Annotated in this window: 56 protein-coding genes (2 of these 56 running past the window's edge); 22 read left to right on the top strand and 34 right to left on the bottom strand. The window is 75.6% G+C overall.

Translation table 11 applies throughout. The features are described 5' to 3' along the window. Nucleotides 1-430: the beginning of an NADP-dependent oxidoreductase gene (locus ABD994_RS04100; protein ID WP_345411138.1), read on the bottom strand. Its footprint begins 626 nt before the window's first position; 430 of the gene's 1056 nt are visible here — the first part of the coding sequence; it begins with the start codon at nucleotides 428-430; its stop codon lies beyond the left edge, outside the window. Nucleotides 431-586: 156 nt separating this feature from the next. Here ABD994_RS04100 and ABD994_RS04095 point away from each other — a divergent pair, with 156 nt between their 5' ends. Beyond that, nucleotides 587-3142, top strand: a complete 2556-nt coding sequence (locus ABD994_RS04095) for an ATP-dependent Clp protease ATP-binding subunit (protein WP_345411137.1) — start codon at nucleotides 587-589, stop codon at nucleotides 3140-3142. 88 nt (nucleotides 3143-3230) lie between these two features. Here the strand turns inward: ABD994_RS04095 and ABD994_RS04090 are convergent, their stop codons facing one another. Further along, nucleotides 3231-3884, bottom strand: a complete 654-nt coding sequence (locus ABD994_RS04090; RefSeq protein WP_345411136.1) for a hypothetical protein — start codon at nucleotides 3882-3884, stop codon at nucleotides 3231-3233. A gap of 362 nt (nucleotides 3885-4246) precedes the next feature. Between ABD994_RS04090 and ABD994_RS04085 the strand changes: the two genes are divergently transcribed. Further along, entirely contained in the window at nucleotides 4247-4582 is a 336-nt protein-coding gene (locus tag ABD994_RS04085; protein WP_345411135.1) for a DUF1918 domain-containing protein, read from the top strand. Nucleotides 4583-4647: 65 nt separating this feature from the next. Here ABD994_RS04085 and ABD994_RS04080 read toward each other — a convergent pair whose 3' ends face one another. Continuing rightward, complete coding sequence (locus tag ABD994_RS04080; protein WP_345411134.1) at nucleotides 4648-5343, bottom strand: sortase family protein; 696 nt, start codon at nucleotides 5341-5343, stop codon at nucleotides 4648-4650. 68 nt (nucleotides 5344-5411) lie between these two features. Next, nucleotides 5412-5759, bottom strand: coding sequence for a hypothetical protein (locus ABD994_RS04075; protein WP_345411133.1), 348 nt, complete (start codon nucleotides 5757-5759; stop codon nucleotides 5412-5414). Nucleotides 5760-5905: 146 nt separating this feature from the next. Between ABD994_RS04075 and ABD994_RS04070 the strand changes: the two genes are divergently transcribed. Continuing rightward, nucleotides 5906-6361 (top strand): hypothetical protein, encoded by a 456-nt coding sequence (locus tag ABD994_RS04070; RefSeq protein ID WP_345411131.1) that lies wholly within the window; start codon nucleotides 5906-5908, stop codon nucleotides 6359-6361. A gap of 4 nt (nucleotides 6362-6365) precedes the next feature. Here the strand turns inward: ABD994_RS04070 and ABD994_RS04065 are convergent, their stop codons facing one another. From ABD994_RS04065 to ABD994_RS04055, 3 genes are read right to left on the bottom strand one after another with little or no spacing between them, the layout of a single operon-like run. After that, the gene (locus ABD994_RS04065; protein ID WP_345411130.1) at nucleotides 6366-7127 is read right to left on the bottom strand and encodes a DUF1707 SHOCT-like domain-containing protein; all 762 of its coding nucleotides are present in this window, start codon (nucleotides 7125-7127) and stop codon (nucleotides 6366-6368) included. Then, nucleotides 7124-8671: a sensor histidine kinase gene (locus tag ABD994_RS04060; RefSeq protein ID WP_345411129.1), complete on the bottom strand. Its 1548-nt coding sequence runs from the start codon at nucleotides 8669-8671 to the stop codon at nucleotides 7124-7126. Before ABD994_RS04060 ends, ABD994_RS04065 begins: the two co-directional genes overlap by 4 nt. Next, nucleotides 8668-9402: a response regulator transcription factor gene (locus ABD994_RS04055; protein ID WP_345411128.1), complete on the bottom strand. Its 735-nt coding sequence runs from the start codon at nucleotides 9400-9402 to the stop codon at nucleotides 8668-8670. The genes ABD994_RS04060 and ABD994_RS04055 overlap by 4 nt, the downstream gene beginning before the upstream one ends. A gap of 249 nt (nucleotides 9403-9651) precedes the next feature. Here ABD994_RS04055 and ABD994_RS04050 point away from each other — a divergent pair, with 249 nt between their 5' ends. Then, nucleotides 9652-11220 (top strand): alkaline phosphatase D family protein, encoded by a 1569-nt coding sequence (locus ABD994_RS04050; protein WP_345411127.1) that lies wholly within the window; start codon nucleotides 9652-9654, stop codon nucleotides 11218-11220. On the opposite strand, the gene ABD994_RS04045 is transcribed toward ABD994_RS04050, so the two are convergent. The 7 genes from ABD994_RS04045 to ABD994_RS04005 form a co-directional block, all read right to left on the bottom strand. Next, on the bottom strand, nucleotides 11215-12141 hold the full coding sequence (locus tag ABD994_RS04045; protein WP_345411126.1) for a hypothetical protein: 927 nt from the start codon (nucleotides 12139-12141) through the stop codon (nucleotides 11215-11217). The two genes, ABD994_RS04050 and ABD994_RS04045, sit on opposite strands and share 6 nt — an antisense overlap. Beyond that, nucleotides 12138-13157, bottom strand: a complete 1020-nt coding sequence (locus ABD994_RS04040; protein WP_345411125.1) for a hypothetical protein — start codon at nucleotides 13155-13157, stop codon at nucleotides 12138-12140. Before ABD994_RS04040 ends, ABD994_RS04045 begins: the two co-directional genes overlap by 4 nt. Continuing rightward, entirely contained in the window at nucleotides 13150-13683 is a 534-nt protein-coding gene (locus ABD994_RS31635) for a UGSC family (seleno)protein (RefSeq protein ID WP_425550013.1), read from the bottom strand. Before ABD994_RS31635 ends, ABD994_RS04040 begins: the two co-directional genes overlap by 8 nt. Continuing rightward, nucleotides 13683-14516 (bottom strand): NAD(P)/FAD-dependent oxidoreductase, encoded by an 834-nt coding sequence (locus ABD994_RS04025; protein ID WP_345411122.1) that lies wholly within the window; start codon nucleotides 14514-14516, stop codon nucleotides 13683-13685. The genes ABD994_RS31635 and ABD994_RS04025 overlap by 1 nt, the downstream gene beginning before the upstream one ends. 34 nt (nucleotides 14517-14550) lie before the next feature. Next, the gene (locus ABD994_RS04020; RefSeq protein ID WP_425550012.1) at nucleotides 14551-16257 is read right to left on the bottom strand and encodes a UGSC family (seleno)protein; all 1707 of its coding nucleotides are present in this window, start codon (nucleotides 16255-16257) and stop codon (nucleotides 14551-14553) included. A gap of 8 nt (nucleotides 16258-16265) precedes the next feature. Further along, on the bottom strand, nucleotides 16266-17561 hold the full coding sequence (locus tag ABD994_RS04010; RefSeq protein WP_345411119.1) for an MFS transporter: 1296 nt from the start codon (nucleotides 17559-17561) through the stop codon (nucleotides 16266-16268). 97 nt (nucleotides 17562-17658) lie between these two features. Then, nucleotides 17659-18333 carry a GntR family transcriptional regulator gene (locus ABD994_RS04005; protein WP_345411117.1) on the bottom strand — a complete coding sequence of 225 codons (675 nt, stop codon included), beginning with the start codon at nucleotides 18331-18333 and terminating at the stop codon, nucleotides 17659-17661. Nucleotides 18334-18445: 112 nt separating this feature from the next. Between ABD994_RS04005 and ABD994_RS04000 the strand changes: the two genes are divergently transcribed. The 6 genes from ABD994_RS04000 (at nucleotide 18446) to ABD994_RS03975 (ending at nucleotide 24651) form a co-directional block, all read left to right on the top strand. Then, nucleotides 18446-20557 (top strand): acetate--CoA ligase family protein, encoded by a 2112-nt coding sequence (locus ABD994_RS04000; protein WP_345411116.1) that lies wholly within the window; start codon nucleotides 18446-18448, stop codon nucleotides 20555-20557. After that, entirely contained in the window at nucleotides 20557-21306 is a 750-nt protein-coding gene (locus tag ABD994_RS03995) for an enoyl-CoA hydratase-related protein (RefSeq protein ID WP_345411115.1), read from the top strand. The genes ABD994_RS04000 and ABD994_RS03995 overlap by 1 nt, the downstream gene beginning before the upstream one ends. Beyond that, nucleotides 21303-22448 (top strand): acyl-CoA dehydrogenase family protein, encoded by a 1146-nt coding sequence (locus ABD994_RS03990; protein WP_345411114.1) that lies wholly within the window; start codon nucleotides 21303-21305, stop codon nucleotides 22446-22448. The genes ABD994_RS03995 and ABD994_RS03990 overlap by 4 nt, the downstream gene beginning before the upstream one ends. Further along, nucleotides 22445-23509: an acyl-CoA dehydrogenase family protein gene (locus tag ABD994_RS03985; RefSeq protein ID WP_345411113.1), complete on the top strand. Its 1065-nt coding sequence runs from the start codon at nucleotides 22445-22447 to the stop codon at nucleotides 23507-23509. The genes ABD994_RS03990 and ABD994_RS03985 overlap by 4 nt, the downstream gene beginning before the upstream one ends. Nucleotides 23510-23648: 139 nt before the next feature. After that, nucleotides 23649-23954: a hypothetical protein gene (locus ABD994_RS03980; RefSeq protein WP_345411112.1), complete on the top strand. Its 306-nt coding sequence runs from the start codon at nucleotides 23649-23651 to the stop codon at nucleotides 23952-23954. 58 nt (nucleotides 23955-24012) lie between these two features. Beyond that, nucleotides 24013-24651, top strand: a complete 639-nt coding sequence (locus ABD994_RS03975; protein ID WP_345411111.1) for an NAD(P)-dependent oxidoreductase — start codon at nucleotides 24013-24015, stop codon at nucleotides 24649-24651. Here ABD994_RS03975 and ABD994_RS03970 read toward each other — a convergent pair. After that, nucleotides 24648-25007 carry a hypothetical protein gene (locus tag ABD994_RS03970; RefSeq protein WP_345411110.1) on the bottom strand — a complete coding sequence of 120 codons (360 nt, stop codon included), beginning with the start codon at nucleotides 25005-25007 and terminating at the stop codon, nucleotides 24648-24650. The two genes, ABD994_RS03975 and ABD994_RS03970, sit on opposite strands and share 4 nt — an antisense overlap. A gap of 109 nt (nucleotides 25008-25116) precedes the next feature. Here ABD994_RS03970 and ABD994_RS03965 point away from each other — a divergent pair, with 109 nt between their 5' ends. Beyond that, entirely contained in the window at nucleotides 25117-25980 is an 864-nt protein-coding gene (locus ABD994_RS03965) for an alpha/beta fold hydrolase (protein ID WP_345411109.1), read from the top strand. A 1-nt stretch (nucleotide 25981) separates the two neighbouring features. Here ABD994_RS03965 and ABD994_RS03960 read toward each other — a convergent pair whose 3' ends face one another. From ABD994_RS03960 to ABD994_RS03930, 7 genes are all read right to left on the bottom strand, one after another. After that, nucleotides 25982-26347, bottom strand: a complete 366-nt coding sequence (locus ABD994_RS03960; RefSeq protein WP_345411108.1) for a hypothetical protein — start codon at nucleotides 26345-26347, stop codon at nucleotides 25982-25984. 10 nt (nucleotides 26348-26357) lie between these two features. After that, nucleotides 26358-27350 carry a methylmalonyl Co-A mutase-associated GTPase MeaB gene (gene meaB, locus ABD994_RS03955; protein WP_345411107.1) on the bottom strand — a complete coding sequence of 331 codons (993 nt, stop codon included), beginning with the start codon at nucleotides 27348-27350 and terminating at the stop codon, nucleotides 26358-26360. Between the two features lie 13 nt (nucleotides 27351-27363). Next, entirely contained in the window at nucleotides 27364-27750 is a 387-nt protein-coding gene (locus ABD994_RS03950; RefSeq protein WP_345411106.1) for a type II toxin-antitoxin system VapC family toxin, read from the bottom strand. After that, nucleotides 27747-28016 (bottom strand): type II toxin-antitoxin system Phd/YefM family antitoxin, encoded by a 270-nt coding sequence (locus ABD994_RS03945; protein WP_345411105.1) that lies wholly within the window; start codon nucleotides 28014-28016, stop codon nucleotides 27747-27749. Before ABD994_RS03945 ends, ABD994_RS03950 begins: the two co-directional genes overlap by 4 nt. Before the next feature lie 32 nt (nucleotides 28017-28048). Continuing rightward, on the bottom strand, nucleotides 28049-30256 hold the full coding sequence (gene scpA, locus ABD994_RS03940; protein WP_345411104.1) for a methylmalonyl-CoA mutase: 2208 nt from the start codon (nucleotides 30254-30256) through the stop codon (nucleotides 28049-28051). Then, a complete protein-coding gene (locus ABD994_RS03935; protein ID WP_345411103.1) occupies nucleotides 30253-32139 on the bottom strand; it encodes a methylmalonyl-CoA mutase family protein in 1887 nt (628 codons plus the stop codon). The genes scpA and ABD994_RS03935 overlap by 4 nt, the downstream gene beginning before the upstream one ends. A gap of 123 nt (nucleotides 32140-32262) precedes the next feature. Then, on the bottom strand, nucleotides 32263-32850 hold the full coding sequence (locus tag ABD994_RS03930) for a helix-turn-helix domain-containing protein (RefSeq protein ID WP_345411102.1): 588 nt from the start codon (nucleotides 32848-32850) through the stop codon (nucleotides 32263-32265). A 50-nt stretch (nucleotides 32851-32900) separates the two neighbouring features. Between ABD994_RS03930 and ABD994_RS03925 the strand changes: the two genes are divergently transcribed. Beyond that, entirely contained in the window at nucleotides 32901-33845 is a 945-nt protein-coding gene (locus ABD994_RS03925; protein ID WP_345411101.1) for an NAD(P)/FAD-dependent oxidoreductase, read from the top strand. Further along, nucleotides 33842-34477 carry an SAM-dependent methyltransferase gene (locus tag ABD994_RS03920; protein WP_345411100.1) on the top strand — a complete coding sequence of 212 codons (636 nt, stop codon included), beginning with the start codon at nucleotides 33842-33844 and terminating at the stop codon, nucleotides 34475-34477. Before ABD994_RS03925 ends, ABD994_RS03920 begins: the two co-directional genes overlap by 4 nt. Before the next feature lie 37 nt (nucleotides 34478-34514). On the opposite strand, the gene ABD994_RS03915 is transcribed toward ABD994_RS03920, so the two are convergent. Then, on the bottom strand, nucleotides 34515-35939 hold the full coding sequence (locus ABD994_RS03915; RefSeq protein WP_345411099.1) for an acyl-CoA synthetase: 1425 nt from the start codon (nucleotides 35937-35939) through the stop codon (nucleotides 34515-34517). A gap of 38 nt (nucleotides 35940-35977) precedes the next feature. After that, entirely contained in the window at nucleotides 35978-36682 is a 705-nt protein-coding gene (locus tag ABD994_RS03910; protein WP_345411098.1) for a TetR/AcrR family transcriptional regulator C-terminal domain-containing protein, read from the bottom strand. An 80-nt stretch (nucleotides 36683-36762) separates the two neighbouring features. Between ABD994_RS03910 and ABD994_RS03905 the strand changes: the two genes are divergently transcribed. Further along, nucleotides 36763-37587, top strand: a complete 825-nt coding sequence (locus ABD994_RS03905) for an NAD(P)H-binding protein (protein ID WP_345411097.1) — start codon at nucleotides 36763-36765, stop codon at nucleotides 37585-37587. A gap of 38 nt (nucleotides 37588-37625) precedes the next feature. Further along, nucleotides 37626-38687 carry a branched-chain amino acid aminotransferase gene (locus tag ABD994_RS03900; protein WP_345411096.1) on the top strand — a complete coding sequence of 354 codons (1062 nt, stop codon included), beginning with the start codon at nucleotides 37626-37628 and terminating at the stop codon, nucleotides 38685-38687. A gap of 220 nt (nucleotides 38688-38907) precedes the next feature. Here ABD994_RS03900 and ABD994_RS03895 read toward each other — a convergent pair whose 3' ends face one another. After that, nucleotides 38908-39951, bottom strand: coding sequence for a DMT family transporter (locus ABD994_RS03895; protein ID WP_345411095.1), 1044 nt, complete (start codon nucleotides 39949-39951; stop codon nucleotides 38908-38910). Between the two features lie 92 nt (nucleotides 39952-40043). On the opposite strand from ABD994_RS03895, the gene ABD994_RS03890 reads away from it, so the two are divergent. Then, entirely contained in the window at nucleotides 40044-40532 is a 489-nt protein-coding gene (locus ABD994_RS03890; protein ID WP_345411094.1) for an Lrp/AsnC family transcriptional regulator, read from the top strand. 3 nt (nucleotides 40533-40535) lie between these two features. On the opposite strand, the gene ABD994_RS03885 is transcribed toward ABD994_RS03890, so the two are convergent. The 4 genes from ABD994_RS03885 to pcaH are packed head-to-tail and all read right to left on the bottom strand — an operon-like array spanning nucleotide 40536 to nucleotide 44472. After that, entirely contained in the window at nucleotides 40536-41906 is a 1371-nt protein-coding gene (locus ABD994_RS03885; protein WP_345411093.1) for a glycosyltransferase, read from the bottom strand. 51 nt (nucleotides 41907-41957) lie between these two features. Further along, nucleotides 41958-43157 carry a 4-hydroxybenzoate 3-monooxygenase gene (locus ABD994_RS03880; RefSeq protein ID WP_345411092.1) on the bottom strand — a complete coding sequence of 400 codons (1200 nt, stop codon included), beginning with the start codon at nucleotides 43155-43157 and terminating at the stop codon, nucleotides 41958-41960. Next, nucleotides 43154-43768 carry a protocatechuate 3,4-dioxygenase subunit alpha gene (gene pcaG / locus ABD994_RS03875; RefSeq protein ID WP_345411090.1) on the bottom strand — a complete coding sequence of 205 codons (615 nt, stop codon included), beginning with the start codon at nucleotides 43766-43768 and terminating at the stop codon, nucleotides 43154-43156. The genes ABD994_RS03880 and pcaG overlap by 4 nt, the downstream gene beginning before the upstream one ends. Continuing rightward, nucleotides 43768-44472, bottom strand: coding sequence for a protocatechuate 3,4-dioxygenase subunit beta (gene pcaH, locus ABD994_RS03870; protein WP_345411161.1), 705 nt, complete (start codon nucleotides 44470-44472; stop codon nucleotides 43768-43770). Before pcaH ends, pcaG begins: the two co-directional genes overlap by 1 nt. 115 nt (nucleotides 44473-44587) lie before the next feature. On the opposite strand from pcaH, the gene ABD994_RS03865 reads away from it, so the two are divergent. From ABD994_RS03865 to ABD994_RS03850, 4 genes are all read left to right on the top strand, one after another. Next, complete coding sequence (locus ABD994_RS03865) at nucleotides 44588-45433, top strand: IclR family transcriptional regulator (protein ID WP_345411088.1); 846 nt, start codon at nucleotides 44588-44590, stop codon at nucleotides 45431-45433. A gap of 151 nt (nucleotides 45434-45584) precedes the next feature. Continuing rightward, nucleotides 45585-46652 (top strand): esterase/lipase family protein, encoded by a 1068-nt coding sequence (locus ABD994_RS03860; RefSeq protein WP_345411086.1) that lies wholly within the window; start codon nucleotides 45585-45587, stop codon nucleotides 46650-46652. 114 nt (nucleotides 46653-46766) lie between these two features. Continuing rightward, nucleotides 46767-47651 carry a Rieske (2Fe-2S) protein gene (locus ABD994_RS03855; protein WP_345411085.1) on the top strand — a complete coding sequence of 295 codons (885 nt, stop codon included), beginning with the start codon at nucleotides 46767-46769 and terminating at the stop codon, nucleotides 47649-47651. 194 nt (nucleotides 47652-47845) lie between these two features. Continuing rightward, nucleotides 47846-48814 carry an acyl-CoA desaturase gene (locus ABD994_RS03850; RefSeq protein WP_345411084.1) on the top strand — a complete coding sequence of 323 codons (969 nt, stop codon included), beginning with the start codon at nucleotides 47846-47848 and terminating at the stop codon, nucleotides 48812-48814. Here the strand turns inward: ABD994_RS03850 and ABD994_RS03845 are convergent, their stop codons facing one another. From ABD994_RS03845 to ABD994_RS03835, 3 genes are read right to left on the bottom strand one after another with little or no spacing between them, the layout of a single operon-like run. Further along, the gene (locus tag ABD994_RS03845; RefSeq protein WP_345411083.1) at nucleotides 48815-49693 is read right to left on the bottom strand and encodes a DUF1206 domain-containing protein; all 879 of its coding nucleotides are present in this window, start codon (nucleotides 49691-49693) and stop codon (nucleotides 48815-48817) included. Between the two features lie 41 nt (nucleotides 49694-49734). After that, on the bottom strand, nucleotides 49735-50034 hold the full coding sequence (locus tag ABD994_RS03840; protein WP_345411082.1) for a YrhK family protein: 300 nt from the start codon (nucleotides 50032-50034) through the stop codon (nucleotides 49735-49737). Nucleotides 50035-50066: 32 nt separating this feature from the next. Next, nucleotides 50067-51200: a hypothetical protein gene (locus tag ABD994_RS03835; RefSeq protein WP_345411081.1), complete on the bottom strand. Its 1134-nt coding sequence runs from the start codon at nucleotides 51198-51200 to the stop codon at nucleotides 50067-50069. Nucleotides 51201-51268: 68 nt separating this feature from the next. Between ABD994_RS03835 and ABD994_RS03830 the strand changes: the two genes are divergently transcribed. Both ABD994_RS03830 and ABD994_RS03825 read left to right on the top strand, forming a co-directional pair. Next, complete coding sequence (locus ABD994_RS03830; protein WP_345411080.1) at nucleotides 51269-52498, top strand: FUSC family protein; 1230 nt, start codon at nucleotides 51269-51271, stop codon at nucleotides 52496-52498. Nucleotides 52499-52613: 115 nt separating this feature from the next. Beyond that, nucleotides 52614-53894: a S1 family peptidase gene (locus tag ABD994_RS03825; protein WP_345411079.1), complete on the top strand. Its 1281-nt coding sequence runs from the start codon at nucleotides 52614-52616 to the stop codon at nucleotides 53892-53894. 8 nt (nucleotides 53895-53902) lie between these two features. Here the strand turns inward: ABD994_RS03825 and ABD994_RS03820 are convergent, their stop codons facing one another. Next, nucleotides 53903-55447 (bottom strand): FAD-dependent oxidoreductase, encoded by a 1545-nt coding sequence (locus ABD994_RS03820; RefSeq protein ID WP_345411078.1) that lies wholly within the window; start codon nucleotides 55445-55447, stop codon nucleotides 53903-53905. Between the two features lie 44 nt (nucleotides 55448-55491). Further along, nucleotides 55492-55596, bottom strand: the 3' end of a protein-coding gene (locus ABD994_RS03815) for a SigB/SigF/SigG family RNA polymerase sigma factor (RefSeq protein ID WP_345411077.1). Its footprint extends 687 nt past the window's final position; only the last 105 of its 792 coding nucleotides appear in the window; its start codon lies off the right edge, out of view; its stop codon occupies nucleotides 55492-55494.

The following is a 55596-nucleotide window of genomic DNA, read 5'->3' as shown; positions in this document are numbered from 1 at the left end:
CGCCGAGCACGCCGAGGTACGCCCGCGGGTCGACCCCCTCGGGCGCGGCCACCTTCTGCACGTGCTTCGCGGGCACGACGCCGTGGGTGCGCCAGGCGAGGTTGCTCGTGACCACGTCGCCGACGGCCACGTCGGCGCTGTTGCTGGCGATCACCTCGCCGACCGCGCGCCCGTCCATCGGCGCGTCCAGCGCGAACGGCGGGACGTACGACGGCACGTCGTTCATCCGGCCGCGCATGTACGGGTCGACCGAGAAGTCGTGGACGGCCACGAGGACCTCACCGTCGCCGGGCTCGGGGAGGTCGCGGTCGACGAGCGCGAAGTCGTCGGGGTCGGGCATGCCGTGCGGGCGGCGGACGAGGTGGACCTCGCGGGCGGTGACGGTGGCGGTGCTCATGCCGACCGCGTGCCCGCGCGGGCGCGTGGCCATGCCGTGACGCGGGTAGCCGACGGACATGAGCGCCGTGGGCTCATGGCCCGCGTCACGACTTGAGTCCGATCGACTCAGGAATGAATGATCCCCGTCCGTTGCTGATCCCGTCAGTGCCGGCGCACCCCGCCGGTGTGGACCCTTCTGAGGAGCTTCATGACCAGCGCCTTCGGGCCCGGTGGTCCCGGGTCCGGCCCGTTCGACGACTTCCTCGCCAGCTTCCTGGGGGGAGCGTCCCCGCGAGGCGTCCAGCGCATCGACATCACCCAGCTCATGACCGAGCCGGCCCGCCAGCTCGTGGGTGCCGCCGCCCAGCAGGCCGCGGAGCGCGGCAACAGCGACCTCGACGCGTGGCACCTGCTGCTCGTCGTGACGCAGGTGCCGCCGCTGCGCCAGCTCCTCTCGGGGGCCGGCGCCGACGTGGACGCCCTGCAGCGGACCGCCGACGAGCAGCTGCCCCGCGGTGAGGCGCGCACGGAGCCGCCGTCGCTGACGCCGACCGCCAAGCGCACCCTGCTGGACGCGCACCAGATCTCGCGCGCGCTCGGCTCGAGCTACATCGGCCCCGAGCACATCGTGCTCGCGCTGGCCGCGAACAACGACAGCCCGGTGGGCCGCGCCCTCGGCGGCCAGGGCGTCACCCCGCAGTCGCTGCAGCGTTCCGCCGCCTCCGGTGGCCAGCGTCCCAGCGGCGGGCAGGGCGGTGCCGGCGGCCAGGGCGGCGAGTCCGACACCCCGACCGTCGACCAGTTCGGCGTCGACCTGACCGCCAAGGCGCGGGCCGGCGAGCTGGACCCGGTGGTGGGCCGGGAGGACGAGGTCGACCAGACCATCGAGGTCCTCTCGCGCCGCACCAAGAACAACCCCGTCCTCATCGGCGAGGCGGGCGTCGGCAAGACCGCGGTCGTCGAGGGCATCGCCCAGCGCATCGTGTCCGGCGACGTGCCCGAGCAGCTCGAGGGCAAGCGCATCGTCCAGCTCGACCTGTCGGGCATGGTCGCGGGCACCCGCTACCGCGGTGACTTCGAGGAGCGGATGACCAAGCTGGTCACCGAGGTCCGCGAGCACTCGCAGGAGCTCATCGTCTTCATCGACGAGCTGCACACCATGGTCGGTGCCGGCGGCTCGTCCGAGGGCGGCATGGACGCCGGCAACATCCTCAAGCCGGCCCTGGCCCGCGGCGAGCTGCACATCGTCGGCGCCACGACGCTCGACGAGTACCGCCAGTCCATCGAGAAGGACGCCGCGCTCGAGCGCCGCTTCCAGCCGGTGATGGTGCCCGAGCCGTCGGTCGCGGACACGATCGCGATCCTGCACGGGCTGCGCGACCGGTACGAGGCGCACCACCAGGTGCGGTTCACCGACGAGGCGCTGACCGCGGCGGCCGAGCTCTCCGAGCGCTACGTCACCGACCGGTTCCTGCCCGACAAGGCCATCGACCTCGTCGACCAGGCCGGCGCGCGCAAGCGGCTGCAGGCCAAGGGCCCGCACACCGACTCGCGCGAGCTCGAGCGCAAGCTCGAGTCGCTGACCCGCGACAAGGACCAGGCCGTCGCCGACGAGGACTACGAGCGCGCCGGCGCGCTGCGCGACGAGATCGCGCAGACGCAGGCCGAGCTCGAGCGGGCCCGCACCGACCGCCGGTCGGACCACCCGGCGGTGCTCGAGGTGTCCGTCGAGGACATCGCCGAGATCGTCGCGCGGTCGACCGGCATCCCGGTCAGCCAGCTCACCGAGACCGAGCGGGACCGCCTGCTCAAGCTCGAGGAGGAGCTGCACGAGCGGGTCGTCGGCCAGGACGACGCCGTCGCGGCCGTCGCCGAGGCCGTCCGCCGCTCGCGGGCCGGCCTGGACGACCCGGACCGCCCGATCGGCAGCTTCCTGTTCCTCGGCCCGACCGGCGTCGGCAAGACCGAGCTGGCCAAGGCCCTGGCCGCCACGATGTTCGGCGACGAGGACCGCATGGTCCGCGTCGACATGAGCGAGTACTCCGAGCGGCACACCGTCTCGCGGCTCATCGGGTCGCCCCCCGGCTACGTCGGGTACGGCGAGGCCGGTCAGCTCACCGAGGAGATCCGCCGCCGGCCGTACTCGGTGGTGCTGCTCGACGAGATGGAGAAGGCCCATCCGGACGTCTTCAACACGCTGCTGCAGGTGCTGGACGACGGGCGGCTGACCGACTCGCAGGGCCGCACGGTCGACTTCCGCAACACGGTGCTGATCATGACCAGCAACGTGGGCTCGGAGCTGATCACGACGAACACCCAGGCCCTGGGCTTCGCGCCGTCGAGCGCGAACCCGGACCAGTCCCTGCAGGAGCGGCTGATGCCGCGGCTGCGGGAGTCGTTCCGGCCGGAGTTCCTCAACCGGATCGACGAGGTCATCGTCTTCAAGCGGCTCGACGAGGTCCAGCTGCGCCGGATCACCGACCTGATCCTCGACGAGACGCGCGAGCGCCTCGCCGCGCAGGACGTCGGCTTCGCGATCACCGAGGCCGCCGTGGACCGCCTGGCCGAGCTGGGCTACCAGCCCGAGTTCGGGGCCCGGCCGCTGCGCCGGACCATCCAGCGCCAGGTCGGCAACCGGCTCTCGTCGATGCTGCTCGGCGGCGAGCTGCACGGCGGGCAGACCGCGACGGTCGACGTGGCGGACGGCGAGCTGACGTTCTCCGTCGCCGACAGCCCCGCCGCCACCCCGGTGACCGCGGGCTGAGGCCCGTCCTCGTCCGCAGCGAAGGGCACCCTCGATCGAGGACATCGATCGGGGATGCCCTTCGTTCACGGGGCCGGCCGACGCGCCGTCACCGCGGGAGCTCGGTGAACGCCCGCCAGCCCAGGTACGGCAGGCGCACGTCGTTGAGCTTCTTCACCGAGTTCGCCTGCGGGCTCGGCGACGTGTCGTAGCCGTTGGTCGTCGCGACCCAGCCGCTGCCGAGGCTGATGGCGACGTGGCCGAGGTCCCCCGTACCGCCCCGCCAGAAGACCAGCGCGCCCCGGGGCGGCATCAGCCCGGGATGCAGCGGACCGGCGAGACCCTGTGCCGTCGCCGTGCGGAGTCCCCCACGGATCCCGTTCTTGTGGCCCACCGAGTCGATCGCCAGCCAAGCGAACGCGATGCAGTCTCCGGACCAGTCGCGACGCGGGCCCCAGTTGTCCACCGACAGCGGGAGCGTCTGGGCCCGGCGGACCGTGGCGTCGCTCGGGAAGGTCGCGGTCCGTCCGACCTGCTGCTCGGCCGCGGTCCCCCACAGCGACGCCTGCACCGTCGGCACCTGCGGGCAGAACGGGGTGCGGACCGGGTTGGAGATCCGCTCGGCCTTCACGAAGACGTCGTAGGGGCCGACCTTGACGTTGTACCAACGGCCCCCACGTCCGGCGACGTCCACCCAGCAGACCATCGTCACCGGCGAGTTCCGCGGGATCCTCGTCAGGCCGTAGGCGACGCTCGTGCACACGGGAGCGGAGCCCGGACAGAGGGAGGCCTCCGTGTCGACGGTGGTCACGGGCTGCGCGGCCGAGGCGGACCCCGCCATCACCGCGGCGCCGACGCACACCGACACCACGACCGCGGCCAGGCCCGCGAGCCCCGACCGTAGCGACAGGGCCCTCCGATGAGCGCCGCGTCGACCTGTCCGCACCATGCTGCCTCTTCTCGATCAACCCCGACGCGAGTGATCACCCAGTCGTTCCGCTCGATCCGGGTGTTACCGGGTCGCGACCGAGGCGTGATGTCACCGCGTCGGCTCCGCCCGTTCGGGGCGTGCTCGCCCGCGGCGGCGGGGTACTCGTCCAAGACCCGTCACCCGAGGAGGAACCCGTGAGCGCGTCCGTCGGCGACCGCATCCGCCTGCACGCCAACACCACCGACGTCCCCGACCGGACCGGGACGATCGTGGCCGTGCTCGGTGAGGACGGCCCGCCCTACCGCGTCCGGTTCGACGCCGGCGAGGAGACGATCGTGACGCCCGGCCCGGACGCGACGATCGAGGCTGGGTCGGTCGGCGACAAGGTCGGCCTGGCCGCCGAGGCCGCGGGCGAGAAGGCCTCGGAGATCGCCGGGGAGGTCCGCGAGCAGGCCGAGGGCGCCGCCGGCGCCGCGGCCCGCGCCGTCGCGGACGTCGCCGACTCGGTGGCGCAGCGCTTCCGGCACTGACACCCACACGCACACGACGGCGACCGCCCCCGGTGCGGGGACGGTCGCCGTCGGTGTGTCCGGGATCAGTGTCCGGAGCCCGAGCCGCCGGACGACGTGCTCGAGGAGCCGGACCCTGAGGAGCCCGAGCCCGACGAGCTGCCGTGGCCGGACCCGCTGGTGGTCGACGACGACGTGCCGCTGCCGCCGGTGGTGCCGTTCGTCGTCGCGGTGCCGTGCGGGTCGTGCCCGTCGGCGGGCTGGTCGTGGCCGTCGGCGGGCTGGTCGTGGCCGTCGGCCGGCTGGTCGTGCCCGCCGTGCTCCGGGGTGGCGGGGTGCTGCGGGTCGACGGTCGTGCCGTCGGGCAGCCGGACCGGCGCGCGGCCGGTGGAGCCGTCCGGGTTGGCGACGGTGCCGTCGGTGCGGGTGATCGAGCCGTCGTCGTTGACGCGCTCGCCGGGCTTCGCGTCGTAGCGCGAGGCGAAGTTCCCGTCCCGCTGCCAGACGTCCACGTGCCCGCCGGAGACGATCGTCGCCGTACCGTCGTAGTTCCACACGACCCGCGCGCCGGTGTTCGCCGGGGTGAGGGTGCCGTCGGGGTTGATCGTGAAGCCCGGGACGGTGACCGGGCCGCCGTAGGGCGTGGAGATCGTGCCGGCCGGGACGGTGATCGCGGTGCGCGCCGAGCCGTTCGCGTTCAGCACGGTGCCGTTCGCGAGCACGATCGAGCCGTCGGCGGCGCGGTGGGCGCCCGCCGGGAGGGCGACGGCGGGCTGGCGCACGATGCCGTCGGGGCCGACGACGCGGCCGTCGGAGAGCAGGACGGTGCCGTCGTAGTTGTAGCGGCCGGTCAGCGGGTCGATCGCGCCGGCGATCGGGGTGGAGGACCCGCCGGCCGGGCCCGCGGCGGAACCAGCCGCGCCACCGGCGGCGCCGCACCGGCCACCGGCGTCACGGGGCTGGTCAGCGCGTCGCCGATCGCACCGAGCCCCACACCGATCCCCGCCGCCACGGCGCACGCCACGACGATCGCGGCCACCCGCCGGCGCCCGCTGCGGGCCTCCTCACGCGCGTCGCCGAGGGCCGGCGGCTGCGGCGGGCGGAACGGGGTCGTGGCCGGGCGTTCGGGACCGGGCCCCCAGACCGGGCCGGGCGTCGGGAAACCGACGGGACGGCCGGGCTGCTGGGTGGTGTTCATCGCGGGCTCCTCGGGGTCCGTGCCGGCCGCTGCGGCCGTGCACGGAGGAGCCTGCGCCGCCGCCGCGTCCGCGCCGAGGGCGTGCGCCCTACGACGGGCGGGGGAAAGCCCTACCCGCGCCCCGCCCGCGACCTAGGCTGACCGCCGTGACCGAGCCCTGGGGACAGCCACCACCGGGACCACCGCCGGGACCACCGCCGGAGGGCATGCCGCCGCCTCCCCCACCGCCCCCGGTGGTGCACGAGGAGCACCACCACCACGACGAGCACCACCACGGCGGGTACGGCTACTCGGGCGGCTACAGCGGCGGCTACCGGGGCCGGGACGGGATGGGTCTGCACGACCAGGTGCGCACGCGCTTCGGGCGCGGCATCTCGGTGGGCGACCTGCTGTCGTGGCTGGACTTCCGGGTCACCGAGCTCCACCAGGCCCTGCTCGAGGGCGAGCGCCACCCGTCGCGCGTGCCGGGCTCGCCGGTGCGCATGTCCGGGCTCGACGCGCTGCTCAACACCGACGCGACGGCCTACCGCACCCTCACCGAGCTCGGCGCGCGCATGGACCGCATCGAGGAGAAGCTCGACCGGCTGCTCGCGAAGGAGTAGCCGGTCAGCCCTCGATCTCGCCGCGCCGGTCGCCGCGGCGGACCTCGGTCGGCTTGCGCGACACCGACACGCCGCCCATGAGCGCCAGCCCCGTGATGCGCACGCGCGGGCCGTCGTGACGCCGGGGCGGGCCGGAGCCGTCGTCGAACGCCCCGAGCAGCCCGAAGCCCTCCTCGATCACGGTGGTGTCCTCGTCGACCTTCACGTCGACGCCGCCCATGATCGCGACGGCCTGAACGGTGACCTCGACGCCGGCGGGGATGCCGCGCAGGTCCAGGTCGATCCCGCCCATGATCGCGATGCAGCCGAGCACGAGGCCGGCGTCGTCGAGCCGGGCGTCGCGGAACGCGAGCTCGGCGCCGCCCAGGAACGCGACGACCCGGTGGGTGTGCCCGGGCGTCCAGTCGCCCCGCTTCTGCACGCCCGACAGCACGGCCACCGACGTTGTCGCCGCCGGCCGGTCGAGCTGCCCGAGCGGGCGGGACGCCGGGGCCGCCGACGGGCCGTCCGCGGGCAGCGGCGCGAGGTCGGCCGTGAGGGGTTCGAGGTCGCGCCGGAACCGGGCGGCGTAGACGTCGCGCAGGCGCTCGTCGCCCTCGACCATCGTGAGCCGACCGTCGGTCACGGCCTGCCGCACGACCGCCGCGACGCGCTCGCGCTCGGCGTCCGACGCCCGGATCGGCGGCGGCTCGGGCCGCTGAGGCAGGCGCTCGCCCGCGGCTCCCTGGTCGTCGTCTCCCTGCTGCCCGGGCGCCGGCTCGGTCATGGCCGGGAGGATAGGCCGAGGCCCGGGTCGGCGGCAGCGCGTCCCGGGGCGGCGGGCGCGGCCGGGAGGTCGACGGTGAAGCGGGTCTCGCCGGGCCGGCTGGCGATGTGCAGCGCGCCGCCGTGCTCCCCGACGACGGCCGACACGATGGACAGCCCGAGGCCGGTGCTGCCCGTGGTGCGGGCGCGCCCCGTGTCGCCGCGGGCGAAGCGCTCGGCGACGTGGGGCAGCAGGTCGGGCGGGATGCCGGGTCCGTCGTCGACGACGTCGAGACGCACGAGCGCACGCCCGTCGCCGCCGGTGGCGGCCCGCAGGCCGGTGGTGACGAGCGTGCCCTCGGGCGTGTGCGTGCGGGCGTTGGCCAGCAGGTTCGCGACCACCTGGTGCAGCCGCTCGGGGTCCCCGACCACCTCGAGCGGGGCGTCCTCGTCGTCCTCGTCGTCCTCGACCGTCCCCGGCAGGTCCAGGGACCACCGGTGGCCCGGGGCGGCCACGTGGGCGTCGGTGACGGCGTCGACGACGACCCGGGCGAGGTCGACGCGCTCGCGCGCCAGCGGCCGCCCGGCGTCGAGCCGCGCGAGCAGCAGCAGGTCCTCCACCAGCGCGGTCATCCGCTCGGTCTGCGAGACCGTGCGCTCGAGCAGGCCGGCGACCTCGGGCGGCAGGTCGTCGGCGCGGCGCGTCGCCAGCTCGTTGTAGCCGCGGATCGCGGCCAGCGGGGTGCGCAGCTCGTGGCTGGCGTCGGCCACGAACCGCCGCAGCCGGGTCTCGCTCTCCTGCCGCGCGGCGAGCGCGGCGCCGACGTGCCCGAGCATGCGGTTGAGCGCCGCGCCGACCTGGCCGACCTCGGAGCGGGGGTCGGCGTCGGCGTCGGGGACGCGCTCGGCGAGCTCCACCTCGCCCGACGACAGCGGCAGCTCGGACACCCGTCGGGCCGTCGCCGAGACCCGGTGCAGCGGCCGCAGCGTGCGCCGGGTGGTGAAGGCCGCGGCCGCGCCGGCCAGCACGACGCCCACCCCGAAGATGACGGCCTCGCGCAGCACCAGCTCCCCGACGGTGCTCTCCAGCGCCGCGGTGGACAGGCCCACGACGGTGACGGTGCCGTCGTCGCCCGCGGCGGCGGCGAGCCGGAAGCGGCCCAGGCCGTCGAGGTCGAGGGTGTGCGGGCGCTCCCCCGGCGTCGTCGCGATGGCCGGGGCGACCTGCTCCGGCGCCAGCGGGCGGCTCGTGCCGGGCCGGCCGATGAGCATCGCACGCACGATGCGGCCGTCGTCGACGGTGACCTCGAGGGTGTTCGCGGGCCGGTCCGGCCCGCCGCCGACGAAGCCGCCGCCGGCGTCGGGCGGGGGCGGGCGGCGGTCGGGGTCGCCGTCGGGCGGGTTGCTGCGGAAGCGCGCGACCTCGGTGACCTGGTCGTCGAGCTGGCGGTAGAGGTAGCCGCGCAGCGACAGCGCCGCGCCCGCGCCGACCACGAGAAAGACCACGGTGAGCAGGAGCACCGTCGACACCACGAGACGGGTCTGCAGCGACCGGGGGCGGGTCATCCCGCCGCCGGCTTGAGCACGTACCCGGCGCCGCGCACGGTGTGGATCATCGGGGTGCGGCCCGCGTCGACCTTCTTGCGCAGGTAGGAGATGTAGAGCTCGACGATGTTCGACTGGCCGCCGAAGTCGTAGTTCCACACGCGGTCGAGGATCTGGGCCTTCGACAGCACGCGCCGCGGGTTGCGCATGAGGAACCGCAGCAGCTCGAACTCCGTGGCCGTGAGCTCCACCGGCGCGCCGCCGCGGGCGACCTCGTGGCTGTCCTCGTCCAGCGTCAGGTCGCCGACGGCCAGCGTCGCGTCGCCGCGCACCACCGTGGCCACGGCCGCGCGCCGCAGCAGCCCGCGCAGGCGGGCCACGACCTCCTCGAGGCTGAACGGCTTCGTCACGTAGTCGTCGCCGCCGGCGGTGATGCCCGCGACGCGGTCCTCGACGGCGTCCCGGGCGGTCAGGAACAGCACCGGCACGTCGGGGAGCTCGGCACGCAGGCGGCGCAGGACCTCGAACCCGTCGATGTCGGGCAGCATCACGTCCAGCACCACGACGTCGGGGCGGAACTCCCGGCCCTGGCGCACCGCGCCGAGCCCGTCGCCCGCGCTGCGCACGTCCCAGCCCTCGTAGCGCAGGGCCATCGCGAGCAGCTCGGCGAGCGTGGGCTCGTCGTCGACGACCAGAGCGCGCACCGGCGTCCCGTCCGGTCGCCGCAGGTCGGCGCGCGTGGCGGCGTTCATCGGTCGAGCTCCCCTATCGGCGTGCTCCCCCGGATGCTGCGTCTCCCGGCGTTCACGGCACCCAGCGTGGCACCCGCCCGTCGGGCGTTGCTGGGTGCTTCCTGTGTGCCCGCTGTGCGCGACCGGCGACCGTGCCCCGACGTCCGGTCACGGACCGTCCCGAACCGCGGGCCGGGGGTCACGCGTTGGTGGAGCCGGGGGCGGACGTCGGCCGACCGGCGCACCCCGTCCCGACGGACGGAGGACCGCATGACCGATGCCCGCGGGGCACCGGCCCGGGTCACGCGTCGCACCTTCCTGGGCGGCGCGGCCGCGCTGACGAGCACGGCGATCGTGCTCGGCGCGCCGTGGGTGGCGGCCGCGGACGCCGTCGAGCCCACCGTCCCGCCGCTGTTCACCCTCGGCGTGGCCTCCGGCGACCCGACGCCCGACGGCGTCGTGCTCTGGACCCGGCTGGCGCCGGACCCCGTCGCCCTCGACGGGCGCGGCGGCATGGGCAAACGGCCGGTGCTCGTCGGGTGGCAGGTCGCCGAGGACCCGGGTTTCCGGCGGGTGGTGGCCGGCGGCACCGTCGTCGCCCGGGCCGAGGACGCCCACTCGGTGCACGTCGAGGTCGCGGGCCTGCGCCCGGCGGCCGACCACTGGTACCGCTTCCGCGCGGGACCGCAGTTCAGCCCGGTCGGGCGGACGCGGACGGCCCCGGCGCCGGGCGCACGCGTCGACCGGTTCGCGCTGGCGATCGCGAGCTGCCAGAGCCTGCCCGACGGCTACTACAACGCCTACGCCGCGATGGTGCGCGACGACGACCTGGACCTCGTCGCGTGGCTCGGCGACTACATCTACGAGAGCGCGGCGACCGGCATCCCGGGGCGGGGTCACCTGCCGGCCCGCGAGACCTGGTCGCTCGCCGACTACCGCGTCCGGCACGGGCAGTACCGCACCGACCCGGACCTGCAGGCCGCGCACGCCGCCTACGCGTGGGCGATCACGCTCGACGACCACGACGTCGAGAACAACTGGGCCGGCGACGTCTCGCAGGTCGACGACGAGCCCGACCAGGACCCGGCCGTGTTCCGCGCCCGGCGTGCCGGGGCGTTCCGCGCGTTCTGGGAGCACATGCCGCTGCGGTGGGCGCAGCGCCCGCAAGGCTCCGCGATGCTCGTGCACCGGCGGCTGACGTTCGGCGACCTGCTCGACGTGCACCTGCTCGACACCCGCCAGTACCGCAGCGACCAGGACGCCCCGCACGCCGGCGACCCGTCCCGCACGATCCTGGGTGCCGCCCAGCGGGCGTGGCTGTGGGGCGGGCTCGCCGGGCCGACGGCGCGCTGGAACGTGCTCGCCCAGCAGGTGTTCTTCTCTCCGCGCGACCTCGACCCCGGCCCGGCCGTCGACATCGACGACGACTCCTGGGACGACTACGCCGCCGAGCGCGACGCCCTGCGCGACCACCTCGTCGTCGCGCGCACGGCGAACCCGGTGATCGTCACCGGCGACGTGCACGCCCACCACGCCTGCGACGTGCACGCCGACCCCCGCGACCTCGCGTCGCCGGTGGTCGCGACCGAGCTGGTGACGACGTCGATCAGCTCGGGCGGCGACGGCGGGGAGCACGCGCCGGGCGACGACGCGATGCTCGCCGCGAACCCGCACATCCGCTTCGTCGACCGGCGCCGCGGCTACGTGCGCAACACCGTCACCCCGGCCGGGTGGCAGGCGGACTTCCGGATCGTCGACGAGGTCAGCACCCGCGGCGCCCCGGCCCGCACCGCCCAGACCGTCGACATCCCCGTACGTGAGCAGTTGCGGCCCCTATAGAGGCCGCAAGTACTCACGGAGGGGTGCCGTGACCGCGTGGCTGCCGCCGATCCAGCCGGGCAGGTGGAGCATCTTGACGCCCGGGCCGCCGGCGACGACCGGGGCGATCTCGCGGGCCACCGCCAGGTCGTCGCGGCCGGTGCGGGCCCGCAGGGCGGCGTCGCCGCGCTCGTGCAGCACCCGGACCGGGTCGCCGACGGTCGTCGCCAGCCGCGCCGCGACCTCGGGCGGGAGCACGAGCACCTGGGTCAGGTCGGCGCCGCGCTCGAGCCGGCCCGCGGCGAGGACGGCACCGGCCAGGGCGTCGGCGAGGGGCGCCAGGACCGCGTCCGGGTCGGTGAGGTCCTCGCGCGGCAGCACCTCGGCCGTGCCGCCGACCGGGACGACGGTGACGGCGTCGGCCGGGCTGTCGGGCGCCCCGCGTCGGGCGGCGAGCGTGCCCCACGGACCGTCCGGGTCCTCGGCCAGGCAGCACGTGTAGCGGGCGGGCTGGGCCGTCGTCGCCATCGTGGTCTCGCCGGGCCGGACACCGCCCGCGTCCGCGAGCGCCAGGGCCAGCGCCCGGCCGACCGCGCCGTTCGCGTGCGGGCCGGGCCCGAGCAGCCCGGTGCCGTGGGACAGGCCGAGCCGGACGCCGACGGGCCCGGCCACGATCAGCGCGACCGCCGCCGTGCCCGTCGTGGTGGCCACGCCGAGCAGGTTGAGGTCGGGTGCGAGGCACGCCCGCGCCGCGGCGAGCACCACCGGCAGCGCCCCCGGCGGGGCGCCGGCCCGCACGCAGGCGGTGGCGACACCCCGCGCGGTGAGCTCCCCGAACAGCGGCGGCACCGTGCCCAGGACGGCGTCCGGGTCGGCGACGTCGCCCAGCATCGCCGCGACCCGTGCCGGGGTCGGGTCCACGGCCGGGAGGCCGTCGCTCACGGCACCACGCGCGAGACCAGCGCCGTCCCGCCGAACGACGGGATCCACGCCGAGTGCTTCCCGGCCCCGCCCGCGACGGCGACGTGCAGGTTCTCCGGCGCGTCGCTGACCGTGTAGGCGTCCCCGTCGGGCTCGACGCCCCACTCGACGAACTGCCGCCGGTTGCCGGGCGAGACGTGCTCGACCGGGATGCGGGCGTGCTCCCAGAGGTGTGCCCGGACCGAGTCCGGGGTCCAGCCGTCGCGGTGCAGCGTCGCGGCGTGCTCCGGGCCGAGCAGCAGCAGGTGCGGGCCGCGCACGTAGACGTTGTTGGACCCCGGCTGGGCCATCGTCCCGGCCACGGTCAGGAGGATCTCGGCACCGGTGGTGCTGCCGTGGTCGTTGACGTTGTGCGGCGGCTCCGCGGCCATGACGGACACGACGCCCGCGTCCGGGGCGAACCCTCGGCGCACCGCCAGCGGCTCCCACGGCGACTCGTCGGACTCCGCGAAGCAGAACGTGTACTTGGCGGGCGAGCCCTGGGTCGCACGGTCGAGCACCCCGGGCGTGGCCCCGCCGACGTGCAGCAGCACCAGCGAGAGCGCCCGCCCGATGACGGCGTTGGCGCGGGTGCCCTGGCCCAGGCAGTTGCCGCTGGCGTTGAGCCCGAGGGCGTCCCGGACCGGGCCCGACACCAGCACCATCGGCGCGCACGGATGGGTCGTGGCCAGCGAGCCGTGCAGGTTGTAGGCCTCGTCCTGCACGGCGGCGAGCGCCGCGAGCAGCACCGGGAGGTCCGCCGGGCGGCACCCGGCCATGACGGCGTTGGCCGCGATCGAGCGCAGGGTCGGCGTGACGCCGCGCGGCGGCAGCGGGCCGAGGTCGGGCACCACGGCGGGTGCCGCGGCCAGCATCGTCGCCACCCGCTCCTCGGTCGGCGGGACCGTCGGCAGCCCGTCGCCCCACCCGCGCTCCTCGCAGGCGGCGATCCAGTCCCAGGCGTCGTCCACGCCCGGGAGGTCGAGGACGTCACCCACGGATCTCTCCCATCGATCGCAGCTCGGCGACCACGCCGGCGTAGGCCGCGTCGGCCCGGCCGGCGAGCTCGTCCGCCGACAGCCCGCCCACCGGGTGGTCGACGACGACCAGCCGCGGGTCGGCCCGGCGGGCCGTCGCCTGGGCCGTCACGAGCGGCAGGAACGACGCCGTGACCACGAGGATCGAGCGCACGCCGCGGCGCTCGAGCTCGAGCGAGTCGTGGAGACTCCACGACGAGCAGGAGCCTCAATCGCCGATGGCGACGACGGCCAGCCGGTACTGCGCCGCGAGGTGGTCGAGCAGCGCCGGGTCGGCGCCGACCGCGGCGCTCGGCTTGGCCTCGAGGCCGTTGGGTCCGAGCCCGTGCTCGTCGGCCAGGCGGCGGCCGATGGCGTCGAGGATGTCGTGGGCGCCGGGCTTGGAGTTGGACAGGCCGCACAGGGCGCCGGCCGGGGCGTCTCCCGCCGCAGCGACGGCGGCGAGGGTGTCGGCCGTGGTTCCCGACGTCGGGTCGACGATCCGCATCAGGCCTCCTCGAGGTGCGCGACGACGGCGAGGCCGGCGCGCCGGCCGTCCGCCGCGGCGGTGAGCAGGGACCGCGGCCCGCCGGTGACGTCGCCGGCCGACCAGACCGGGACGCCGGCGGGCAGCCCGTCGAGCAGCGCGGACCGCGGCTCGGCGTGGGTGTAGACGAAGACGCCGGAGGCGTCGAGGACCTCGCCGTCGGTCAGGTGGACGGCACCGAGGGTGCCGTCGCCGGAGAGGGCGGCGACGCCGGCGCGGCGCACGTCGACGGCGTCGTCCAGCCGGCGGCCCAGCGACGCCGGCCACGCCGGCGCGGTGCTGACCAGCGTCACCTGCTTCGCGATCCCGGCGAGCTCGAGCGCCTCGTACGCGGTCCACTCGTCGTCGCCGACGACCACGACCTCCCGTCCGGCGTGGAGCGGCCCGTCGCAGGTGGCGCAGTGCGAGACCCCGCGGCCCTCCCAGGCGTCGGCGTCGGGGACGTCGAGCCGGCCGGGGGTGCAGCCCGTGGCGACGACGACCGCCCGCGCGGTCGCCGGCCCGTCGGCGGCCTCGACGGTCACCACCTCGGTCCCCGGCCCGGCGCCCAGGCCGGTGACCTCGCCGTAGGCGATCTCGACGCCGCGGTCGACGACGTCGGTGAGCAGCGCGCCCATGAGGTCGGGCCCGGTGGTCGCCGGCCCCGGCCAGTCGGCGAGCGTGCCCAGGTTGATCAGCTGCCCGCCGGGGGCGAGCGCGTCGTGGGCGACGACGCGCAGCCCGCGGTCCGCGCACGCCCGGGCGGCGGTGAGGCCGGCGATGCCGGCCCCGATCACCACGACGTCCCACATCATGGTCGAGCTCCGCTGCGCTCCGTCTCCCGATCGGTCACTGCGACCCCTCCTCGATCCGCCGGCTCACCGGCACGCCCTGGACGTGGTTCTGCACGAAGCCGCGCGACTGGTTCCGGCTCGGGTTGCCGGCGAGCACGATCCCGATGTCGGCCGCGCGGGGCACCATCGGCACGAGGCGGTCGGGGTCGTGCCCGGCGTAGCGCTCGTCGAGCTCGCCGGCCGCCACCATCGCGTCGAGGTCGAAGCTCGTCGACCCGACGTTCCACGCGCACGCCTGCAGCTGGCGCACGGGGACCCGCATGTGGTCGCCGAGGTGGGCGCGCAGCGCGTCCTTGTCGACGCCGAATCCCGCCAGCGCCCGGGCCACGGCGGGCCCGAGCACGAGCAGCGGGTGGAACGCGCCGAACTCGAGGCCGGTGTAGGCCCAGGGCCCGATGGCGTTGCCGAAGATCGTCGTCAGGGCCTCGAGGTGGTCGGCGGCCGACTCGCCGCCGGAGTAGATCGGCGCGCTGACGGCGACGACGCTCTGCACGGTGACGACGCTGTCGGCGTCGCCGAAGCCGCGGTCGGCGCGGAAGGACGGCCAGCCCAGGGCCCGCACGGCGGCGTCGTCCTCGGCCAGGGCGACGTGGAACGTCGACGCGATCGCGCCCTGGTCGGTCTCGCCCGGCGGGATGCGCAGGCCGGCAACGTTGCGCAGGTAGAGCCGCAGGAAGCGCCCGACCGCGGTGTTCGCCCGGCGCCCGACGCGCAGCGCGCCGGTGCCGCTGTGGAACCCGAGCCGCTCGACCACCGGCCCCGACAGCACCACGAGCGGCTCCCACCCGGGCGTCGACCCGGCGTCCTGCACCCGGAAGACGGGGTCCGCGACGCACTCGACCACCGCGAGCAGCACGGGCATGTCCTGCGGACGGCACCCGGCCATGACCCCGTTGACCGCGACGCTGCGCACGGTGGCCGCGCGCAGGTCGGGCGCGAGCTCGCCGAGCGAGGAGTCGGGGTCGCGGCGGGTGTGGGCGAGGAACGCCGCGACCCGCTCCGGGGTCGGCGGCACGATCGGCAGGCCGTCGGTCCACCCGCGGACCTCGAAGTGTTCGGTGACCGCGTCGAGGTCGCCGCGGGCGACGATCGCCGTGGGCTCGTGCTCGTCGGCCTCCGCCTCCGCCTCGACCGGGCCGGCGCCCGCCACCAGCGCGTCCACCACCGCCGGCGCGACCTGCTCGCGCATCTTCGCCCGGAACACCTCGGTCGGGTCGGTGAGGATCACGCCGGGGTAGCTGACGATCGGCACGTGCCCGACGCCCAGGGACGCCCCGACGGCACGACCCATGCCCTCGAACCCCGCGCCGCCGATGGCCACGGCCGGGACCCCGGCGCGCTCGGCGGTGGCCGCTGCCCGCATCACGGCAGGCATGCAGGAGCCTCAAGCCCCGACCGCGGCGACCACGAGGTCGACGCGGTGGGCGCGCAGCAGCTCGGGCAGGGCGTCGAGGACGCGGCGCTCCTCGGCGGCCGAGGCGTGGAAGTTGCCGAACTCCTCCCAGCCGACGAACGCCACGTCGCCGTGGCGCTCCGTCGCCACCTCGGAGATGACCTCGAACATCTCCGGCCCGCGGAAGAGCTCGTCCCACAGGTAGGCCACGCGCCGGCCCGCCAACGACGACGGGCGCTCGTGCGCGGCGACGTCGCCGACGGCCCGCGGGCCCAGCGGCCCCAGGACCTCGTAGTGCGGCTCGCTCACGGTGCTCCCTACTCGTCGGCGGTGATCACGCGACCGGCCCGGTCGCGCAGGAACAGGGCGGCGACGGTGACGATCGCGGCGCCGACGACGGCGATGCCGACCGCGATGCCGTAGCCCGCGCTGGTGGCGATGGCGCCGCCGATGATCGTCCCGATGCCCGACAGGCCACGGCCGATGTTGTAGGCCGACGCCGACCCGAGCGAGCGGATGCGGGTCGGGAACAGCTCGCCGAACCAGACACCGAAGATGCCGAAGTAGCCGAGGAACAGGCTCGAGGCGAGGTAGAGCCAGACGAAGTTGCCGAGCCCGGTGCCGCCGAGGGCGAGCAGGAGCATCACCGCGAACGTGACGGTCTGCAGCGCGGCGAAGGCGACGAACACCGGCCGGCGGCCCCAGCGGTCGGACAGCCAGCCCGCGAGGACGAAGCCGACGAACGAGATCGCCGAGGCGACGTAGAGCACGAGGCTCGCGCTGCCGGCGTCGAAGCCCAGGTCGCTCTTGAGCATCGAGGGCATCCAGGCCGTCGCCGTGTAGGGCACCCACTGGGCGCCGAACGCGACGACCAGCCCGACGAGCACGATCGGCAGCGAGTCGCGGGCCACGAGCTGGCGCCACGTCGAGCGGGTGGCCTTGGCCGCCGTGGCCTCGGTGAGCAGGCCGGCCGCCCGGCGGGCCTGCAGCTCCTCCCACTGGCGCGACTCGCGGCACGCGTAGCGGATCCACACGCAGGCCAGGGCGGGCAGGACGCCGACGAGGAACGCCCAGCGCCAGTCGACCACCAGCTGCGCGACGAGCACCGCCAGCGCGTACGCCGGCCACAGGGACGCCTGCACCAGCCCGCCGCCGAGGCCGCGGCGCTTCGGCGCCCAGGCCTCGTTGAGCCACGCGAACCCGACGGCCCACTCGCCGCCGGTGCCGACGCCGGCGAGGACGCGCAGCACGAGGAAGACCGCGAAGTTCGGCGCGAGGAAGACCAGACCGGTGGCGACCGAGTAGATGAGGATCGACCAGATCAGCGTGCGGCGGCGCCCGTAGCGGTCGCCCAGCCAGCCGAAGAGCACACCGCCGATCGCCGACCCGACCAGCTGGCCCGCGATCGCCACCCCGAACACGCCGGCCGAGACGCCGTAGAACCGCATGATCGCGCCCGCCAGCAGCGTCGGGAGCATGAAGTCGAAGTACTCCATGCCCCAGCCCAGGCAGGCCGCGCCGAGGATCCGGCGGCGCTCCCCCGGCGTGTAGTCCGGCGGCGCGACGGTCGCGGTCCCGGTGGCCGCGTCCGGGCGTCCCTGCTCGGTCGTCATGGCTCCTCCACGCGACCGTGCGTCGTCACGCGGTCACGCGGCGGAGGTTAGGTGGGTCACAGGATCGAAGTCCAGAGAAGATTGGATACGATCTCGGCTACGCGTGGGGCGGGAGACCGAGCGCCGCGTGGAGGTCGGCCACCGTCACCTCGCGGTGCGCGTCCATCAGCGCGACCACCGCGGCGTTGTCCCCGCGGCGCAGCGCAGTGATCATCTTGCGGTGCTCGCGCACCACACGCGCACGGCCGGCGGAGTCGTAGAGGTGCACCGTGCGGTAGGGCTCGCTGCGCCGCCAGAGCCGGTCGATCTCGGCGACCACGAGGTCCAGGCCCGACAGCCGGAACATCGCGAAGTGGAACGCCACGTTGGCCGCGACGATGCCGGCGACGTCGACCCGGTCGACCTGCTCGGTGATCGCCTCGTTGAGGGCGGTGAGCTCGCGCAGCTGGTCGGCCGTCAGCCGCGGGAGGGCCCGCAGCACCTCGGTCTCCAGGGCCCGGCGCATGAGGTAGACCTGCGCGAGCTCGTCGGCGTTGAGCCGGGCCACGGCGTAGCCGACGTGCGGCTCGTGGCGCATGACGCCCTCGGCCTCGAGGGTCTTGAGCGCCTCGCGGACCGGGATGCGGCTGACCCCGAGCCGGGCGGCGAGGGTCTCCTGGCGCACCTGCTGGCCGGGCACGAGCTCGCGCGAGCGGAGCATCCCGCGAATCTCCTCGACCGCGCGCTGGACGCTCGTCGCCCGGCGCGCGGGCTCGACCTCGGTCCCGGTCACGGTGCACCACCCCCTGGGCCTCGAGCCTACTGGGCGGCGACTCGTCGTCATTGGATACAGGATGATGTCCGATCGGTTGTGCGTCGCCGACCCGGCGACCTACCGTCGACCCGTGACGGACGCACCGCCGGCCCCGGCCACCGACTGGGCCCGTGTCCTCGCTCCCCGCTCGGTCGCCCTCGTCGGCGCCACGGGCCGCACGAACAACCCGATGGCCCGCCCGCTGCGCTGGCTCACCGAGCGCGGGTTCGCCGGGGCCGTGCACCCGATCAACCCGAAGTACGCCGAGCTCGCCGGCGTGCCCTGCGCCCCCTCGCTCGCCGACGTCCCCGGCGGGGTCGACCTCGTGCTCGCGCTGGTCCCCGCCGAGCGGGCCGCCGCGGCCGTCACCGAGGCCGGGGCCGCCGGGGCGGCGCTGGTGATCGTGTTCGCCTCCGGGTTCGCCGAGGTCGGGCCGGAGGGCCGGGCGCGGCAGGACGAGCTCGTCGCGGCCGCGCGCACCGCGGGCACCCGCGTGCTCGGCCCGAACTGCCAGGGGATCTACGACGCCCGCAGCCGTCTCTTCGCGACGTTCACCAGCGCCGGCGAGCGCCCGCTCGCGGGCTCCAGCGGTATCGCCTACGTCGGGCAGAGCGGCGCGGTCGGCGGCTCGGTGCTCGACGTCGCCGCCGAGCGAGGGCTCGACCTCACCGCCTGGGTGTCCACCGGCAACGAGGCCGACGTCGGCCTCACCGAGGTCGGGCGCCACCTCGTCGCCGACCCGGACGTCGACGTCCTCACCGTCTACGCCGAGTCCCTGCCCGACCCGGCCGGCTACGAGGCGCTGGCCGCGGAGGCCGCGGCGGCGGGCACCGCGCTCGTCGTGCTGCGCTCCGGGCGCTCGGTGCCGGGCCGGCGCGCGGCCGTCTCGCACACCGGCGCGATGCTCGGCGACGACACCGCGTTCACGCTCGTCTCGCGGCGGTACGGCGTCGTGCTCGTCGACGACGTCGAGGAGCTGCTCGCGGCGGCGGTGGTGCTGCGCGGCCACCGCGCCCCGGCCGGGCGGCGCCTCGGGCTCGTCACCAGCTCCGGGGGCGCGGGCATCCTCGCCGCCGACAGGGCCAGCGAGGTCGGCCTCGAGGTGCCCGAGCTGACCGCCGAGACCCAGGAGAAGCTCGCGCGGCTGGTGCCGGCCTTCGGGGCCGTGGCCAACCCCGTCGACGTCACCGCCCAGCTGTTCAACGTCGGCGGGGGCTTCGGCGAGGTCTGCGGGCTGGTGCGCGCGGACGGCGCGGTCGACGCCGTGCTGGTGCTGCTCACCATGCTCGTGGGCGACACGGCGACCGACCTGGCCCGCGACCTCGTCGCCACCGTCGCCGAGCAGGGTCCGGACGCCCCGCCCGTGGCCGTGGTGTGGATGGCCGGCGAGGACGGCACGGCCCCGGCCCGCACGGTGCTGCGCGACGCCGGCATCCCGGTCTTCTCCTCGATCGCCCTCGCGGTGCGGGTGCTCGACGCGATCGCCCCGCACCCGCGGTCCGACCCCGTAGCGCCCGAGCCCGCGCCGCCCGTGGACGGCGACGGCTGGGCCCTGCTGGACGCCCTCGGCGTGCCCCGGCCACGGGCGCTGACCAGCACCGATCCGCACGAGACCACCGTGGCCGTCGAGGAGCTGGGCGGACGGGCGGTGCTCAAGGCCGTCGTGCCCGGGCTCGAGCACAAGACCGAGGCCGGCGCCGTGCGCCTGGACGTCACCACCGACGCGGCCGCCACGGTGCACGCGGAGCTCGCGGCGCTGCCCGGGTGCACCGGCGTGCACGTGCAGGAGCGCGTCCCGGCCGGGGTGGAGCTGCTCGTGGCCGTCGACGGCGGACGCGACGGGTGGCCGCCGGTGCTCACCGTCGGCCACGGCGGCACCGCGACGGAGATCCACCACGACGTGGCCCACGCCCTCGCGCCGGTCGACGCGGCCACCGCCCGGTCGCTGCTGGCGTCGCTGCGGTGCTGGCCGCTGCTCGCGGGCCACCGCGGCGCCGCCGGGGTGGACCTCGACGTGGCGGCCGACGCGATCGTCCGGATCTCCCGCGCCGCCGCCGTCCCCGGCCTCGGGGAGCTGGAGGTGAACCCGCTCGTCTGTGCGAGCAACGCGGCATTGCTCGCGTCAGGGGCCAGGATCGCCACATCCTCGCCGGCGCGACACGCCGGGGCGGTGGCCGTCGACGTCCTGAGGACGGAGCAGTGATGGGCAGCATCGGGCTCGAGATCACCGACGGCGTCGCGCTGCTGACCGTCGACGCGCCCGAGGTCCGCAACGGCCTGACGCCGGCGATGGGCCGCGAGCTCGCCGCCGCCTGCGACGCCGTCGACGCGGACCGCTCGGTGGGCGCCGCCGTGGTCCGCGGCGCGGCCGGCACGTTCTGCTCCGGCGCCGACCGGCGCACGTGGAACCCCGGCGCGGACCAGGCCGAGGACACCGCGTTCCGCGACACCGGCGCGGTGTACGGGGCGTTCCGGCGCGTCGGCACCCTCGCGGTGCCGACGGTCGCAGCCGTCCGCGGCGCCGCCGTCGGCGCGGGGATCAACCTCATGCTGGCCACCGACCTGCGGGTGGTCGCCCGCGACGCCCGCCTCATCGCGGGCTTCCTGCGGATCGGCCTGCACCCGGGCGGCGGGTTCTTCACGATCGCCGCGCGCACCGCGGGCCGCGAGGCGGCGTCCGCGCTGGGCCTCTTCGGCGAGGAGATCGACGGGGCCCGCGCCGCCGAGCTGGGGCTGGCGTGGCGGGCCGTGGACGACGCCGAGGTCGAGGACACCGCGCTCGCGCTCGCCGCCGTCCCCGCGCGGGACCCCGACCTCGCCCGCGAGGCCGTCCGCTCGTTCCGCACCGAGACCGGCCCACCGGGTCTGCCGTGGGACGCGGCCGTGGAGTTCGAGCGCGCGACGCAGATGTGGAGCCAGCGCCGCCGCGCCGACCGTGAGGAGAACCGATGATCTTCGAACCGACGGCGCTGTCGGCCGACGAGGAGGCGCTGCGCGAGGAGGTCCGCGCCTTCCTCGCCGAGACCCTGCCGGCGGACTTCCGTCCCGGCCTCGGGCTCGGCGGGCGCCACGACCCGGAGTTCACGCGCGCGCTCGCGCAGCGCGGCTGGGTCGGCATGTCCATCCCCACGGAGTACGGCGGGGCCGGCGCGAGCACCGTCCGGCGGTTCGTCGTCATCGAGGAGCTGCTCGCCGCGGGCGCCCCGATCGCCGCGCACTGGATCGCCGAGCGCCAGAGCGCCCCGGCGTTCCTGCGCTTCGGCACCGAGGAGCAGCGCCGGTGGTTCCTGCCGCGGATCGCGGCCGGCGAGTGCTGGTTCTCCCTGGGCATGAGCGAGCCCGACGCCGGCTCGGACCTCGCGTCGGTGCGCACGACGGCCACGCGCGTCGAGGGCGGGTGGACCGTGTCGGGGACGAAGGTGTGGACCACCAACGCCCACCTCAACCACTTCGCGGCGATGCTCTGCCGCACGGCGCCGCAGGGCGAGGGCGACCGGCACGCCGGGCTCTCGCAGCTCATCGTCGACCTCACCGACGACGACGTGCACGTCTCCCCCATCCCCCTGATCGACGGCGAGGAGCACGTCAACGAGGTGGTCCTCGACGGCGTGTTCGTGCCCGACGAGCGCGTGCTCGGCGAGGTCGGTCAGGGCTGGGCCCAGGTGACCGCCGAGCTCGCCCACGAGCGCTCGGGCCCCGACCGCTACCTGTCGGTGCTCGGGCTGTACCGCGCGTTCGTCGACGCGGTCGGCAAGGACGTCGACGACGTCCGGGCCGCGGCGATCGGGCGCATCGGCGCGCAGCTCTGGACGATCCGGCAGCTCTCGCTCGCCGTCGCCCGCGCGCTGGACGAGGGCGAGGCGCCGGCGGTCGAGGCGGCGCTGGTCAAGGACGTGGGGACGACGTTCGAGCAGCAGGTCGTCGAGACGCTGCGCGACGTCGCGGGCGGCGAGATCGACCCGGAGGGCGGGACGATGGTCGAGAGGCTCCTGGCGGAGTGCGTGCTCAACGCCCCCACGTGGACGCTGCGCGGCGGCACCACCGAGGTGCTGCGCGGGATCGCGGCGAAGGCGCTGACGCGGGGTGCCCGGTGAGCGCCGCGGACTCGGTGGTCGAGGTCCGCGAGGCCGTCGCCGACCTGCTCGCCGACCACGTCACCCCCGCGGTCCTCGAGGCCGCCGAGCGCGACGGCTGGGCGCCGACGGTCTGGGAGCCGCTGCACGCGAGCGGCGTCACCACCGTCGGCGTGCCCGAGACCGCCGGCGGCGCGGGCGGGTCGGTGGCCGAGGCCTGCGCGGTGCTCGAGGAGGCCGGCGCGGCCGCGGCGCCCGTGCCCGTCGCCGAGACCGGTCTGCTCGCCGGGCGGCTGCTCGCCGCGGCCGGGCTCACACTGCCCGACGGGCCGCTGACGACCGGACGGGGCACGGTCACGGTGCACGACGGTGCCCTGACCGGGCGGCTCGAGCGCGTGGCGTGGGCGTCGGCGGCGGCCCGCCTCGTCGTCCTGGCCGACGGGCCCGACGGGGAGCCGGTGGTCGTCGTCGTCGACCCCGCGGCCTGCACGATCACCCCGGGGCGCAACCTCGCCGGGGAGCCCCGCGAGGCCGTCGAGCTCGACGCGGTCGTCCCCGACGTCACCGCGGCCGCGCGGCCGGCCGCCGGCGACGCGCTGGCCCGGCGCGGGGCGCTGGCCCGGGCGGCGCTGATCGCCGGCGCCGCCCGCCGCGTGCGGGAGGTGACCGTCGCCTACACCGGCGAGCGGGTGCAGTTCGGCCGCCCGGTGTCGCGCTTCCCCGCCGTCGCCGACCACCTCGTGCGCCTCGCCGAGCAGGCCGAGATGGCGGCGATGGCCGCCCGCGCCGCCGCCGTCGCGGCCGGCGAGCAGGACGAGCCCGCCGCCCTCGACGTCGCCGCCGCAGCCGCCGTGGCGTCGGAGGCCGCGGGGCTCGTCGCCGCGGCGGCGCACCAGGCCACCGGCGCGATGGGCGTGACCCGCGAGTTCTCGCTCGGGGTGCTGACGCGCCGGCTCTGGTCGTGGCGCGACGAGTGGGGCGCCGAGCGCGCCTGGGCCACCCGGCTCGGGCACACCCTCGCCGCCGGCGGCCCCGACGCGTTGTGGCCGACGCTGTCGCGCGGGGTCGGCGTCCGCGGCTGAGCCGTCGTCGCTGGCGGCGGTCGATCACGCACCGTGCGTGCCGGAACCGGTCAACCTACCGGGACTCGCCCATCTGCGGATCATACTCGGCAGCACCTGACGTGGACGGTCGCTCCGCGTCAGCGTTCCGGGGGGAACCATGACGACCGTTTGGCTCATCCTGCTCGGCGTACCCGCCGCGCTCTACGTCCTGTCGCTGCTGCTCCACCCGTACGTCCCGTGCGGGCGATGCGCGTCGCGGGGGATCAACCGCGACTACGGGACCTTCTTCCGATCCGCCTACCGGCCCTGCTGGAAGTGCCGCGGGCGCGGGTCCAAGCAGCGCTTCGGCGCCCGCATGCTCGGCATCGGCGAGCCGCGCTACCCGCGCAAGAACGGCATCTTCGCGCCGCCCACCAGCGACTTCCCGAAGCCCGGACGCTCCCGCCTCTTCGGCATCTTCTGATCGTCCGCGTGTGAGGGCGGACACTGCCCCGGCCGGCCGAACGCGGGTACACCCCGACGTGGACGTCACCGTGTTCGGCGGCACCGGCAAGATCGGCCGGCACGTGGTGCGCCGCCTGCTCCGGGCCGGCCACCACGTCACCGCGCTCGTGCGCTCGCCCGAGAAGCTCGACATCACCGACGACGACCTCGAGGTCATCGTCGCCGAGCTCGACGACACCGCGGCGGTCGGCCGGGCCGTCGCCGGCGCCGATGCCGTGATCAGCGCGCTCGGGCCGCCGATCGACCCGTTCCTGCGCAGCGGCCCGCTGACCGCGGCGACCCGCGGGATCGTGGCCGCGATGCACGAGTCCGGGGTCCGGCGGCTCGTCGCGCTCGCGACGGTCAGCGTCCCCGACCCGCGCGACCGCCCCAGTCTGCTCGACCGGCTCGTCCCGGTCGGGATCGGCCTGCTGATCCCCGGCGCGCTCAAGGAGGTGCAGGGGATCAGCGAGGTTGTCACGACCTCGGGTCTCGACTGGACGCTCGCCCGGATCACCGCGCCGATCGACGTCTCGACCAACGGCACCCTGCGCGCGGGGTTCCTCGGGCGCGACCACGTCGGGGCACCGATGGCGCGCACCGACGTCGCCGCATTCCTCGTCGACCAGCTCGTCGACGACACCTTCGTCGGCGCGGCCCCGGCGATCAGCAACTAGCGGCGCCGGAACCCGTCCTCGACGTCCTGCTGCCGCCGCCGGTTGCGCGCCGTGGCCAGCCCGAACAGCGCGAGCCCGTACACCCCGCCGAGGACGAGCAGGAAGAACCCGCTGCGCGCCACCACCAGCTGGGCGCCGCCGAACCCGAGCTCCGCGGTGGCCACCATCGTCAGCAGGCCCAGCGCCAGCAGGTGGTACAGGGTGACGAGCATGGCGTTCAGGGAGGTCGCGATCGTGCGGTCCCCGTAGACCTCCTCGAGGAAGTCGTGCCCGGCCCGGCGCAGGAGCTGGCCCACCACCACGATCGCGACCACGCCCACGACGAGGGTCGCTATGTAGACGCCCGTGCCGTCCATGGATGACCGCCCTCGCTCGGTGGTGTGCCGCTCCGGCTACCCGTCCGTGAGCACTTTCCTCCCTTATAGCGGCGGAAAGTGCTCACGTAGGTTGCGGAGGGAGGTCCGCGTGTCCCCGTTCCCCGGCTTCGACGTCGTCGACGTGACCGTCGGCGGCACCACGATCCACGGCCGCGTCGGCGGCTCGGGGCCCCCGCTGCTGCTCCTGCACGGCATCCCCGAGACCCACCTGATGTGGCGCCACGTGGCGCCCGCGCTCGCCGCCGACCACACCGTCGTCGCCACGGACCTGCGCGGCTACGGCGGCAGCGGCGTGGGCGCCGGGACCGACCACAGCATGCGCTCGCTCGCCGCCGAGCAGCTCGCCGTCATGCGGGCACTCGGCCACGAGCGCTTCGCCGTCGCCGGCCACGACCGCGGCGCCCGGTGCGCCTACCGCCTCGCGCTCGACCACCCGGAGCACGTCACGGCCCTGGCCGTGCTCGACGTCGTGCCCACCGCGGAGGCCTTCGCCCGCGCCGACCGGGAGTTCGCGCTGGGCTACTGGGTCTGGTCGATGCTGGCCGCGCCGGCGCCCGTGCCCGAGCGCCTCGTGCTCGGCGCGCCCGACGTCCTCGTCGACCACATGCTCGACGCCTGGTCCGACGACCCGGCCGTCTTCCCGCCCTGGCTGCGCGAGCGCTACACGGCGACCTTCCGCGACCCCGAGCGCGTGCACGGGATCTGCGAGCAGTACCGCGCGGCGGCGACCGCGGACGTCGCGCACGACGAGGCCGACCGCGGCGCCCACCGCCTGCGCTGCCCCGTGCACGTGCTGTGGAGCGCGACCGGCGCCGTCGACGCCTGGTACGACCCGCTGGAGGTCTGGCGCGGGTGGGCCGACGACGTGCGCGGCGGGCCGGTCGACGCCGGCCACTTCCTGCCCGAGGAGGCGCCGGGGACGGTCGTCGCCGTCCTGCGTGGGCTGGGGTGAGTCAGGAGTCCCCGTCGTCGTCCCTCGCGTGGCCCCCGGGCACCACCCGGCTCTCGAGCCGCGCCCACGTCGCGCTCCACTCCGCCAGCGGCACGAGCAGGCGCTGGAGCACCTGCAGCTGCTCGTCGAACGCGTGCAGCTGGCTCTGCATCGCCGCGACGGCGTCGCGCTGGGCCTGGATCGCCGTGCGCATCGCGCCGAGCTGCGCCGCGGACATCGCGCCCGGGTGCGTCGCGACCTCGGGCAGGGCCGGCAGCTCACCCAGCGGGTTGGCCGAGCCCGCCGCCCTGACCACGTTCTCCGCCATCCCGCGCAGACCGTTGACGACCGTCCACAGCGGGTTCTGGCCGCCGGCAGGCTCGCTCATGGGTGACGGTCTACCCGATCCCGGCACCGCCGCCCAGGAACGCGCCGAGGATCCGGTCGGCGGCCAGTGCCGGCGTCAGCCCGCCGGAGCGGACCTCCTGCTCGAGCTCCGAGCGCATGCCCTTGACCTGCGGGTGGTCCTGCAGACGTCCGAGCAGGCGGTCACGCACCATCTGCCAGGTCCAGTCGACCTGCTGCTGCGCGCGCTTCTCGGCCAGCCCGTCACCGGAGTCGAGGTGCTGCTGGTGGCGCACCAGCGCCGACCACACGTCGTCGAGCCCCGTGCGCTCGGCCGCGCTGCACGTCAGCACCGGCACCTTCCAGGTCTCCCGCTCTCCGCGCAGCATCGCCAGCGCCTGCTCCAGCTCGCGGGCGGCGCGCTTGGCCTCGCGCGCGTGCGGCCCGTCCGCCTTGTTGACCGCGATGACGTCGGCGATCTCGAGGATGCCCCGCTTGATGCCCTGCAGGGAGTCGCCGGTGCGGGCGAGCGTGAGGAACAGGAACGAGTCGACCATCTGCGCGACGGTCGTCTCGGACTGGCCCACGCCGACCGTCTCGACGATGACGACGTCGTAGCCCGCCGCCTCCATCACGACCATCGTCTCGCGCGTGGCCTTGGCGACCCCGCCGAGCGTGCCGGCCGTCGGCGACGGGCGGATGAACGCGTCGTCGTCGGTGGCGAGCTCGTCCATCCGCGTCTTGTCCCCGAGGATCGAGCCGCCGCTGCGCGTCGAGCTGGGGTCCACGGCGAGGACGGCGACCTTGCTGCCCTGCGCCGTCAGCGACGACCCCAGCGCGCCGATGAACGTCGACTTCCCGACGCCGGGCACGCCGGAGATCCCGATCCGCCGCGCCCCGCCGGCGTGGGGCAGCAGCTCGACCAGCAGCTCCTGGGCGGCCTCGCGGTGGTCGGGGCGCGTCGACTCGACGAGCGTGATCGCCCGCCCGATCCAGAGCCGCGAACCGGACCGGACGCCGTCGACGTACTTCTCCAGATCGGTCACCGGGTCTCCCGTCTCACGCGTCCGCCCGCAGCACCGCCACCGAGTACGCCTCGAGGCGCCGGTCCGCCGTGACCAGCGTCAGCCCCTCGTGTCGCGCCTGCGCCACCAGCATCCGGTCGAACGGGTCGCGGTGGTGGAGGGGGAGGTCAGCGACGGCGAGGGCGTGCTCCGGCCGGACAGGAAGCAGGTCGATGTCCTGCGCGCGCAGCTCCTCCGCTACCTCGGAGACGTCGAGCTGCAGCTTCCCGATTGCTCGCTTCGTGGCGAGTTCCCAGAGCGCGACCACCGAGACCAGGACCTCGTGAGAGCGATCGGAGAGATCAGCGCGCGCGGCCGGGCCGAGTCGGTGCGGCGCCTCCACCGACCACAGCACCGCGTGCGTGTCGAGGAGCAGCCTCATCCGGAGGAGCCGGGCGGCTCGATGGGTTCGGCATGGAACAGCGCCTCGATCTCGTCGTCGCCGTCGTTGATGTCGCCGGAGTAGAAGATCTTTCCCTCGAGTCCACCCAGCCGGCGCGGCTCCTGCTGGCCGCTCCGCTGCGACGGCACCAACCGCGCGACCGGCCGCCCGTTGCGAGCGATGACGATCTCCTCGCCCGCCTCGACGCGCTCGAGCAGCTTCGAGAGCTGCGTCTTCGCCTCGTAGACGTTCACCTGGTCGGCCACGGCACCAGCCTATCTGGTCAGACCTGACCAGATCAGGCCGTTCCGTGCCCCAGCCGCTCGGACAGGGTCCCCAGCAGCTGGGTGGCCGCGTCGGCGATCACCGTGCCCGGGCCGAAGATCGCCGCCGCGCCCTTGGACAGCAGCTCCTCGTGGTCGCCGGGCGGGATGACGCCGCCGGCGACGATGAGGATCTCCTCGGCGCCCGCCTCGGCCAGCTCGTCGCGCAGCGCGGGCACCAGCGACAGGTGCCCGGCGGCCAGCGACGAGACGCCGACGACGTGGACGTCGGACTCGACGGCCTGCCGCGCGACCTCGGCCGGGGTCTGGAACAGCGGGCCGACGTCGACGTCGAAGCCGAGGTCGGCGAACGCGGTGGCGATGACCTTCTGGCCGCGGTCGTGGCCGTCCTGGCCCATCTTGGCGACGAGGATGCGCGGGCGGCGGCCCTCGGCCTCCTCGAAGCGCTGCGCGGCCTGCCGCGCCGCCTCCACCCCGGAGTTGTCGCCCACCTCGTCACGGTAGACGCCGGAGATCGTCCGGACGTCGGAGCGGTGCCGGCCGTAGACCTCCTCCAGCGCGTCGGAGATCTCCCCGACGCTCGCCTTGGCCCGCGCGGCGTCGATGGCGAGCTTGAGCAGGTTGCCGTCGAGGCCGCTCTGCCGCGTGCCCTCGGAGGCGGCGCGGGCGGCGTTCGTCAGGGCCTCGAGCGACGAGCGGACGGCGTCGTCGTCACGGTTCTCCCGCAGCTCGCGCAGCCGCTCCACCTGCTGGCGCAGCACGTCGGCGTTGTCGACCTTGAGGACGTCGACGTCCTCGCCGGAGGTCAGCGGGTACTTGTTGACGCCGATCAGCGGCTGGCGCCCCGAGTCGATCCGCGCCTGGGTGCGGGCCGCGGCCTCCTCGATGCGCATCTTCGGCAGGCCCTCGTCGATGGCCTGGGCCATACCGCCGGTGGACTCGACCTCCTGGATGTGCGCCCAGGCTCGCCCGGCGAGCTCGCGGGTGAGCCGCTCGACGTAGTGCGAGCCGCCCCAGGGGTCGACGGTGCGCGTCGTGCCCGACTCCTGCTGCAGCAGCAGCTGGGTGTTGCGGGCGATGCGCGCGGAGAAGTCGGTGGGCAGCGCCAGCGCCTCGTCGAGGGCGTTGGTGTGCAGCGACTGCGTGTGCCCCTGGGTCGCGGCCATCGCCTCGACGCAGGTGCGAACGACGTTGTTGTAGACGTCCTGGGCGGTCAGCGACCACCCACTGGTCTGGCTGTGCGTCCGCAGGCTCAGGGACTTCGGGTTCTGCGCCCCGAACGCCGACACCAGCTTGGCCCACAGCAGCCGCGCGGCCCGGAGCTTGGCGATCTCCATGAAGTAGTTCATGCCGATGCCCCAGAAGAACGACAGGCGCGGCGCGAACCTGTCGACGTCCAGCCCGGCGTTGCTCCCGGCCCGCAGGTACTCCACCCCGTCGGCCAGCGTGTAGGCCAGCTCCAGGTCGGCGGACGCTCCTGCCTCCTGGATGTGGTAGCCCGAGATGGAGATCGAGTTGAACTTGGGCATCTTTTCGCTGGTGTAGCTGAAGATGTCCGAGATGATCTGCATCGAGGGCTTGGGGGGGTAGATGTAGGTGTTGCGGACCATGAACTCCTTGAGGATGTCGTTCTGGATGGTCCCGGCCAGCTGCTCCGGCGACACCCCCTGCTCCTCGGCGGCGGCGACGTAGAGCGCCATCACCGGCAGCACGGCCCCGTTCATGGTCATCGACACCGACATCCGGTCCAGCGGGATGCCGTCGAAGAGCTGGCGCATGTCGAGGATCGAGTCGATCGACACCCCGGCCATGCCGACGTCGCCCGACACCCGCGGGTTGTCGGAGTCGTAGCCGCGGTGGGTGGGCAGGTCGAACGCGACCGACAGCCCCTTCTGCCCCGCGGCGAGGTTGCGCCGGTAGAACGCGTTGGACTCCGCCGCCGTCGAGAAGCCGGCGTACTGGCGCACGGTCCACGGCTGCGTCACGTACATCGTCGGGTACGGGCCGCGCAGGTAGGGCGTGATGCCCGGGTAGGTGCGCAGGAAGTCGAGGCCCTCGGTGTCCGTCCCGGTGTAGAGGGGCTTGACCCCGATGCCCTCGGGCGTCTCCCAGACGAGGTCCTCGGCGCCCTTGCCGGTGGCCTCCTCGAGCGCGGACTCCCAGTCGCGGGACGGGCCCTCGGGCGTGCCGAGCTCGACGTCGCCGAACTGCGGGATGCTCATCGGACCTCCAGCGCTTCCAGGGTGTCGCGGAGGACGCCCGCGGCGTCGCATCCGGCGTGGAGGGTGCCGTCGACGCCCTCGATGTCCTTCTTCCCGGCCAGCAGGATGCGCGTCGCCCCGGCCTCGCGCAGGGCGGCCGCGACGTCGGCGGCGTGCTCGTCGTAGAGCTTGTCGGACGACGCGATCACCGCCACCGGCGTGCCGGCCTCGCGGAACGCGGTCGCGATCTCCTGCGGGTCGGTGCCGCCGGGGCCGTCGACGGTCCCCACGCCGCCGGCGCCGAGCAGGTTCTGGGTGAACGAGACGCGCGCGGTGTACTGCGCGAGCGCGCCGATCGTGGCGAGGAAGACGGTCGGGCGCTGCCCCGTCGACGCGGCCTCGTCGGCGCGGTCGCGCAGCTCCTCGAAGACCTGCGCGTAGCGCCGGCGGGGCAGCCCGCCCTCGTGGTCGGCGCCGGGCAGCGGCTCGCGGGCGGGCAGCTTCTCCTGCAGGTTCGGGAACTCGCTGACCCCGGTGATCGGGTCCTTCCGCCGCGCGATGCGCGTCGAGCGCTGCTCCCACGTCTCGTCGAGGCGGGCGAGCAGGCTGCCGTCGTCCAGCACGGCCTCGATCCCGCCGTCGCGCTCGGTGCGGGTGAACTCCTCCCACGCCTTCTGCGCGAGCGCGTCGGTGAGCGACTCGACGTACCAGGAGCCGCCGGCCGGGTCGATGACGTGCGCGAGGTGCGACTCCTCGAGCAGCAGCGCCTGGGTGTTGCGCGCGAGCCGGCGGGCGGCCTCGTCAGGACGGCCGAGCTCGGTGTCGAAGGGCAGGACGGTCACCGCCGCGGCGCCGCCGAGCCCCGCACCGACGGCGGCGACGGTGGTCCGCAGCATGTTCACCCAGGGGTCGCGGCGGGTGATCATCGCCGGGCTGGTGACGGCGTGCTGGACCATCGCCCGGGCGTCCTCGGAGGTCCCGGCGACCTCGCCGATGCGGTCCCAGCAGCGGCGGGCGGCGCGGAGCTTGGCGAGCGTTGCGAACTGGTCGGCGGTGGCGGCGAGGCGGAACTCGATCCGGGCGAACGCCTCGTCGGTCCCCAGGCCGGCCTCGGTGAGCAGCCGCAGGGCGTGCACCCCGGCGGCCAGGGCGGCGCCGAGCTCCTGGGCGTCGCTGCCGCCGGCGCGGTGGTACGGGAGACCGTCGGCGACGACGGTGCGCAGCGCGGGGTGGTGCGCCGCGGCGGCCTGCGCGTGCTCGACGAGGCCGTCGCGGTAGGCCTGGTCGAGGGCGGGACCGCCCTGCGTCCGGTCGAGCAGCGGGTCGTAGCCCAGCGAGCCGCCGATGGCGCCGGACCCGGCCTGCTCGGCGAGGCGCAGCAGGGTGGCGGCGGCCTCCGGGGTGTCGCGGCCGGCCTCGAGCGCGACCGGCGCGAGGTCGAGGAAGACGCCCTCGAGCAGGCCCTCGAGCGCCGCGACGGGCGGCCCGCCGGCGTCGCCGAGCACCAGCCACAGCGACGAGACGCCGTTCTCCAGCTCGGCCATGACGACGTCGTGGGCGTCGCCGACGGCTCCATCGGGCGCGAAGGCGTGGCGCTGGCGCACCAGCCAGCCCTCGGCGACCTGCCCCTCCGCCCGCGCCCCGCGCACGAACGGCGACAGGCCCGGCACGCCCGTCGCGACGTCCGGGGCGTCCTCGGCGGCGTAGAGCCCGGCGATGGTGATGCCGTCGTCGGTGACGGTCGCCAGCGCGGCCTCGGCCTCCTCCGGGGACACCTCCTTGCCGGACTTCGCCAGCACCCCGGCCACCAGCTCGCGCCACTGCTCGCGGGTCGGGGTGTCGAACTCCGCGGCGAGGGTCAGCTCGTCGGGGCTCTCGTCCAGATCCGTGGTGCCCGATGCCATGGGCCGGATCGTAGGACCGTCGGGCCCGGCCGGTTTCGCTCCGTGCGACAGGCCACCACCGTGAGCGAGCGGAATCGTTCGAGAAGCCACCCCGTGTCGCAGCGAACGGGCTGTTCGCTGCTTCTACGCGCGCGAAGTCCCCGGTCGCGTGCCGCGCATGTGGACGCGCTCCCCCTGGCGACCGAAGAGCGCGAGGACCTCGACCGGCCCGTCGCCGGTGCTGCCCAGCCAGTGGGGACGGCGGGTGTCGATCTCGGTGGCCTCGCCGGAGCGGAGCACGAGGTCGTCGTCGCCGTTGATCACCCGCAGGCGCCCGGCCAGGACGTACACCCACTCCCAGCCCTGGTGGGTGGGGAGCTCGGCGGGCGGGGTGCGGCGGGCCGGGGAGAAGACGAACTTGTACGCCGCGGGCTGGCCGGGGCTGCGCGAGAGCCGGTACATCACCGTGTCCTCGGAGCGCGACGCCGGCTCGTCGCGCGCCGGGGCGGCCTCGCGCAGGCCGACGAGCTCGTCGAGACCCGTGCCGTACACCGTGGCCAGCGGCAGCAGCAGCTCGAGCGTGGCGCGGCGGCTGCCGTGCTCGAGCCGCGAGAGCGTGCTCACCGAGATGCCGGTGGACGCGCTGAGCTCCGCCAGGCCGAGGCCGGCCTGCCGGCGCCGGGCGGCCAGCCGGGGTCCGAGATCGTCGAGCACGTCCTCCACGTTTGCCACTATGGCAAGAATCCTCGCCGTCCGCCCCGCGCCGGAGCACTGTCGGGGCCATGGAGACACCACTCGACGTCCTGGTCATCGGGGGCGGCGCGGCCGGGCTGGCCGCCGCGCTGACCCTCGCCCGTTCCCGCCGCGACGTGCTCGTGGTCGACGCCGGCGAGCCCCGCAACGCCCCGGCCGCCGCCATGCACGCCTACCTGGGCCACGACGGCCTGCCGCCCGCCGAGCTGCTGCGCCGCAGCCGCGCCGAGGTCGAGTCCTACGGCGGGCGCGTCCGCCCCGGCACGGCCGTCGCCGCCCGCCGCGAGGGCGAGCTGTTCGCCGTCGACACCGGCGACGGCGCCACGCTGCGGGCCCGCCGTCTCGTCGTGGCGACCGGGCTGGTCGACGAGCTCCCCGACGTCCCCGGCGTGCGCGAGCGCTGGGGCCGCGACGTGGTCCACTGTCCGTTCTGCCACGGCTGGGAGGTCCGCGACGAGCCGGTCGCCGTGCTCGGCACCGGACCGATGAGCGTGCACCAGGTGCTGCTGTTCTCCGCGCTCACCGACGACCTCGTCTACCTGCGCCACCACGCGCCGGAGCCGAGCGCCGAGGAGGCCGAGCAGCTCGCGGCGCTCGGCGTCGAGGTGGTCGACGGGGAGGTCGCCGGCCTGGAGGTCACCGACGACCGGCTCACCGGGGTGCGCCTGGCCGACGGCCGCGTCGTCGCGCGCAGCACCGTCGTGGTCGGCCCGCGCTTCGTCGCCCGCAGCGCCGTGCTCGACGACCTCGGCGTCACCGTCGCCGACCACCCGATGGGCCGCGTCGTCCCGTCGGCGCCCGACGGGCAGACCGACGTCCCGGGGGTGTGGGTGGCCGGCAACGTCACCGACCTGTCGGCCCAGGTGATCGCCGCGGCCGCCGGTGGCAACCTCGCCGGCGCCCGCGTCCACGCCGACCTCGTCACCGAGGACACCGCCCGGGCCGTCGCCCGCCACCGAGAGGAAGCCGCATGAGCGTCCGCGACCAGTTCACCGCCGCCTTCTGGGACGAGCGCTACGGCTCGTCGGAGCGGATCTGGAGCGGCGAGCCCAACGCCGTGCTCGTCGCGGAGGTCGCCGACCTCGCGCCGGGCACCGCGCTGGACGTCGGCAGCGGCGAGGGCGGCGACGCCGTGTGGCTCGCGGCCCGCGGCTGGCGGGTGACGGCGATCGACGTCTCGCGGGTCGCGCTGGAGCGGGTGGCGGCACGGGCCGAGGCCGAGGGCGTCGCCGACCGGGTGACGACGGCGGTGGTCGACCTCTACGCCGACACCGTGCCGGGCACCCACGACCTCGTCACCGCGCACTTCATGCAGCTCCCGGGCGCCGACCGGCCGGCGATCTTCCGCGGGCTCGCGGCCGCCGTCGCCCCGGGCGGCACGCTGCTGCTCGTCGGGCACGACCCGGAGGGGATGCCGCCCGAGGCCCACGAGCACCACCCGCCGGACATGTTCGCCACCGCTGGCGAACTCGTCACCGAGCTGGGCGACGCCCTGGACGGCTGGACGGTCGAGGTCGCCGAGCGCCGCGGCCGCGACGCCGTCCAGCCCGACGGCCGCCCCCGCTTCCTCTACGACGCCGTCCTGCGCACCCGCCGCCCCACGTGAGCAGTTGCGGCCCCGATAGGGGCCGCAACTGCTCACATCAGAGGCGGGCCTTCTGGACCTTGCCCATGGCGTTGCGGGGGAGCTCGTCGACGACGCGGACCTCGCGGGGGCGCTTGTGGGCGGACAGGCGGTCGGCGACGAAGGCGATCACCTCGTCCGGGTCGACGGGCCCGCCGGCGACCACGACGTGGGCGACGATCCGCTGGCCGAGGTCGTCGTCGGGCTCCCCGACCACCGCCGCCTCGGTGATCGCCTCGTGCTCGAGCAGCGCGGTCTCGATCTCGCCCGCGCCGACCCGGTAGCCGCCGGTCTTGATGAGGTCGACGCTGCGGCGCCCGACGATCCGGTGGTAGCCGCCGGCGTCGATCACCGCGGCGTCGCCGGTGCGGAACCAGCCGTCGTCGGTCCACGTCGCGGCGGTCGCCTCGGGCCGCCCGAGGTAGCCGTCGAAGAGCCCCGCCCCGCGGACCTGCAGCTCGCCGATGGTCTCGCCGTCGTGCGGGAGCAGCGCGCCCTCGTCTTCGTCGTCGGTGGAGGCCAGGCGCGTCTCGAACCCGGCGACCGGCACGCCGACCCAGCCCGGGCGGCGCTCGCCGTCGGCCCGGACCGAGCACGTGATCATCGTTTCGCTCATCCCGTAGCGCTCGACCGGGGCCTGGCCGGTGAGCTCGCGCAGCTGCTCGAACACCGGCACCGGCAGCGGTGCGCTGCCCGAGACGAGCAGGCGGGCCGAGCGCAGCACGGCGGCGGCGTCGGGATCGGCGGCGATGCGCGACCACACCGTGGGCACGCCGAACAGCAGGGTCGCGCCGTGGTCGCGGACGGCGGCCGCATAGGCCGCGGGCTTCGGGCGCCCGAGGTGCACCAGCGGCGAGCCGATCCGCAGCGCGCCGAACACCCCGAGCACGAGGCCGTGCACGTGGAACAGCGGCAGGCCGTGGGCGAGGGTGTCCGCCGGCGTCCAGTCCCAGGCGTCGGCCAGTCCGTCGAGCCCCGCGCCCATGGCGGCCTTCGACAGGAGCACGCCCTTCGGCGGCCCGGTGGTGCCCGATGTGTAGAGCACGAGCGCCGGGCCGTCGTGGGGGGCCTCGCGGGCCGGGTCGCCGCTGCGGCGGGTGAGGTCGACCTTGCGCACCGGCAGGGTCACCTCCGGCGGGCGCTCGCCGATCCAGAGGGTGGCGCCGGAGTCCGACAGGACGTGGGCGCGCTCGCCGGGGCCGGTGTCCGGCGGCACGGGGACGACGGGCACGCCGGCGAGCAGGCCGCCGACCATCGCGACCACGGTCTGCGCGGTCGGCTCGGCGAGCACCGCGACCGGCCCCTCGGCGGGACGCTCGCCGATCTGGTCGGCCACGACGGCCGCGGCGCCGAGCAGCTCCGGGCCCGACATCGCGGTGTCGCCGACCCGGATCGCCTCGGGATCGTCGAGGGCCCCCTCCAGCAGCGCAGCGAGCAGCGTCATGGCGCCCATCATGGGTGCGCCGGTGCCGGACCGCGCAGCTACCCCGGGGTCGGGCCCTGCGCCAGGAGCCCGTCCACGATGACCCGGAGCTTCCAGGCGTCGCGCTCGTCGCCGCCGCCGGCGGTCAGCAGGGGACGCAGGGCGACGATCGTCGGGAACTCGGCGGCGTCCAGCCCGGCGTAGACGCCGTCGATGCGCGCGACGAAGTCGGCGCCCATGGCCTCGACCGTCGCCTTCTCCGGGTCGGCGATCGCGCGCTGCGCGCGGTGCCAGGCCGCCTGCTCCAGGGCCACCGCCGAGACGTACTGGCCGAGGAAGTCCACCGCCCAGGCGCAGGCGGCGTCCGGGATGCCGCCCTCGCGCAGCAGCCGCAGGAGCTCCTCGTGGATGCGCAGCGCGTGCGGCCCGAGCGGGACGTCGGCGACGGCCGCCTGGGCGATGTCGTTGTGCCGCGCGAGTTCTGCGACGGTGCGGGCGACGAGCGTCTCGAGACGCTCCCGCCAGCCGCCGGCGACGGGCAGCTCCACCTCGGCGAGCGCGAGGTCCTGGGCGGCCTCCATGAGCTCGCGCCGGTCGGCGACGTAGACGTAGAGCGACGCCGGGCCGGTGTCCAGCGCCGCCGCCACCCGGCGCATGCTCGCCGCCTCGAAGCCCACCTCGTCGACGACGGCGAGCGCCGCCGCCACGACGGCCTCGCGGCTCAGCGCGGACTTCGCGGGGCGGGTGCGGGGGCTGGCGGCCACGACGAGCACCGTAGTTGACGAATGCTGTTCGCGGCGTACGGTGTTCGTCGCGAACGTCGTTCGTCAACGGAGGTACCCGCATGATCCTCGTGACCGGGGCCCGCGGCCGTGTCGGCCGCGCCGTCCTCGACGCCCTGCTCGCCGCGGGCGTCCCCGCGGGCGACCTGCGCGCGACCGGCCGCGACCCGGCCCTGCTCGACCTGCCCGACGGTGTCGCCGGCGTCGCGCTCGACCTCGCCGACCCCGCGTCGGTCGCCGCCGCCTGCGAGGGCGTCGACCAGGCGTTCCTCTACCCCCGCGGCGGGCCGGAGGTCGCCGACGCCGCCGTCGCGGCGGGCGTCGGGCACGCCGTGCTGCTCTCCTCGCTCTCGGTCCTCGACGACGACCCGGACGACCACATCGGCGCGATGCACCGCGCCGCCGAGCAGCACCTGGTCGACGCCGACCTGACGGTGACGCTGCTCCGTCCCGGCGCCTTCGCCACCAACACGCTGGACTGGGCCGACGGCGTCCGCGCCGGCACCGTCGAGCTGCCCTACCCGGACAGCCACGTCACCCCCATCCACGAGGACGACATCGCCGACGTCGCCGTCGACGCCCTCACCGGCGGGCCCACGCGCGGCACCGCGCCGAGCCTCACCGGGCCGGCGTCGCTGTCCTTCCGCGAGCAGGTGGCCGTCCTGGCGGCGGAGGCCGGGCGGCCGGTCGACGTGGTCGCGCTCTCGGCGCAGCAGTACCGCGACCGGATGGGCCGCGCGCCCGCCTGGGTGGCGGACACCCTGCTGCGGCTGTGGGCCGCCACCGACGGCGTGCCGCAGCCGGTGGCGGACGTCGAGCGGCTGCTCGGGAAGCCCGGCCGGACCTTCGCGCAGTGGGCGCACGACCACCGCGACTCCTTCGCCTGAGCCTTCGCCCGAGCCCTCCCGGCGCCTACGGTGCCGGGGTGAGCATCGACGTCCGGACCCCCGCCGAGCGGGACGCGATCCTGGCCGACCCGGGCTTCGGGCGGCACGTCACCGACCACATGGTCGTGGCCGACTGGTCCTCGACGGGCGGCTGGACCGTCCCGCGGGTGACGCCGTACGGGCCGCTGACGCTGCAGCCGTCGGCGGCCGTGCTGCACTACTCGCAGGAGATCTTCGAGGGGCTCAAGGCCTACCGGCACGCGGACGGCGGGATCCACCTCTTCCGCCCCGAGCGCAACGCCCGCCGCTTCGCCGCCTCGGCGCGGATGCTCGCGCTGCCCGAGCTCGCCGAGCAGGACTTCCTCGACGCCGTCGCCGCGCTCCTGCGCGCCGACCACGCCTGGGTGCCCGACGGCACCGGCGAGCGCAGCCTCTACCTGCGGCCCTTCACGGTCGCGACCGAGCCGTTCCTCGGGGTGCGCGCGGCGGCCGAGGCGACGTTCGCGGTGATCGGCGGGCCGGCCGGGGCCTACTTCCCCGGCGGCGTGACCGGCATCGGCCTGTGGGTCAGCACCGAGCACAGCCGGGCCGCGCCCGGCGGCACCGGCGCCGCGAAGTGCGGCGGCAACTACGCCGCCGGCCTGGCCGCCCAGGCGGAGGCGAAGGCCCGGGGCTGCGACCAGGTGCTCTTCCTGGACGCGACGGAGCACCGCTGGCTGGAGGAGGCGGGGACGATGAACGTCGTCGTCGTCACCGCCGACGGCACGCTCGCGACACCGCCGCTCGGGACGATCCTCGACGGCGTGACCCGCCACAGCGTCCTCACGCTGGCGCCCGAGCACGGCCTCGTGCCGGTGGAGCGCCCGATCGCGATCGACGAGGTGCTGCGCGGGTGCGCGGACGGGTCGGTGACCGAGGTGTTCGCCGTCGGCACCGCGGCCGTCGTCACGCCGGTGACGAGCCTCGTCCACGCCGGGGTGACCACCACCGTCGGCGACGGTGCGCCCGGCCCGCACGCCCTCGCGATCCGGGAGCACCTCACCGACATCCAGTACGGGCGCGCGGCCGATGTCCACGGCTGGATGCGCCGGGTGGTCTGAGACGCGCTCGCTCGGCACTGTCGGGGGTGCCGGGCAGGATGGACGGCGTCGCGCTTCCCCCGCGGCGACCGCACCGGTCCTGCCCGAGGGAGCCCGCCGTGTCCACCCACGCCGACCACCGCCGCGCCCGCGCGCGGCTCGACGCCGAGACCATCGACCGCGCGGCCGCCGTGCTGCGCCGGCGGGTGGCGCTCGGCCGCTACGCCGGCCTCGCCGGCGACTACGCCGGGTTCGAGGTGTGCGCGCTGCTCGAGGCCGTCGCGCACGCCTCGGCGGAGGACCCGCGCTCGTCGCGGATCCGTGACGCGGCGCTGCGCGCCGCGATCGCGGTGCTCGCCGACGAGCCCGGCTCCTCACGGTCCGCGCCGTGAGCACGGTGAGCGCGCCGCTCGCGGTGGCCGTCGGTGACCACGGCGAGGGCGACGCCGGCGACGAGCGCCACCTCGCCCAGCAGGGCCAGGGGGCCGGGCACCGCGCCGGCGAGCAGCGCCGCGAACACGAAGCCCCACGCCGTCTCCAGCGCCATCAGCTGGCTGACCAGCACCGGCGAGAGGCGGGCGGCCGCGGCGTGCCAGAGGCGCACGGCGAGCCACGACGACACCAGCCCGAGGAAGAGCACCACGAGCAGGGCGCGCACCGGCTGGGCGGGCACGCCCTGGGTCGCGACCAGCCAGACGCCCACGGGCAGGGCCAGCACGCCCGCGGCCAGGCCCTGGGCGCCGGCGAGCACCGGGCCGAGGTCGGGGCGGTCGCGCAGCAGGCGGTGCGAGTCGAGGCCGTACCAGCTCCACGACACCACCGCGACCAGCGCGAGCAGGGTGCCGACCACCGCCGACCAGCCACCCGGGCCCGGCGTGGGCGTGGTGTGCACGAGCACCTGCCCGACGGCCACCAGCGCCAGCGCCGGCGCGAGCGCCGCCAGGCCCGCCCGCCCCCGGCCGCGGGCGGAGACCACGGCCATCACCACCGGCACGATGCCGATCGTGGCGACGGCGATGGTCGGGCCGGCCAGGCGCACGGCGAGGGCGACGAGCCCGTAGTAGACGAGCGAGCCGGTCAGGGCGTGGGCGACGACGCGGCCCCACGGCACGTCGGCGCGCAGCACGCGCCGCACCTGGGGCAGCGAGACGGCGCCGAACGCCACGAACCGGCCCATCGCGAGCAGCAGGGCGGGCGCGAGCGGCGCCAGCTCGGGCGCCACGAAGACCGCTCCCCACCCCGCCCCGGCGAGCACCATCGCCGCCAGGGCCGTCCGCCTCGTCATGCCTCCCGTCATGACTCCACGATGCGCCCGCGAGGGTGGGTGATGCCGGGCGATCTCGGACGCTCACGCCGTAGAGGGCGCACGATGGCGTCGTGACCGCCCCACATCGTGCACGATCCGCCCAGCCCGATCTCGACCGCCTGGATCGGCGCATCCTCGATCACCTCGCCGACCACGGGCGCTCGAGCCTCGCCGACCTCGCCGAGGCGGTGTCGATCTCCCCCTCGTCCGCGCAGCGGCGGCTGCGGCGTCTCGAGGGCGAGCAGGTGGTGCGCGGCTACCGCGCCGTCCTCGACCCCGACGCCGTCGACCGCGGCCTCGTCGTGCACCTGTCGGTGACGCTCGTCGACCACACCGCCAACACGGTCGGGCGGTTCGAGCGGCACATCGTCGACCTCGACGGGCTGATCAGCTGCCACCACGTCACGGGCGACGTCGACTACCTCCTGCGCGTCGACGTCGCCGACGTCGAGGCCCTCGACGTCCTGCTGCGCCGCACGCTGGCCCGCGTGCCCGGCGTCGCGCGGTTCACGACGATGGTCGCGACCTCGGCCCTGGTGGACCGCTTCACGCGGGTGTGAGCGTCAGCCGGCCGTGAGCCGGTCGACCTCGGCGAGCAGGTCCGACACCTGCTTGACGACGCTGAATCCGTCGTGGGCGTAGCGCGCGGCCTCGGGTCCCTTGGCCTGCTTCCAGCCCTCGTCGAGGGCGGTGGTCACGGCGGCGGCCAGCGAGTCGGCGAGCGCCCGCCGGTTGTCGGTCTCGGGCACGAGCGTCCCGACGGCGTCGACGACGAAGTCGCGCGGCCCGCCGGAGTCGGCGCCGATCACGGGCGTCCCGCACGCCATGCACTCGAGGAACACCAGGCCGAACGGCTCGCGGTACGACGGGAAGACCCCGACGTCGGCGCACGCGAACAGCGTCGCCAGCTCGGGCTGCTGGCGGGGCCCGACGAGGTAGGTGCGCTCGAGGCCCAGCTCGGCGACGAGGTCGTGCATCTTCTGCTGCTGCTCGACGGGCCCCGACCCCGCGACGACGGTCAGCACCCGGCGCCCGTCGCGCTCGTAGGACGCGGCCGCGGTGAGCAGCGCGTCGAGCCGCTTCCAGTCGGCGAACTTGCCGACGAACGCGACGACGGCGTCGAACCCGCCCTCGGGCGCGACCGGCTGCGGGTCACCCCCGGGCGGCGGCAGCGTCGTGAAGCCGGCCAGGACGCTCGCCCGGTCGTCGTAGAGCTCGGGCGCGGGGTGGAAGAACTGCTGGTTGTAGCCGTTGTGCGAGAGCACGATCCGGTCGCGCGGGAACTCGGGGAAGATCGCCGAGAACGCCTCGATCTGCTCCGAGGAGATCGAGGCGACGACGTCGACGCCGTGGTCCGGGTCGGCGTAGTCGAAGATGTTCTCCTGCTGCATCCAGGGCAGGAAGCGCCACGGGAACTCCTCGGGGTCCTCGCCGCGCTGCTCGTGGACGTACATCTTGAGCTCGGTGCCGTGGGCGAAGCAGACGACCGGGACCCGCGCCCGCCCGTCGGCCACCCGAGCGCGGTTCACGTCGCGCAGCACCACCGGGTTCATGAACGCGTGGTGGGCGATGAACAGCGAGAACTCCTCGCCGGTGGCGGCCTCGACGTCGACGATGAACGCCGTGACCTCGGCGACGAGGCGGGCCCGGTAGGCGTCCACCTCGTCGGGGCCCATCGCGTGCCACCGGTAGCTCGACACCGGCGAGACCGACTCGCAGATCGGGATGTCGTGGTCGAGCGCGAACACCCGGACGTCGTCCTCGCCGGGCCGGGTCCGCTGCACCCGCGACGGGTACATCGAGTAGGCGCGCACCCCGTCGAGCTCGTCGTAGGCGCGGTGGTGCGCCTCGTGGAGGATCCCGGAGCCCGGGGCGAACTCCCCGTCGCGCTGCCAGTTGTTGGTGCCCAGCTGGAAGATCAGCCGGTCGCCCATGCGCCTACCCCCGGGTGTGGAGATCGTCTCGGGCGAGAGCCTAGGGCGCCGTCAGATCGCCCCCAGGGCCAGGCCCCGGTAGTTCTCGGCCAGCGCCCGGCGGGCGGGCTCGGAGACCTCGATGTGGTGCAGGTGGGCCAGGGCGAGCTGCTCGTCGAACGGGTCGCCGTCGGGGTCGACGTGCAGCATCGTCGTCATCGTCCAGGAGAAGTGCGACGCCCTCCAGACGCGGCGCAGCGCGGTGTCGGAGTAGGCGTCGATCAGCGTCTCGTCCTTGGTGGCGAACCACTCGGCCAGCGCCTCGGCCAGCACGCGGACGTCGGCGACGGCCAGGTTGAGGCCCTTCGCGCCGGTGGGCGGCACGATGTGCGCCGCGTCGCCCGCGAGGAAGAGCCGCCCGTGGCGCATCGGCTCGCTGACCACGCTGCGCATGGGCGTCACGGACTTGTCGGTGATCGGCCCGCGCTCGAGGGTGAAGCTGCCGTCGTCGAGCGCGAAGCGCGCGGCGAGCTCGTCCCAGATGGCCTCGTCGTCCCAGTCGGCGGCGTCGGTGCCGTTGGGCACCTGGATGTAGGCGCGGGTGACGCTCGGCGAGCGCATCGAGGCCAGCGCGAACCCGGTGCGCCCGCGCGCGTAGATCAGCTCGTGCGACGACGGCGCGACGTCGGCGAGGATCCCGAGCCACGAGTACGGGTAGACGCGCTCGAAGCGGCGCCCGAGGCGGTCGGGGATCGCGCGGCGGGCCGGCCCGTACGAGCCGTCCGCGCCCACGACGACGTCGGCGCGCACCACGTGCTCGGCGCCCTCGTGGCGGTAGCGGACGAGCGGGGTGTCGGTCTCGACGTCCTCGACCGCGGTCACCTCGGCCTCGAACAGCAGCGGCTCCCCCTGCTCCAGGCGCAGCGCGATGAGGTCCTTCGTGACCTCGGTCTGCGCCCAGATCATGACGTGGTGGCCGGTGAGCTCCTGCATGTCGACGCGGACGCTGCGCCCGGAGAACCGCAGCTCGAACCCGTCGTGCGGCAGGCCCTGTTCGTCCATCCGCGCGGCCGCGCCGACCTCGCGCAGCGCCTCGACGGTGCCGTGCTCGAGGATGCCGGCCCGCTGGCGGGTCTCGACGCGCTCCCGCGGTCGCGACTCGAGCACCACCGATTCGACGCCGCGCAGCCGCAGCAGGTGGGACAACATCAGGCCCGCGGGCCCGGCGCCGATGATCGCGACCTGGGTGCGGTCGGGGACGGGGCTCGTCACGGCGACTCCGGGGTCTCGATCGTCTCGGCCGGCGGCTGGGCGAGGCCGTGGGCGGACAGGTCGAGGAACACCGTCTCCCCGGGGCCCTGCATGCGCACGTCGAAGCGGTAGCCCGGGCCGGTCGGGCCGCCGTCGGGCACGGCCATCAGCGTGGCCCGGCGCTCCTCGTCGAGGGCCGCGAGCAGCGGGTCGGCGGCGTTGGCGTCGACGTGGTTCGGGAAGTAGACGCGCGTGAACAGGTGGTGCAGCAGACCGCGGGCGAACACCGTCACCGCCAGGTGCGGGGCGTGCGGCGAGTCCGACGGGGCGGCCGGGCGCAGGGTGCGCAGCGTGTAGTCGCCGGCCCGGTCGGTGGCGACGCGGGCGAAGCCGGTGAAGCTCCGGCCGTCGCGGTGCAGCGAGCCCGGGCGGGTGGGCAGACGGCCGTCGGGGCCGGCCTGCCAGAACTCCAGCAGCGCGTCGGGCACCGCGGCGCCCGCGCCGTCGCGGACCGTGCCGTGCAGCGTGATCGCGCCGGGCGTGCCGGCGGGGACGACGTCGCCGCCGCCGTCGAAGGGCAGCCCGAAGGCGAAGAACGGCCCGACCGTCTGGGAGGGGGTGAGGTCGAGCATCAGTCGCGGTCCTCCGGGGTGGCGTGGCTGCCGTCGAGCACGATGTCCCAGGTGTAGCCCAGCGCCCACTCGGGGCGGGTGACGTCGTGGTCGTACGCGGCGACCAGCCGCTGCTGGGCCTTCTCGTCGGTGACCGACTGGAAGATCGGGTCGTAGCCGAACAGCGGGTCGCCCGGGAAGTACATCTGCGTCACCAGCCGCTGGGTGAACGCCGTCCCGAACAGCGAGAAGTGGATGTGCGCGGGGCGCCAGGCGTTGCTGTGGTTGCGCCACGGGTAGGCACCGGGCTTGATCGTGACGAAGCGGTAGCGGCCCTCGTCGTCGGTGATCGCGCGCCCGCCACCGGTGAAGTTCGGGTCGAGCGGGGCGGGGTGCTGATCGCCCTCGTGGCGGTAGCGGCCCGCGGCGTTGGCCTGCCAGATCTCGACGAGCTGGTTCCGCACCGGGCGGCCGTCGCCGTCGAGCACCCGGCCGGTGACGATGATCCGCTCGCCGAGCGGCTCGCCGGTGTGGTGGCGCGTCAGGTCGGCGTCGAGCGGGGCCACGTCGGCCGGGCCGAACACCGGCGCGGCCAGCTCGGTGAGGCTCGGCGGCGACACGACCAGCGGGCGCTGCGGGGCCCGCAGGGCGGTGCTGCGGTAGGGCGCGTAGGCGCGGTCGGGGTGGCCGTCGGGACGCGGCGGCGCGGCGGCGGCCGCGGCGATCTCCGCGGAGACCTCACGCTGCGTCGCGGGCTCCTGGGGTGCACTCACGGTGACAGGGTGCCTCGCCGGCCGGCCGTGCCAGAATCGAGCTTCCGGCCACCGGAAGGAGCCCAGGGTGAGCCCATCGCGCGACGGCGAGCGTGGCCCGTCGGTCACCGGCCGCGTGCTCGGCATCCTGTCCGCCTTCGGGCCGGGCGCCGAGGCGCTGTCGCTCTCGGGCATCGCCCGGGCCGCCGGGCTGCCGCTGTCCACCGCCCACCGGCTGGTCGGCGAGCTCGCCGCCTGGGGTGCGCTCGAGCGCGGCGAGGACGGGCGCTACCGCGTCGGGCTGCGGCTCTGGGAGGTCGGCGCGCTCGCACCGCGCAGCCTGGGCCTGCGGGAACGCGCGATGCCCTACCTCGAGGACCTCTACGAGGCGACGCGGCAGAACGTGCAGCTCGCCGTGCGCGACGGGCACGAGGTGGTCTACGTCGAGCGGCTGGCGCACCCCGAGGCCGTCCGCGTCTTCACCCGCGTCGGCGGGCGGATGCCGCTGCACGCCACCGCCGTCGGCCAGGTCCTGCTGGCCTTCGCCCCCGCCGCGGTGCAGGAGGAGGTGCTGGCGGGCCCGCTGGCGCCGCTCACCCCGCGCACGATCACCGACCCCCACGAGCTGCGCCGCACGCTGGCTGCCGTGCGCCGCGAGGGGGTCGCCGTGTGCGACGGGATGGTCGACCTGCTCTCGCTGTCGGTGGCCGCGCCCGTGCGCGGCGAGGACGAGCGGGTGGTGGCGTCGCTGTCGGTGGTCGTGCCCAGCGCGGGCGCCGAACCCCGCACGATCGTCCCGGCCGTCCGCGCCGCCGCCCGGGGCATCTCCCGCGCGCTGGGGTCACCGGCGGCACGCCGCCGCCCGGCCGGCGTCGTCACCCCGTTGCCGTCCGCCGCCGAGGCGTCGGGGGCCTCGGGAGCCGCCGGCGCGTGACCCGCCCGGCACGAGGGAGTCCCTCGCGGCGTCCCGCGGAGCGAAGGCGTCCCTCGCTCCCCGGCGGTAACCCGTCGCACCCGGCGTCGTTGGGCCGTCCGGGTGCCGCCGATCGACCCGACGGTCGTGGACCCTCGGCGAGAGGGTCGCGATGCGGCGGCACGTGCGGTGGGGTCTCGTGGTCGCGGTGGTGCTGGCGCTGGCCGGGCTCACCGGTCTCGGGGTCCCGGCGCTCGCGGACCCCGGACCGCAGCTCCCGCTGCCGGTCCCCCAGCCGCACCGCGACTACGCGCCGCTGGACCGTCCGGGCCCGGCGCTGCAGGTCACCGACGCCGCACTCGCCGCGGCGCTGGACTGCACCGCCGACGTCGACGACGCCTCGCGCCCGCCCGTGCTGCTCATCCCCGGCACCACGCTGACGGCCGAGGAGAACTTCTCCTGGAACGATGAGCGGGCGTTCCGGTCATCCGGTCGCCCGTACTGCGCCCTGACGCTGCCGAACCACGCCATGAGCGACATCCAGGTCTCGGCCGAGTACGTCGTCGCGGCGATCCGGGCGGTGCACGAGCGCAGCGGGCAGCGCGTGGCGATCGTCGGGTTCAGCCAGGGCGGCATGATCGGGCGCTGGGCGCTGCGCTTCTGGCCGGACACCCGCACGCAGGTGGGCGAGGTCGTCGGTATCGACCCGTCCAACCACGGCACCCTCGACGCCTACCCGGTCTGCGCCGCCGCCGGCTGCGCGCCCGCGTTCTGGCAGCAGCAGACGCTCTCGGCGTTCACCACCGCGCTGAACTCCGGCACCGAGACGTTCGCGGGCATCGACTACACCCAGATGTGGACGCCGACCGACGAGGTCGTCGTCCCCAACCTCGGCCCGCGGCCGAGCTCGCAGCTGACCACGGGCGCCGGCCGCCGGGCCAACATCTCGACGTTCGACGTCTGCCCCGGCCACCTCGCGGACCACCTGTCGATGGGGTCGTTCGACGCGCTGGCCCACGCGCTGGTCGTCGACGCGCTCGACCACGACGGGCCGGCGCGGGCGTCGCGGATCGACCGGGCCGTCTGCCTGGCGCCGCTGCAGCCCGGCGTCGACCCGGCGACCTTCCCGGCCCGCCTCGCGACCTACACCGCGGGCATCGCGTCGCAGGTCGCGCTCTACCCGCACGTGCTCGCCGAGCCGCCGCTGAAGCCGTACGTGCTGGGTGGCTCCGCCAGGTGAGCAGAAATCAGTGCTCCGGCACTGATCTCTGCTCACCTGCGCGCAGCGCACCTGGTTTGGCGAGGTGCCGCGTTCGGCGACACCGGGGGGACCACCACACCCACGGAGGCCCCCGTGCGCCCGTTCGACGACATCGACCGCCTCGCCGACGCCGAGGTGCTGGACAAGGTCGCCGCCCCGCTGCGCGACGCCGTCCACAAGGTCCTCACGCGCCAGGACGTCAAGGACGCGCTGCACGGCGTCTGGATGGGCCACCCGCTGCACCCGGTGCTCGCCCAGCTCACGATCGGCAGCTTCGCCTCCGCCGGCATCCTCGACGTCTCGCCCCGCACCCGCCGCCCCGCCACCGCGCTGATCCTCGTCGGCCTGGTCTCGGCGGTGCCCACCGCCGCCGCGGGCTGGGCCGACTACGCCGACGGGCACGAGGAGCAGCAGCGCGTCGGGGTCGTCCACGCGGCCGCCAACGGCGCGATGCTCGCCGGCTACGCGGCGTCCCTCGCCGCGCGGGCCCGGGGCCGCGGCTTCCGTGGCGCGCTGTGGGGCTGGGCCGCCCTGGCCGTCGGCACCGTCGGCGCCTCGCTGGGCGGCCACATGGCCTACCACCAGGCCATGGGCGCCAACCACGCCGAGGGCTACCCCCACATCGGCCCCGGCGACTGGACCGACGTCGGCCCGGTCACCGACCTCCCCGAGGGGGAGCCGGCACGCCGGATCGTCGGCGACGTCGGCGTGCTCGTCGTCAAGCGCGGCGAGCAGGTGCACGCCCTGGCCGACCGCTGCGCCCACGCCTCGGCGCCGCTGCACGAGGGCGACCTCGTCGACGGTGACGGCCGGGGCGAGTGCGTCGTGTGTCCCTGGCACGGCAGCGTCTTCCGGCTCGACACGGGCTCGGTGGTCCACGGACCGGCCACCGCGCCGCAGCCCACCTTCCGCACCCGGGTGCGGGACGGGCGTCTCGAGCTCGCGGTCACCGGCCACGCCGGCGTCCCCGCGAGCTGAACCTCGTCGCCGGTAGGGCGTCCGGGTGAGCGGACGACGGCCGTCGGGCGAACCCCGTCCGGCGGCCGCGCGGACGTCTCCGGCCCCGAGCGCGACCGAACACGCGCCGTGTCAGTGTGGTCACGACGGCAGCACGCCGCCTGGTCGACGAGCCCGTCGGCCGGGACCGCCCGCCCCTCGGGAGCTCCCCCGCCATGACGTCCGGTCCGGCCTCTGCGCCTGCCGACCTGCCCGCCGACCCGCCCGCGGACTCCCCCCGCTCCGACCTCAGCGACCACGAGCGCCACATCGCCCCGCACGTGATGGTCTACGTGTTCGCGTTCGTGCCCTTCCTCGCCCTCGTCGCAGCCGTGCCGCTGGCGTGGGGCTGGGGGCTGACGTGGGTCGACGTCGGGCTGACGGCCGGGTTCTACGTGCTGACGATGCTCGGCGTCACCGTCGGCTTCCACCGCTACTTCACCCACGGCGCGTTCCGTGCGAGGCGGGCGCTGCGGATCGCGCTCGGGGTCGCCGGGAGCATGGCCGTGCAGGGCCCGATCCGGCACTGGGTGGCCGACCACCGGCGGCACCACGCGTTCGCCGACAAGGAGGGCGACCCGCACTCCCCGTGGGCGTTCGGCACGTCGCCGGCGGCGCTGGTGCGCGGCTTCTGGCACGCCCACATGGGCTGGATCTTCGAGCGCTCCCTGACCAACCAGCAGCGCTTCACCCCGGACCTGCTCTCCGACCCTGACATGCGGGCGGTGCACCGCGCGTTCACGTGGCTGACGGTCGTGAGCCTGCTCGCGCCGGCCGTGCTCGGCGGGCTCATCACGTGGTCCTGGTGGGGCGCGGTGACGGCGTTCTTCTGGGCGAGCCTCGTGCGCGTCGGGATGACCCACCACGTCGCGTGGTCCACCAACTCGATCTGCCACCTCGTCGGCGAGCGCCCGTGGGGCGCCCGCGACCGCTCCACCAACGTGTGGCTGCTCGCCATCCCGAGCATGGGCGAGGCGTGGCACAACCTGCACCACGCCGACCCGACGTCCGCCCGCCACGGCGTCGGTCGCGGCCAGCTCGACATCTCGGCGCGCACCATCTGGCTGTTCGAGAAGCTCGGCTGGGTCAGCCACGTGAAGTGGCCGACGCCGCGCCGCCTGGAGCGGCTGGCAGCTCGCGCCTGATCAGTACGCGCGCCGGTACCGGGCGTCGAGCAGGCAGTAGAGCCCGAACGCCCCCAGGCCGACGGAGAGCACGACCAGCGGCGTGACGCCCTGCCAGCGGCTGACGAGGTCGCGCAGGGCGGCGTCGAGGCCCCCGACGCGGGACGGGTCGCGCTGCAGCGCCGCGACCCCGAACAGGACGCCGACGGCCGCGAACGCCACGGCACGCGCGATGTTGCCGACCGCGCCGAGCACGACCCCGGCGCGGTGCGCCCAGGCCGGCAGGTCGTCGACGAGGTCGCCCATGAACGACCGGGAGACACCGGTGTAGACCATCGTCACCGCGATCACGATCACCGTGAGCGCCACGGCACCGACCAGCAGCCGCCCGCCGGGCAGCGCCAGCAGCCACGTGACGAGCTTCTGCGGGCCCGCCCGCCCGCTGGCCGCGCTGCCGAGGACGGTCCGGGCGGCCACGACCGCGACGGCCAGCACCGCGATCGCCTTGGCCGCGGCCCCGACGCGCTTGCGGAAGCGCTCGCCCCCGGAGACCCAGCGGAACCCCGCCACGGCCGCCGTGACCTGCCACACCGCGAACGCCACGAGCCCGGCCGCGAACAGGACCAGCAGCACGATCCCGGCGGGCCCGACCGACGCCACCGTCGCCACGGCGCCCTGCTGGTCGACCTCGGCGGCGCTGCCGAGCGCCAGCCGCAGCCCCAGGACGGCGACGAGCAGGTGCACCGCGCCGTAGGCGACGAGCCCGGCACGGCCGAGGACCTCGACCACGCGGCTCGGGGCGTCGCCGCCGCCGTGCAGCGTGTCGTCCCAGGCCCGGTGGGCGGCGTGCTCGGCCGCGTCCTCGACCGCCTCGACGGCGTCCTCCCGCTCGGTGGTCACGGCGCTGGGCTTCACCGCTGCGGGGCCGGCGCGAAACCTCCTCAGAAGTCCGGCGCGGCGTCGGGCGGGTGCCCGGCGGCGTCGGGGATGCGCTGCAGGTGCACGCGGCGGGCGAGCCGGATGCCCGGGCGGATCAGCAGCTCGACGCTGCCCACCACGAAGAACCAGGTGCCGACGTAGGTGGTCGCCTCGGAGAAGAACAGGATGCTGCCGACGAGGAACCAGATGCCGATGAGGATGTCGTTGAGGGTCGACAGCACCTCGTAGCGCCGGCGGATCACGAGCTCCTCGTGACCGACCTGGAAGATCAACGGTGGGTGGTGGGCGCTCGCGTCCGTCATGGGGACACCTTGCCCGGGTCCGCCGGCGGAGATCAGGTGCGCGCGCCGAGCGAGCGGGCGTGGCGCTCCGCGGCGTCGGCGTCCTCCTCGGCGCGGTCGGCCTCGCGGCGGCGGGTGTCGCGCTCGCGGGCGGCGGTGTCGGCCCGGTCCCACGCCTCGCGGCGGGCCTGCTCGGCGGCCTCGAGGCGGCGGCGCAGGTCGGTGACGGTCGTGTCGGCCTCCTCCGCCTCCTGCGTCGCGGCGTCGGCGTCCTCGGCCGCGCGGCGCGCGGCCTCCCCCGTCTCGTCGGCGCGCTGCCGGGCCTCGCGCGCGGCCCGCTCGGCGCGCTCCCGCTCCTCGCGCTCGCGGCGCTCCCGCTCCTCGCGCTCGCGGCGTTCCTGCTCGGCCCGCTCCCGCTCCTCCTGCTCGCGCGTCTCCTGGTCGTCGCGGACGTCGAGGGCGTCCTCGCCGTCCTCGGTGTCGTCGGTGTCGTCGGTGTCGTCGGCGTCCCCGTCGGGCTCCTCCGCGGTGGTGGCCGGCCGCGGCGGGCGCCGGTCGGGCCGGGTCGTCGACGGCCGGACCGTTGCGGCACGGCCGGCGGGCCGGGCACCGGAGGCGGGCCCGCCGAGGGCGGCGCTGATGCCCCCGTCGCCGAGGCCGGGGCCGGCCTCCATCCCGCCCGCCAGCTGCCCGCCGGCCAGCGCGCGGGCCGCTGCCGGGTCGGCCAGGGCAGCACCGATCGTGCGCTCCAGCTCGCGGATCGCGGGGTCGCCGAGCCGGACCGCCTCCTCGCGGGCGATGCGCCGCCCCCGCTCGACCAGCGCGTTGATCAGGCCGTGGCGCTGGCGGGAGAGCTGGCGCAGCGCGTCGCCCTCGAGCTTCTCCTGCGCCTCGCGCAGCGACCCGCCGAGCTCCTCGAGCGCGCCGACCTCGTCGGGGTACTCGCGGGCGAGGCGGTTGGCGACCCACGCCGCCACCGACGGCTTGCGCAGCGCCCCGATCCCGCGGGCGAGGTCCCGGTCGTCCTTGCGCAGACGCTTGACCAGCGCGTCCCGCACCCCGATGAACTCCTCGCGCCCGATGCCGTAGAGCAGGTCGGCGGCGTCCTCGAGCGAGCGGGGCAGCTCCTCGGCGGGGGCGCCCTCGACGGTCTGCTCGTCGGCGGGCGCGTCGGGACCCGGGGGCATGCGGTGCACCTCGTGGGAGATCGTGGGTGGGAGATCGTGGGGCGGCGCGGGTGGGAACACCGTGCCCCATGGCGCCCACTCCGCGCACGCTCCTCCGCCGGGCGCGCCAGCAGCTCCCGCGGCCCTGGCGGTTCGTCACGCGCGTGGCCGCGGGGAGCGGCCCCGAGCGCGAGGCCGTCGTCCAGGCCACCAAGGCCGCGGCGGCCGCCGGGCTCGCGTGGCTGCTGGCCCGCTGGGTGCTGCGCGCCCCGCAGCCGTTCCTCGCGCCCTACGCGGCCGTCTTCCTCGTCGTGCAGGTGACCGTCTACCGATCGGTGCGCGACGCCGTGCAGCAGCTGGCGGTGGTCACCGTCGGGGTCGTGCTGGCGCTGGCGGCGACCCTGTTGACCAGCCAGGTCGTCGTCGGGCTCGTCGTCGTGGTGCTGGTCGGGCTGCTGCTGGGCCGGTTGCGGGTGTTCGGCGACCAGGGGCAGTGGGTGGCCGTGACGGCGCTGATCCTCGTGGGGCAGGCCGGCCCGGCGGCCGGCTCGCCGGTGGAGGCCGTGATCCGGCTGGCGGAGATCGCGCTCGGAGCCGTCGTGGGCGTCGTGGTCAACATGCTGGTGCTGCCGCCGGTCTACCAGCGCGACGCGGCCGCGGCGGTGTCCGGCGTCTCCGGGCGGCTCGCCGACCTGCTGCGGGAGGCGGGCGCGTCGCTGCGCGAGGAGCAGGCGCCGCGGGCGGAGCATGCGCACGACTGGGTGCACCGTGCCCGCTCGCTGGCCGACGAGGCGCGCCGCGCCCGCGACAGCGTCGCGTTCGCCCGCGAGAGCCTGCGGCTCAACCCGCTGCGCCGGCGCGTCCGCGCCCCGGAGCCGACGGTCGTCCTCGCGCCCGCGGCCGACGCCGTCGTCGAGGTGGCCGGGCACGTCCAGGACGTGGCGGAGGCGATCGTCGAGGCCGCGGAGGAGATCACGACCTCCGGCGAGGAGGCCGGGCCGGACGCGGAGACGGGGCTCGACCCGCTGTTCGTGGGCTCGTTCGCCGACCTGCTCGACCACCTCGCCGACGCCCTCGTCCAGATCCGCGACGACCCGGGGTCGCTGTCGCCGCGCGCGGACCGGCACCCGCCGGGGTCGGCGGCGCTGGAGCTGATGAGCGCGGTGCACCGCGACGCCGCCCAGCGCCTGCCCGGCGCGTCGGGCGAGGTGCGCGCCGGCTGGAGCGTCGAGGGGGCGCTGCTCAACGCCGCCCAGCGCGCCGTGGTCGACCTGACCGGACGGCGGCCCACGGCGGCGCCACCCCGCGACGGCGCGTAGCCGCGACGCCGTTGCTCCATCCGGGGGACATCTCTGACCGTTCGTAACGAAGATCACCGCGGGCCCGACGCCTGCTCGACGGTCGCACCGCGCGCCCGGCACCCCGGGGGGACGCATGCGCAGGGTCTGTCTGGTCGTGGCGTCGGCGCTCGTCGCCGCCGCCGTGGTGGTCACCGGGGCGTCGACGGCCGGGGCCGTCGAAGGCAGTGACTCCGAGGTCGCGGCCGGCGACCATCCCTGGATGGGCCGATTGGCGTGGACCCGCGACGTGAGGTTCCGCGTCGATCCGCACGGCACGTGCGGGGCCACGCTCGTGACGCCGCAGTGGGCCCTCACGGCCCAGCACTGCGTGGAGGGCAAGGCCGCGGACGAGTTCTCCGTGACCTTCGGCAGCAGCCGCTTCGACGGTGACGGGGGCTGGACCAGCCCCGTCAGCGAGATCGTGCGGCATCCCGACTACCGGCACGACGGGCTGGTCAACGACCTCGCGCTCCTGCGGCTGTCCCGGCCCACGCCCCCCGCGATCCCGCCGGTGCGACTGGCCACGAGCAGCGCCCAGCGCGACCTCATCCACCTCAGTGCGGAGACGACCCTGCTGGGGTGGGGGGTGTGGGCGGAGGCCGACCACAGCGATCTCCTGCGGCAGGGGCACATGACCATCGACCTCGTCGACGCCAACTACGTCGCGGCCCGGCCCGTCGACCGCGCCTTCGGCGCGTGGACCGGGAAAGGCGACAGCGGCGGCCCGCTCCTCGTGACCGACGGGGCCGATCTCGTGCAGATCGGGGTGGTCAGCGGCAGCGAGACCGCCCAGCCGCAGAACAGCGTCTTCAACCGCGTCGACGCCGGCTCAGTGCACTGGCCGTGGCTGTCGCAGGTGACCGGGCTCGTCGCGCAGGACACCGCGGCCCGAGGTGGGCCGCCGGTGCAGGGGCTGGCGGCAGCACCCACCCGGTCACGCGACGGGTACTGGTCGGTGGACCCGTCCGGTGAGGTGCGCACGGCCGGCGACGCCCGCTCGTACGGCTCCCTGGCCGGACAGCGGCTCAACGCCCCGGTGGTCGCGATCACCCCGACGGAGGACGACGGCGGGTACTGGCTCGCGGCCGCCGACGGCGGCGTCTTCGCCTTCGGCGACGCCGGGTTCCTCGGCTCGATGGGCGGACGGCCGCTGAACGCCCCCGTCGTCGCGATGACGTCCACACCGACCGGTCGGGGGTACTGGCTGGTGGCCGAGGACGGCGGCGTCTTCGCGTTCGGGGACGCACCGTTCCTCGGCTCCCTCGGGGCCCGGCCGCCGGCCCACCGGGTCGTCTCCATCGCGACGACCCCATCCGGACGCGGGTACTGGCTGGTCGACGAGTCCGGCACGAGCTACCGCTTCGGCGACGCGTAGGGGAGGCGTCAGGCGCGGGGGGTGACGACGCGAGCGAGGCCTGGCGGGGTGGCCATGCCGGCGGTGGCGGGGCCCTCGAGGACGTCGCCGTCGGGAGCGAAGCGGGAGCCGTGCAGCGGGCAGTCCCAGCTCTGCGCGGCGTCGTTCCACGCGACGATGCCGCCGAGGTGCGGGCAGACCGCGCCGAGCTCGTGCTCCACCCCGCCTACGCGGCAGCGGGCGACCTTGCCCCGTGACGTGGTCTCCACCCGGCCCTCGCCCTCGGCCAGCGGGGCGTCGGTGGGCAGGTGCGGGCGGGCCCAGCCGGTGGCCAGGTAGCGGCCGACCTCGCCGTTCGCCCGGGCCAGGGACGGCAGGGCGGACACCGCCGGCGCCCGGTCGGCGCGCAGGGCGTGCGCCCACGGGTTGTCGCGCCCGGCCACGAGGTCGCGCAGCGCCAGGCCGGCCGCCGTGCCGCCGGTCATGCCCCACTTCGCGAACCCCGTCGCCACCAGCACGCGCGGCTGGAAGGGCATCGGGCCGACGAAGGGCAGGCCGTCCTCGGGGAGGTAGTCCTGCGCCGACCAGCGGTGGGTGATCTCCCGGACCGCGAACCGCTTGCCCGCCCAGGCGGCCAGTGCCTCCTCGTGGGCCGAGGTCGGCGTGCTCGCGCCGACGCGGTGGCCGAAGCCGCCGGTGAGGAGGCGCCGCTCGCCCTCGATCACGGCGGTGCGCAGCGACACCGTCGGCTCGTCGACCGACAGGAACATCGCCCCGGGCAGCGGCCCGTCGACGCGCACCGCCTGCGCGTAGGACCGGCTCGGCTCGACGCGGGCGAAGTACAGGCCGCGGTCGAGCACGGGGACGCCGGTGGCCAGCACGACGCGCTCGGCGCGGACCTCGCCGTGGTCGGTGCGCAGGCGCGGCGCCCCGAACAGCGAGACGCTGCGGACCCGCGTCGACTCGTGCACGGCGTGGCCGCGGTCGTGCAGCTCGCGGGCCAGGGCGGCCAGGTAGGGCACGGGGTCGAACTGGGCCTGGTCGGCGAGCGTCACCGCCTCGGAGACGCCGAACGGCAGCCCGACGTCGGTGCCCAGCTCCGCGGCGAGGCCGGCGCGGCGCAGCACGGCCGCCTCGCGGCGCACCGCCTCCGCCCCGGCCGAGGACCGCCCGCTGGTGGTGAACGTGACGGCGTCGCGGCGCTCGAGGTCGCAGTCGACGTGGCGGGCGCGGTCGAGCAGCCAGTCGAAGCCTGCCCGGTGCGCGGCGACGTAGGCGTCGACGGTGTCGGCGTCGTGGCGGCGGTCGAGCGTCGCGGCGCGGGTGCCCTGCAGCACCGAGATCTTGGCGGTGGTGTTGCCGGACGCGACGGCACCGACGCGCCGCGCCTCGAGCACGGCGACCTGCAGTCCCTCGCGGGCGAGCAGCACCGCCGTCGTCAGGCCGGTGATCCCGGCCCCGACGACGGCGACGTCGACCCGCCGGTCACCGTCGAGCCGCGGGTAGGTGTCGGGCTCCTCGGCGTGCTCGGGGTCGTGCCACGCGGACAGCTCGCGCGGAGGCAGGGCAGGCATGCGGAAGAGGTGTCCGACCGTCCCGAGGGTCAAACGACGACGCGTCAGACGGCCACGAGCTGGTCGATCTCCGACTCGCGCTCGATCTGGTCGCGCAGCGCGGCGAGCGTGCGCGTCAGCAGCCGGGAGACGTGCATCTGGGAGATGCA

Source organism: Actinomycetospora chlora, from assembly GCF_039542135.1.
Lineage (GTDB): Bacteria > Actinomycetota > Actinomycetes > Mycobacteriales > Pseudonocardiaceae > Actinomycetospora > Actinomycetospora chlora.
This window is presented reverse-complemented; position numbering and strand designations above follow the sequence as displayed.

Bases quoted from the DNA above. Each gene is read 5' to 3' on its own strand.
- ABD994_RS04095 (WP_345411137.1), top strand. From the start codon at position 587: ATGACCAGCGCCTTCGGGCCCGGTGGTCCCGGGTCCGGCCCGTTCGAC.
- ABD994_RS04075 (WP_345411133.1), bottom strand. From the start codon at position 5,759: ATGAACACCACCCAGCAGCCCGGCCGTCCCGTCGGTTTCCCGACGCCC.
- ABD994_RS04065 (WP_345411130.1), bottom strand. From the start codon at position 7,127: ATGACCGAGCCGGCGCCCGGGCAGCAGGGAGACGACGACCAGGGAGCC.
- ABD994_RS04060 (WP_345411129.1), bottom strand. From the start codon at position 8,671: ATGACCCGCCCCCGGTCGCTGCAGACCCGTCTCGTGGTGTCGACGGTG.
- ABD994_RS04055 (WP_345411128.1), bottom strand. From the start codon at position 9,402: ATGAACGCCGCCACGCGCGCCGACCTGCGGCGACCGGACGGGACGCCG.
- ABD994_RS04050 (WP_345411127.1), top strand. From the start codon at position 9,652: ATGACCGATGCCCGCGGGGCACCGGCCCGGGTCACGCGTCGCACCTTC.
- ABD994_RS04025 (WP_345411122.1), bottom strand. From the start codon at position 14,516: ATGATGTGGGACGTCGTGGTGATCGGGGCCGGCATCGCCGGCCTCACC.
- ABD994_RS04010 (WP_345411119.1), bottom strand. From the start codon at position 17,561: ATGACGACCGAGCAGGGACGCCCGGACGCGGCCACCGGGACCGCGACC.
- ABD994_RS03995 (WP_345411115.1), top strand. From the start codon at position 20,557: ATGGGCAGCATCGGGCTCGAGATCACCGACGGCGTCGCGCTGCTGACC.
- ABD994_RS03990 (WP_345411114.1), top strand. From the start codon at position 21,303: ATGATCTTCGAACCGACGGCGCTGTCGGCCGACGAGGAGGCGCTGCGC.
- ABD994_RS03980 (WP_345411112.1), top strand. From the start codon at position 23,649: ATGACGACCGTTTGGCTCATCCTGCTCGGCGTACCCGCCGCGCTCTAC.
- ABD994_RS03970 (WP_345411110.1), bottom strand. From the start codon at position 25,007: ATGGACGGCACGGGCGTCTACATAGCGACCCTCGTCGTGGGCGTGGTC.
- ABD994_RS03960 (WP_345411108.1), bottom strand. From the start codon at position 26,347: ATGAGCGAGCCTGCCGGCGGCCAGAACCCGCTGTGGACGGTCGTCAAC.
- ABD994_RS03950 (WP_345411106.1), bottom strand. From the start codon at position 27,750: ATGAGGCTGCTCCTCGACACGCACGCGGTGCTGTGGTCGGTGGAGGCG.
- scpA (WP_345411104.1), bottom strand. From the start codon at position 30,256: ATGAGCATCCCGCAGTTCGGCGACGTCGAGCTCGGCACGCCCGAGGGC.
- ABD994_RS03935 (WP_345411103.1), bottom strand. From the start codon at position 32,139: ATGGCATCGGGCACCACGGATCTGGACGAGAGCCCCGACGAGCTGACC.
- ABD994_RS03925 (WP_345411101.1), top strand. From the start codon at position 32,901: ATGGAGACACCACTCGACGTCCTGGTCATCGGGGGCGGCGCGGCCGGG.
- ABD994_RS03920 (WP_345411100.1), top strand. From the start codon at position 33,842: ATGAGCGTCCGCGACCAGTTCACCGCCGCCTTCTGGGACGAGCGCTAC.
- ABD994_RS03915 (WP_345411099.1), bottom strand. From the start codon at position 35,939: ATGACGCTGCTCGCTGCGCTGCTGGAGGGGGCCCTCGACGATCCCGAG.
- ABD994_RS03905 (WP_345411097.1), top strand. From the start codon at position 36,763: ATGATCCTCGTGACCGGGGCCCGCGGCCGTGTCGGCCGCGCCGTCCTC.
- ABD994_RS03895 (WP_345411095.1), bottom strand. From the start codon at position 39,951: ATGACGAGGCGGACGGCCCTGGCGGCGATGGTGCTCGCCGGGGCGGGG.
- ABD994_RS03885 (WP_345411093.1), bottom strand. From the start codon at position 41,906: ATGGGCGACCGGCTGATCTTCCAGCTGGGCACCAACAACTGGCAGCGC.
- pcaG (WP_345411090.1), bottom strand. From the start codon at position 43,768: ATGCTCGACCTCACCCCCTCCCAGACGGTCGGGCCGTTCTTCGCCTTC.
- ABD994_RS03860 (WP_345411086.1), top strand. From the start codon at position 45,585: ATGCGGCGGCACGTGCGGTGGGGTCTCGTGGTCGCGGTGGTGCTGGCG.
- ABD994_RS03850 (WP_345411084.1), top strand. From the start codon at position 47,846: ATGACGTCCGGTCCGGCCTCTGCGCCTGCCGACCTGCCCGCCGACCCG.
- ABD994_RS03840 (WP_345411082.1), bottom strand. From the start codon at position 50,034: ATGACGGACGCGAGCGCCCACCACCCACCGTTGATCTTCCAGGTCGGT.
- ABD994_RS03835 (WP_345411081.1), bottom strand. From the start codon at position 51,200: ATGCCCCCGGGTCCCGACGCGCCCGCCGACGAGCAGACCGTCGAGGGC.
- ABD994_RS03830 (WP_345411080.1), top strand. From the start codon at position 51,269: ATGGCGCCCACTCCGCGCACGCTCCTCCGCCGGGCGCGCCAGCAGCTC.
- ABD994_RS03825 (WP_345411079.1), top strand. From the start codon at position 52,614: ATGCGCAGGGTCTGTCTGGTCGTGGCGTCGGCGCTCGTCGCCGCCGCC.
- ABD994_RS03820 (WP_345411078.1), bottom strand. From the start codon at position 55,447: ATGCCTGCCCTGCCTCCGCGCGAGCTGTCCGCGTGGCACGACCCCGAG.